Source organism: Sphaerisporangium perillae (genome assembly GCF_023276435.1).
In the GTDB taxonomy this organism is placed as follows: domain Bacteria; phylum Actinomycetota; class Actinomycetes; order Streptosporangiales; family Streptosporangiaceae; genus Sphaerisporangium; species Sphaerisporangium perillae.
The window spans coordinates 1-57,671 of the sequence record NZ_JALLPO010000028.1 but is presented as its reverse complement, the minus strand read 5'-3'; the positions used below and the strand labels follow the sequence as shown (position 1 = coordinate 57,671).

Annotated in this window: 44 protein-coding genes and 2 pseudogenes; 28 read left to right on the top strand and 18 right to left on the bottom strand. The window is 71.7% G+C overall.

The features are described from left to right. Nucleotides 1-60 precede the first annotated feature (60 nt). Entirely contained in the window at nucleotides 61-753 is a 693-nt protein-coding gene (gene pgeF, locus MYF83_RS26385; RefSeq protein WP_248963464.1) for a peptidoglycan editing factor PgeF, read from the top strand. On the opposite strand, the gene MYF83_RS26380 is transcribed toward pgeF, so the two are convergent. Next, nucleotides 684-2,138 (bottom strand): acyltransferase family protein, encoded by a 1,455-nt coding sequence (locus MYF83_RS26380; protein ID WP_248963404.1) that lies wholly within the window; start codon nucleotides 2,136-2,138, stop codon nucleotides 684-686. The genes pgeF and MYF83_RS26380 overlap by 70 nt on opposite strands. A gap of 240 nt (nucleotides 2,139-2,378) precedes the next feature. On the opposite strand from MYF83_RS26380, the gene MYF83_RS26375 reads away from it, so the two are divergent. Continuing rightward, nucleotides 2,379-3,626: a sensor histidine kinase gene (locus MYF83_RS26375; RefSeq protein WP_248963403.1), complete on the top strand. Its 1,248-nt coding sequence runs from the start codon at nucleotides 2,379-2,381 to the stop codon at nucleotides 3,624-3,626. Next, on the top strand, nucleotides 3,617-4,264 hold the full coding sequence (locus MYF83_RS26370) for a response regulator (protein ID WP_248963402.1): 648 nt from the start codon (nucleotides 3,617-3,619) through the stop codon (nucleotides 4,262-4,264). Before MYF83_RS26375 ends, MYF83_RS26370 begins: the two co-directional genes overlap by 10 nt. A 30-nt stretch (nucleotides 4,265-4,294) precedes the next feature. Here MYF83_RS26370 and MYF83_RS43910 read toward each other — a convergent pair whose 3' ends face one another. Then, on the bottom strand, nucleotides 4,295-5,041 hold the full coding sequence (locus MYF83_RS43910; protein WP_248963401.1) for a GNAT family N-acetyltransferase: 747 nt from the start codon (nucleotides 5,039-5,041) through the stop codon (nucleotides 4,295-4,297). Between the two features lie 463 nt (nucleotides 5,042-5,504). Here MYF83_RS43910 and MYF83_RS26360 point away from each other — a divergent pair, with 463 nt between their 5' ends. Further along, nucleotides 5,505-6,080, top strand: a complete 576-nt coding sequence (locus MYF83_RS26360; RefSeq protein WP_248963400.1) for a hypothetical protein — start codon at nucleotides 5,505-5,507, stop codon at nucleotides 6,078-6,080. Further along, the gene (locus MYF83_RS26355) at nucleotides 6,077-7,564 is read left to right on the top strand and encodes an NADH-quinone oxidoreductase subunit NuoF family protein (RefSeq protein WP_248963399.1); all 1,488 of its coding nucleotides are present in this window, start codon (nucleotides 6,077-6,079) and stop codon (nucleotides 7,562-7,564) included. Before MYF83_RS26360 ends, MYF83_RS26355 begins: the two co-directional genes overlap by 4 nt. Before the next feature lie 20 nt (nucleotides 7,565-7,584). Here MYF83_RS26355 and MYF83_RS26350 read toward each other — a convergent pair whose 3' ends face one another. Both MYF83_RS26350 and MYF83_RS26345 read right to left on the bottom strand, forming a co-directional pair. After that, nucleotides 7,585-8,472 carry an anti-sigma factor family protein gene (locus MYF83_RS26350; RefSeq protein ID WP_248963398.1) on the bottom strand — a complete coding sequence of 296 codons (888 nt, stop codon included), beginning with the start codon at nucleotides 8,470-8,472 and terminating at the stop codon, nucleotides 7,585-7,587. Next, the gene (locus tag MYF83_RS26345; protein WP_248963397.1) at nucleotides 8,469-8,951 is read right to left on the bottom strand and encodes a sigma-70 family RNA polymerase sigma factor; all 483 of its coding nucleotides are present in this window, start codon (nucleotides 8,949-8,951) and stop codon (nucleotides 8,469-8,471) included. The genes MYF83_RS26350 and MYF83_RS26345 overlap by 4 nt, the downstream gene beginning before the upstream one ends. A gap of 253 nt (nucleotides 8,952-9,204) precedes the next feature. Between MYF83_RS26345 and MYF83_RS26340 the strand changes: the two genes are divergently transcribed. Continuing rightward, on the top strand, nucleotides 9,205-9,822 hold the full coding sequence (locus tag MYF83_RS26340) for a DUF4142 domain-containing protein (protein ID WP_248963396.1): 618 nt from the start codon (nucleotides 9,205-9,207) through the stop codon (nucleotides 9,820-9,822). 147 nt (nucleotides 9,823-9,969) lie between these two features. Here MYF83_RS26340 and MYF83_RS26335 read toward each other — a convergent pair whose 3' ends face one another. From MYF83_RS26335 to MYF83_RS26320, 4 genes are all read right to left on the bottom strand, one after another. Further along, on the bottom strand, nucleotides 9,970-12,339 hold the full coding sequence (locus tag MYF83_RS26335) for an FAD-dependent oxidoreductase (RefSeq protein WP_248963395.1): 2,370 nt from the start codon (nucleotides 12,337-12,339) through the stop codon (nucleotides 9,970-9,972). Between the two features lie 54 nt (nucleotides 12,340-12,393). After that, nucleotides 12,394-13,494: an alpha/beta fold hydrolase gene (locus tag MYF83_RS26330; protein WP_248963394.1), complete on the bottom strand. Its 1,101-nt coding sequence runs from the start codon at nucleotides 13,492-13,494 to the stop codon at nucleotides 12,394-12,396. Nucleotides 13,495-13,624: 130 nt separating this feature from the next. Beyond that, nucleotides 13,625-16,540, bottom strand: a complete 2,916-nt coding sequence (locus MYF83_RS26325) for an ATP-binding protein (protein ID WP_248963393.1) — start codon at nucleotides 16,538-16,540, stop codon at nucleotides 13,625-13,627. A 225-nt stretch (nucleotides 16,541-16,765) separates the two neighbouring features. Continuing rightward, nucleotides 16,766-17,434, bottom strand: coding sequence for a TetR/AcrR family transcriptional regulator (locus MYF83_RS26320; RefSeq protein ID WP_248963392.1), 669 nt, complete (start codon nucleotides 17,432-17,434; stop codon nucleotides 16,766-16,768). A gap of 123 nt (nucleotides 17,435-17,557) precedes the next feature. Between MYF83_RS26320 and MYF83_RS26315 the strand changes: the two genes are divergently transcribed. Together MYF83_RS26315 and MYF83_RS26310 are read left to right on the top strand one after the other, a co-directional pair. Then, nucleotides 17,558-18,748 (top strand): cytochrome P450, encoded by a 1,191-nt coding sequence (locus MYF83_RS26315; RefSeq protein ID WP_248963391.1) that lies wholly within the window; start codon nucleotides 17,558-17,560, stop codon nucleotides 18,746-18,748. A gap of 15 nt (nucleotides 18,749-18,763) precedes the next feature. After that, nucleotides 18,764-18,955 (top strand): ferredoxin, encoded by a 192-nt coding sequence (locus MYF83_RS26310; RefSeq protein ID WP_248963390.1) that lies wholly within the window; start codon nucleotides 18,764-18,766, stop codon nucleotides 18,953-18,955. A 27-nt stretch (nucleotides 18,956-18,982) separates the two neighbouring features. On the opposite strand, the gene MYF83_RS26305 is transcribed toward MYF83_RS26310, so the two are convergent. Together MYF83_RS26305 and MYF83_RS26300 are read right to left on the bottom strand one after the other, a co-directional pair. Further along, nucleotides 18,983-19,501 carry a hypothetical protein gene (locus MYF83_RS26305; RefSeq protein WP_248963389.1) on the bottom strand — a complete coding sequence of 173 codons (519 nt, stop codon included), beginning with the start codon at nucleotides 19,499-19,501 and terminating at the stop codon, nucleotides 18,983-18,985. Next, a complete protein-coding gene (locus MYF83_RS26300; RefSeq protein ID WP_248963388.1) occupies nucleotides 19,498-19,938 on the bottom strand; it encodes a hypothetical protein in 441 nt (146 codons plus the stop codon). Before MYF83_RS26300 ends, MYF83_RS26305 begins: the two co-directional genes overlap by 4 nt. A 279-nt stretch (nucleotides 19,939-20,217) precedes the next feature. Between MYF83_RS26300 and MYF83_RS26295 the strand changes: the two genes are divergently transcribed. After that, nucleotides 20,218-22,161 carry a DUF1996 domain-containing protein gene (locus MYF83_RS26295; RefSeq protein ID WP_248963387.1) on the top strand — a complete coding sequence of 648 codons (1,944 nt, stop codon included), beginning with the start codon at nucleotides 20,218-20,220 and terminating at the stop codon, nucleotides 22,159-22,161. 159 nt (nucleotides 22,162-22,320) lie between these two features. Here the strand turns inward: MYF83_RS26295 and MYF83_RS43045 are convergent, their stop codons facing one another. Further along, nucleotides 22,321-22,452, bottom strand: coding sequence for a hypothetical protein (locus tag MYF83_RS43045; RefSeq protein ID WP_279340066.1), 132 nt, complete (start codon nucleotides 22,450-22,452; stop codon nucleotides 22,321-22,323). Nucleotides 22,453-22,833: 381 nt separating this feature from the next. Between MYF83_RS43045 and MYF83_RS26290 the strand changes: the two genes are divergently transcribed. The 4 genes from MYF83_RS26290 to MYF83_RS26275 are packed head-to-tail and all read left to right on the top strand — an operon-like array spanning nucleotide 22,834 to nucleotide 27,362. After that, entirely contained in the window at nucleotides 22,834-24,213 is a 1,380-nt protein-coding gene (locus tag MYF83_RS26290) for a cytochrome ubiquinol oxidase subunit I (RefSeq protein ID WP_248963386.1), read from the top strand. Continuing rightward, complete coding sequence (locus tag MYF83_RS26285; protein ID WP_248963385.1) at nucleotides 24,213-25,226, top strand: cytochrome d ubiquinol oxidase subunit II; 1,014 nt, start codon at nucleotides 24,213-24,215, stop codon at nucleotides 25,224-25,226. The genes MYF83_RS26290 and MYF83_RS26285 overlap by 1 nt, the downstream gene beginning before the upstream one ends. A 16-nt stretch (nucleotides 25,227-25,242) precedes the next feature. Further along, entirely contained in the window at nucleotides 25,243-26,364 is a 1,122-nt protein-coding gene (locus tag MYF83_RS26280) for an iron-containing redox enzyme family protein (protein WP_248963384.1), read from the top strand. Next, nucleotides 26,361-27,362 carry a glycosyltransferase family 2 protein gene (locus MYF83_RS26275; protein WP_248963383.1) on the top strand — a complete coding sequence of 334 codons (1,002 nt, stop codon included), beginning with the start codon at nucleotides 26,361-26,363 and terminating at the stop codon, nucleotides 27,360-27,362. The genes MYF83_RS26280 and MYF83_RS26275 overlap by 4 nt, the downstream gene beginning before the upstream one ends. On the opposite strand, the gene MYF83_RS26270 is transcribed toward MYF83_RS26275, so the two are convergent. After that, entirely contained in the window at nucleotides 27,347-27,604 is a 258-nt protein-coding gene (locus MYF83_RS26270; RefSeq protein ID WP_248963382.1) for a CDGSH iron-sulfur domain-containing protein, read from the bottom strand. The genes MYF83_RS26275 and MYF83_RS26270 overlap by 16 nt on opposite strands. A 306-nt stretch (nucleotides 27,605-27,910) precedes the next feature. Between MYF83_RS26270 and MYF83_RS26265 the strand changes: the two genes are divergently transcribed. Next, on the top strand, nucleotides 27,911-30,130 hold the full coding sequence (locus MYF83_RS26265; protein WP_248963381.1) for a glycosyl hydrolase family 28-related protein: 2,220 nt from the start codon (nucleotides 27,911-27,913) through the stop codon (nucleotides 30,128-30,130). 99 nt (nucleotides 30,131-30,229) lie between these two features. After that, the gene (locus MYF83_RS26260) at nucleotides 30,230-32,113 is read left to right on the top strand and encodes an ABC transporter ATP-binding protein (protein WP_248963380.1); all 1,884 of its coding nucleotides are present in this window, start codon (nucleotides 30,230-30,232) and stop codon (nucleotides 32,111-32,113) included. Between the two features lie 102 nt (nucleotides 32,114-32,215). Here MYF83_RS26260 and MYF83_RS26255 read toward each other — a convergent pair whose 3' ends face one another. Then, nucleotides 32,216-33,289: a sporulation protein gene (locus MYF83_RS26255; RefSeq protein WP_248963379.1), complete on the bottom strand. Its 1,074-nt coding sequence runs from the start codon at nucleotides 33,287-33,289 to the stop codon at nucleotides 32,216-32,218. A gap of 450 nt (nucleotides 33,290-33,739) precedes the next feature. Between MYF83_RS26255 and MYF83_RS44880 the strand changes: the two are divergent. From MYF83_RS44880 to MYF83_RS26240, 4 genes and pseudogenes are all read left to right on the top strand, one after another. Beyond that, a pseudogene (locus MYF83_RS44880) lies at nucleotides 33,740-33,952 on the top strand (pectate lyase-like domain-containing protein); the annotation flags it as partial. Nucleotides 33,953-34,295: 343 nt separating this feature from the next. Next, entirely contained in the window at nucleotides 34,296-35,621 is a 1,326-nt protein-coding gene (locus MYF83_RS26250) for an ABC transporter substrate-binding protein (protein WP_248963378.1), read from the top strand. 181 nt (nucleotides 35,622-35,802) lie between these two features. Then, nucleotides 35,803-36,822 (top strand): carbohydrate ABC transporter permease, encoded by a 1,020-nt coding sequence (locus MYF83_RS26245; RefSeq protein ID WP_248963377.1) that lies wholly within the window; start codon nucleotides 35,803-35,805, stop codon nucleotides 36,820-36,822. Then, nucleotides 36,815-37,654 (top strand): carbohydrate ABC transporter permease, encoded by an 840-nt coding sequence (locus MYF83_RS26240; protein WP_248963376.1) that lies wholly within the window; start codon nucleotides 36,815-36,817, stop codon nucleotides 37,652-37,654. The genes MYF83_RS26245 and MYF83_RS26240 overlap by 8 nt, the downstream gene beginning before the upstream one ends. A gap of 141 nt (nucleotides 37,655-37,795) precedes the next feature. On the opposite strand, the pseudogene MYF83_RS26235 reads toward MYF83_RS26240, so the two are convergent. The 4 genes and pseudogenes from MYF83_RS26235 to MYF83_RS26220 form a co-directional block, all read right to left on the bottom strand. Next, nucleotides 37,796-37,912, bottom strand: a pseudogene (locus tag MYF83_RS26235) (epoxide hydrolase); the annotation flags it as partial. 70 nt (nucleotides 37,913-37,982) lie between these two features. Further along, on the bottom strand, nucleotides 37,983-39,215 hold the full coding sequence (locus MYF83_RS26230) for an acetyl-CoA hydrolase/transferase family protein (protein ID WP_248963375.1): 1,233 nt from the start codon (nucleotides 39,213-39,215) through the stop codon (nucleotides 37,983-37,985). Between the two features lie 354 nt (nucleotides 39,216-39,569). Then, nucleotides 39,570-40,601: a LacI family DNA-binding transcriptional regulator gene (locus MYF83_RS26225; RefSeq protein WP_248963374.1), complete on the bottom strand. Its 1,032-nt coding sequence runs from the start codon at nucleotides 40,599-40,601 to the stop codon at nucleotides 39,570-39,572. Between the two features lie 78 nt (nucleotides 40,602-40,679). Next, entirely contained in the window at nucleotides 40,680-43,196 is a 2,517-nt protein-coding gene (locus MYF83_RS26220) for a glycoside hydrolase family 3 C-terminal domain-containing protein (protein WP_248963373.1), read from the bottom strand. A 554-nt stretch (nucleotides 43,197-43,750) separates the two neighbouring features. On the opposite strand from MYF83_RS26220, the gene MYF83_RS26215 reads away from it, so the two are divergent. Both MYF83_RS26215 and MYF83_RS26210 read left to right on the top strand, forming a co-directional pair. After that, nucleotides 43,751-44,086, top strand: a complete 336-nt coding sequence (locus MYF83_RS26215) for a CU044_2847 family protein (protein ID WP_248963372.1) — start codon at nucleotides 43,751-43,753, stop codon at nucleotides 44,084-44,086. After that, entirely contained in the window at nucleotides 44,083-47,715 is a 3,633-nt protein-coding gene (locus MYF83_RS26210) for a serine protease (protein ID WP_248963371.1), read from the top strand. The genes MYF83_RS26215 and MYF83_RS26210 overlap by 4 nt, the downstream gene beginning before the upstream one ends. Before the next feature lie 134 nt (nucleotides 47,716-47,849). Here MYF83_RS26210 and MYF83_RS26205 read toward each other — a convergent pair whose 3' ends face one another. Next, nucleotides 47,850-50,012 carry a discoidin domain-containing protein gene (locus MYF83_RS26205; protein ID WP_248963370.1) on the bottom strand — a complete coding sequence of 721 codons (2,163 nt, stop codon included), beginning with the start codon at nucleotides 50,010-50,012 and terminating at the stop codon, nucleotides 47,850-47,852. Between the two features lie 360 nt (nucleotides 50,013-50,372). Here MYF83_RS26205 and MYF83_RS26200 point away from each other — a divergent pair, with 360 nt between their 5' ends. The 7 genes from MYF83_RS26200 to MYF83_RS26170 form a co-directional block, all read left to right on the top strand. Then, entirely contained in the window at nucleotides 50,373-51,680 is a 1,308-nt protein-coding gene (locus MYF83_RS26200; RefSeq protein ID WP_248963369.1) for an ABC transporter substrate-binding protein, read from the top strand. 171 nt (nucleotides 51,681-51,851) lie between these two features. Beyond that, a complete protein-coding gene (locus MYF83_RS26195) occupies nucleotides 51,852-52,826 on the top strand; it encodes a carbohydrate ABC transporter permease (protein ID WP_248963368.1) in 975 nt (324 codons plus the stop codon). Further along, nucleotides 52,826-53,653: a carbohydrate ABC transporter permease gene (locus MYF83_RS26190; RefSeq protein WP_248963463.1), complete on the top strand. Its 828-nt coding sequence runs from the start codon at nucleotides 52,826-52,828 to the stop codon at nucleotides 53,651-53,653. Before MYF83_RS26195 ends, MYF83_RS26190 begins: the two co-directional genes overlap by 1 nt. 2 nt (nucleotides 53,654-53,655) lie before the next feature. Next, nucleotides 53,656-55,092, top strand: coding sequence for a GH1 family beta-glucosidase (locus MYF83_RS26185; RefSeq protein WP_248963367.1), 1,437 nt, complete (start codon nucleotides 53,656-53,658; stop codon nucleotides 55,090-55,092). Beyond that, nucleotides 55,089-56,078 (top strand): LacI family DNA-binding transcriptional regulator, encoded by a 990-nt coding sequence (locus MYF83_RS26180; RefSeq protein WP_248963366.1) that lies wholly within the window; start codon nucleotides 55,089-55,091, stop codon nucleotides 56,076-56,078. Before MYF83_RS26185 ends, MYF83_RS26180 begins: the two co-directional genes overlap by 4 nt. Nucleotides 56,079-56,101: 23 nt before the next feature. Beyond that, a complete protein-coding gene (locus MYF83_RS26175) occupies nucleotides 56,102-57,097 on the top strand; it encodes a LacI family DNA-binding transcriptional regulator (RefSeq protein WP_248963365.1) in 996 nt (331 codons plus the stop codon). A 242-nt stretch (nucleotides 57,098-57,339) separates the two neighbouring features. Continuing rightward, nucleotides 57,340-57,671: SRPBCC family protein (locus tag MYF83_RS26170; protein ID WP_248963364.1), on the top strand; the 332-nt coding region annotated here is incomplete at its 3' end.

Below are 57,671 nucleotides of genomic sequence, written 5' to 3'. Positions count from 1 at the left end.
GCCGGTGGCACCGCTCCCACTTAGTAGGCTGTTGTGGTGCTAGCGATCGACCGGGTGAGGATGGCGTTCACCGACCGTCACGGAGGCGTGAGCGCCGGTCCGTACGGCACCAGGAACCTCGGCGGCTCGGTCGGCGACGATCCCGCGGCGGTGGCCGAGAACCGTGCCCTGACCGCGAGGGAGTTCGGGCTGGACCCCCGCGAGGTCGTGTTCATGCGGCAGGTCCACGGCCGTGACGTCGGCTACGTGACCGAGCCGTTCGGCGGCGATCCGCCCTCCCTCGACGGCGTCCTCACCGACCGGCCGGGCCTCGGCCTGGCCGTGCTCGCCGCCGACTGCGCCCCCGTCCTGCTCGCCGACCCGGTCAAGGGCCTGGTGGGCGGGGCCCATTCGGGACGGGTCGGCACGGCGGCCGGGGTGGTGCCCGAGCTGGTGGCGGCGATGCGCGCCCGCGGCGCGGACCACCTGGTCGCCCTCGTCGGCCCGCTGGCGTGCGGGGCGTGTTACGAGGTGTCCGAGGCGCTGCGCGAGGAGGTCGCGGAGGTCCTCCCCGAGACGTGGTCGGCCACCCGCCACGGCACCCCGGCGCTCGACCTGCGGGCGGGCATCACCGCCCAGCTCGCGCGCGCGGGGGTGGACGACGTCCGGCACGACGAGCGCTGCACGATCGAGACCGGCGACCTCTACTCCCATCGCAGGGAGCGGCTGACCGGGAGGTTCGCCGGGTACGTCTGGCTCGCCGCCGACGCCTGACCCCGTCCGGCGACTGCCGCCGCGCCCGTCCCCGCTGCCCGCCGGGTCCGGCCGGCCCGGCTGGCAGCGGTCCTGATCGGCGTGACCAGCGCCAGGCCGCAGAGGACGGCGGCGGCCCCGAGCATCGGGGCCGGTCCCGGGACGAAGCCGGTGACCGTCAGCGTGAGCAGGCCCGCGCCCGCCAGGGCCGTGGCCGCCGCCGCCCTCGCCCGGCCGACGGTCGCGCCCGCGGCCGAGGGCGGCTCCTCGAAACGCGCGAAGAGCCTGATCAGCGGCCCTACGACCAGCACGAGCGCGGCGAGCCAGATCGGCCATCCGGCGAGCCAGGCGACGCCGCCGGGTGCGGGGGTGGCGATGCCCAGGGCCACGACCGCCACGCCCGCGACCACGAACAGCGCGCTCATGTGCCAGAGGTAGACCGTCATCATGCGCGGGCCGGCCCAGGCCATGGCGCGCGCGACGGCGGGCCTCGCGGCCAGCCGGACCAGGCGCGGGCGCAGCAGCATCGCCAGGCCGATCTGGCCGAAGGCCACCGCGAGCAGCGCCGTGGTCGGCGGCGCCATGTTGGACACCGCCGCGCCCGGCATCCCGATCATGCTGCCCGGGTACGGGCCGAAGGCCACCAGCGCCGCCGCCACGGCGAAGCCGCCGGCCGCCATCAGCCGGAACCCGGCGAGCCGCCCGCTCGCGTAGAGGAAGCCGAGCTGGTGCACCGCGAGCCACACCAGGCCGACGTTGAGGAACCCGGCCGGCTCGAAACCGTTGAACCGCACCACGTCCACCACGATCGCCCCCGCGGCGAGGACGGCGGGGACCCGCCCGCCGTACCGCTCGCCGAGGCGGAGCAGCACCGGGGTGAGCGCGACCGCGACCAGGTAGATCGCGAGGAACCAGAGCAGCTGACCGGCCAGGCGGGCGGCCGTCTCGACCGGCTGCGCGGGAAGGCCGAGCGCGAGCAGCAGGTGGGGGAGGGGGATCCACACCGCCGCCAGCGGCAGCACCGGCCAGGCCAGGCGGCGCACGCGCCCGGCGAGCCAGAGCGGCTCGGCGAGCCCGCGTGCCTGGTGCGAGCGGTGGCTGATCGCGTTGGCGGCCCCGCCGGCGAAGAAGACCAGGGGCATGACCTGGCTGAGCCAGGTGATCGCGAAGGCGCCGGGAGCGGTGAGGGCGTTGCCCGTGGCGATCCGGCCGTGGTCGAAGGACAGGACCGGGATGCTCCAATGCTCCAGCACCACCACGGCGATGCCGAACAGGCGCAGCAGGTCGATGAAGACGTCCCGGCCGGGGCGGGGGTGACGGACGGGAGCGGCGGCCGGACGGGCGTTGCCGCCACCGGTCACCTCGGCTCCGGGGGCGGTCAGGGGGCTGTCGAGCAGGGCCGGCACGGCGCACCTCGTATCGTCGGAGGGAGAGCGGGAAGCCCGGACGGCCGGTGGCCGGATCGCCCGGAAGGTCGCACGGATCGGACCATCCGAGATTCCCGCCGGAAGGCGTGCCGGCGCAGTGACGGATACGGGTGTTTCGCAGGCGGACGAGGTGACCACCGGCGGTAGGGCGGGCCCTACCATCGCCATGCCTGCCCACGGGCTCGAACGGGCCGGGCCGGGCCTCGTAGCTTTGTCGCCATGAGAACCCTCTTGAAGCGTCTCGGCAGCGACACGCGATACACCTTGCTCGGGCTGCCCCTCGCCATCTTGAGCTTCAGCCTGCTGGTCGCCGGGTTGTCGGCTGGGCTCGGCACCCTCGTGGTGTGGGTCGGCCTGCCCATCCTGACCGTGACGCTGCTGGCCGCCCGGGGGTTCGCCGACGTCGAGCGGCGCTGGCTGCCTGAGATCCTCGGCCGGCCGGTCGCCCGCCCGCGCTACAAGAAGGCGCCGGAGTCGGCCGGATGGGCGCGCCGCCTGGTCCAGCCGCTCGTCAACGGCCAGTCCTGGCTGGACCTGATGCACGGCATCGTGGTGTTCCCCATCGCGATCGTCACGTTCGTGGTGACCGTGACGTGGTGGGCGGTGACCGTGGCCGGGCTGCTCTACCCGCTGTACGGCTGGATCACCTCGGGCATCCCCGGCAACACCCAGCTGCCCGAGCTGCTCGGCCTGGGCGAGGGGTACCTGCTGGACAGCGTGTTCTATCTGGTGCTCGGCGCGGTCTTCGGGATCACGCTGCCGGGCATCGTCCGGGGCGCCGCCCTGATCCAGGCCGGGCTCGGCAGGGCGCTGCTCACCGGCGTGGCCGAGTTGCACGACCGCATCGACGACCTCACCGAGGGCCGGGCGGCCGCGGTGTCGGCCGAGGCCAGCGCGCTTCGCAAGCTGGAGCGCGACATCCATGACGGGCCGCAGCAGCGCCTTGTGTACCTGGCGATGGAGCTGTCCCGGGCGCAGCGCCAGCTCCAGAAGGACCCGCAGGCCGCGCACGCGACCCTGTCGGAGGCGATCACCGCGACCCGTGAGACGCTGGACGAGCTGCGGGCGCTCTCGCGGGGCATCGCGCCGCCGATCCTGAGTGACCGCGGCCTGGCTCCCGCGATCGCCGCCCTCGCCGGCCGGTGCACGGTCCCGGTCGAGCTGGACGTGCAGACCGTCGAGAGGTACACCGCCGTGGTGGAGAACACCGTCTACTACGTGGCCGCCGAGACGCTGACCAACATCGCCAAGCACAGCCGGGCGCAGCTGTGCACGCTGTCGCTCTCCCGCACCGGTGACGCGCTGCTGCTGTCGATCGGCGATGATGGGGTCGGCGGCGCACACGTCGCCAAGGGGCACGGCCTGGCGGGGCTTGCCGACCGGCTGCGCGCTGTGGACGGCGAGCTGGTCGTCCAGTCTCCGGCCGGCGGGCCGACGTTGATCGTTGCGGAGGTGCCGTGCGCGTAGTCGTGGCCGATGACGCCGTTCTCATCAGAGCCGGTCTGGTGAGGCTGCTGGAGGAGTTCGGCTGCGAGGTGGTGGACGCCGTGGGCGACGGGGACGCCCTTGTGGCCTCGGTCGCGGCCCACCGGCCGGACATCTCCGTGGTGGACGTCCGGATGCCGCCGAGCTTCACCGACGAGGGCCTGCGCGCCGCCGTCGAGGCCCGGCGCCGGGTGCCGGGCACGCCGGTCATGATCCTCTCGCAGTACGTCGAGGTCTCCTATGCCGACGACCTGCTCGCCGACGCCCGGGGCGCGGTCGGTTACCTGCTGAAGGACCGCGTGGCCGACGTGGAGGAGTTCCTCGACGGGCTGCGGCGGGTGGCCTCCGGAGGCACTGTGTTCGACCCCCAGGTGGTGGCCCAGCTGATGGTGCGACGTCGCCGTGACGACCCGCTGGCCTCGCTCACGCCGAGGGAGCGCGAGGTGCTCGGGCTGATGGCCGAGGGCAAGTCCAACCCCGCGATCGGCCGCCAGCTGGTCATCACCGACGGGGCCGTGGAGAAGCACGTGCGGAGCATCTTCAACAAGCTCGGCCTGTACGCCGACGACGGCGACCAGCATCGCCGGGTGCTCGCCGTGCTGACCTACCTGCGCTCCTGACCGCGGGCGCCCGGCGGTCGCCGGGCCGGCTCAGCCGGGGACGATCACGGTGATCGAGGACAGGACGCGGCGGAAACCGAGACGCTCGTACACCCGGCGCGCCTGGTTGCCGTCGGTCACGGCGAGCCCGAGGGCGGGCAGGCCGTGCAGGGTGGCGAGCGCCAGTGCGCGGCGCAGCATGACGGCGCCGAGGCCGGCGTACCGGGGGCGGGGGTCGCGGAAGACGTCGAGGATCCACGGGCCGCCGAACGGCGGCTCGCCGTTCAGATCGGCGACCAGCACCCCGGCCGCCACCCCGTCGTCCCGCAGGAGCAGGCCGCCGCAGGGGAGCAGCGGCCCGTAGGACTCCCCGGCGAGCATCGGCGCGAGGTCGAGCTCCAGGGCTGCGGTGTCGCCGCCGGCGTTGTGGTCGGGATGCTCGGGCGGGTAGGCGGCGCGCCAGGCGGGGAAGACCTCGGCGGCCGGTATCGCGTCGCAGGCGACGACGCCGTAGCCGGTCTCGGCCCACTCCGGCGGGGCCGGGTCGGCGCGCAGGTCGCGGGACAGGACGTGGGCGTGCCGCAGGAGCCGTCCGCCGGCGGCGAGCAGCCGGCGGCCGAGGTCCTCGTCGCCGGAGACGACCCAGCCCGGCATCTCGCGCAGGATCACCTCGACCGCCCCGGGGCCGAGCACCTCCGCGAGGTCGGCGTAGGGGCGGCCGGCGCGGGTGCCCTCGACGTAGCTGAGCACCGGGCGGCCGGTGGGATCGGTGACCGTCCTGCGGCTGAGAGTCTCCACATCGTCAAACGTTAGAGCGGCACGAGGGGGTGAGCCACCCGTTTTTCTGGGCGTTGTGAGGGTATTAGGTGATATTTGTCCCGTTCGTCGGTGGTATTTACTCCCCGATGCTTGAGGATTCAACCGCACCGAATTTCTGTAACGTTCTGGTACCGACGAGGCTGCAGAGGCGCTATGGTGATCGCGCGCGCAAATGTCCCGATAGATCCCGGTAGGCACCCAGCGGCACGTTGTCCGGTTTATGCCGGTACCGCGTTATCTGGCGGAGGACGGGATGAAAGAAACGCGACATCGACGAGCTCCGCAACGGTCTCGATCACGGGCCCCAATCGTGGTCGGACTGTTCACGTCCACGTCGCTTCTGGCGGGAACCGCTCTCTTCGGAGCGTCGGTCCTCGCCTCTGTACAGGCTTTTCTCATCTTCTACGCGGGGGTGTTCGCTCTCCTTGGACTGACTGGAACGGTGGTCGTCGGACTCGCCGCCACCGATCGGATCGTTCTCGCGGTACGTCACCGCGTCTTCATGCAGGATCTGCACCGCGCGTTCGCCGTCTTCGCCGTCGGCTTTCTGATCACGCACATCATCCTGCAGATAAACCGGGGCCGTGTGCTCCCCGCTGACGCGTTCCTGCCCTTCAGCGGGTCCGGCTTCGCGGTCGGCCTCGGCACCATCGCCGCCGATGTGATGATCCTGGTGGCCGCCACCGGGGCCTTCCGCGGACGGTTCGTCGGCATGCGCTGGCCATGGATGTGGCGGGCCCTGCACGTGACGGCCTACCTCTCCTGGCCCGTCGCCATCGTGCACGGGCTGACGGCCGGCCGGCCGGCCGCGGACTGGGTGACCCTGAGCTATGTCGGCTCCCTCGCCGCGGTCGGGTTCGCTCTGCTCGTCCGGATGGTCGTGACCGTCGGGCCCAGAGACGGCGCCCCCGCCGGCGTCCGCCAGGGCAACGCCGGGCGCAAGGCCGAGCAGATCCGCGTCGATGACGTGTTCGACGAGGAGTTCTGGGTCACGTTGAGAAAGGAGGTACGGCGATGACCACGTACGGAGTGCCGGACGTGTTCAGGATCGGGCCAGGCCGCCTCACCGCCGGCCTCGACAGCTCGCCGAGGCTCGACTACGACACCCACCGGCGGGTGCACGGCCGCATGCCGCGGCTGCCGATCGACGACCTGATCGCCCTGGCCGAGCTGGGAGACCTGCGCGGCCGGGGCGGGGCGGGCTTCCCGTTCGCCCGCAAGCTCAGAGCGGTGATCGACTCCGCGGGCCGCCGAGGGGCGCCCATCACGGTGGTCGTGAACGCCACCGAGGGCGAGCCCGCGGCGCACAAGGACAAGGTGCTGCTCACCAGGGCCCCGCACCTCATCCTGGACGGCGCCGACCTGGTGGCCAGGGCGCTCTCGGCCGTGGAGATCGTCGTGGGCGTGGCCCACGGCGGCCCCGGTGAGCGCTCGCTGCTGAACGCCATACACGAGCGGGGCATGACCGACACCGTCAGGGTCGTCCGCATGCCCGACCGCTTCATCTCCGGTGAGGGCGGGGCGCTCGTGCGGGGCATCAACGGCGAGCGGCCGATCCCGCCCGGCCGCAAGGTGCGCTCCAGCGACAGCGGCGTGGGCGGGATGCCCACCATGCTGTCCAACGCCGAGACCTACGCCCAGCTGGCCCTCATGGCCATGCTCGGGGTCGACATGTACTCCTCGGTCGGCCTGGCCTCGGAGCCGGGGACGGTGCTGCTCAGCGTCACCGGCTCGGCCCGGCGGCCGGCGGTCGTGGAGACCCCGACGGGGGTGCGGCTGCGCGAGGTCCTCGATCTGTGCGACGCCACGGTCGGCCAGGGCGTGCTGCTCGGCGGCTACCACGGCAAGTGGATGACCCCCGAGGCCGTGGAGCGCGCCGAGGTCTCCCGGGCCGGGTTCGAGGCGCTCGGCGGAGCCCTCGGCGCGGGCATCGTCGTCCCGCTCGGCTGGGAGTCCTGCCCGCTCGGCGAGACGGCCAGGGTCGCCAGGTACATGGCGGGCCAGAGCGCCGGGCAGTGCGGGCCCTGCTACATGGGGCTGCCCGACCTGGCGCAGGCGTTCGGCGCGCTGGCGGACGGCAACGGCCACATCGAGGCGGTGCAGCGGGCCGCCGCGACGATGAAGGGCAGGGGGGCCTGCGGCCACCCCGACGGCACCGCGCGGTTCGTGCTGTCCGCCATCGACGTGTTCGCCGAGGACATCATGACGCACGCGGCGTACGGCACCTGCGGCCTGCCGGTCCGCGGCGTGCTGCCGTTGCCCGCGGAGACGTCGGTCCGTGCCGCCGAGGCGCAGCTCATCCTCGACTGGTCGCGGTGCGAGGGGCATGGCCTGTGCTCACTGGTCGTGCCGGAGCTGATCAGCCTCGACCAGCACGGTTATCCGGTGGTGAGCACCGCGTCCGTGCCGCCCCGGCTGGAGGGCGAAGCGCGCAGGGCCATCGAGATGTGCCCTGCGCTCGCCCTGCGGCTCACCCCCGCGCCGACCGAGAGCAGGCGATAGGAGATAGAAGGATCAGGCCGTCAGGCGACGGGGATCTCCAGCAGGCGGACCCCGTCGTCCCTGCGCACCTCGAAACGGACGATGTCGCTCTTGGCCAGGGCGGTGCCGCCCGTCAGCCGCAGCGGATCGGGATGTCCCGAGACGCCGTACCCCTCCCCGGGGGGTATCCGCCAGCCGGAGACCACGTCGGTGTCCCCCGAGCGGGAGACCGCGATCAGGCTGCAGCGCTCGGGGCCCCGCACGCCGGCCAGCTGGAAGGCCACCTCGGTGCCCCAGCCCTTGGCGACCAGGCCCACCGACCCGCTCACTCCGGTGTCGGGGCTGGTGCCCTCCTTGATCTCCCCGGCGACGGAGCCGCCGGGAGTGGCGGCGGCGACCGGCGCGGAGTTCGCGTGCGGCCACAGCAGCTGCGAGGTCGCCGCGCCGGTGACGCCGACGACCAGGGCGGCCGCGACGCCGAGCAGCAGGGCACGGCGACGGCGCGCGCGGCTCTCGGCGAGGTCGTCGCGCGACCTGCCGTCAGAGGGCTCGGACGCGGCGTGCCGGTGGGCGGGAGCGGAGCGCCGGCGCGGCTGAGGTGACCAAAGGTCCCTGATCACACCGTCGGGGAAGGGGGCGTTGCCGTTGTGGGACGCGCCGTTCACGGCGGCGGGCACCGCGCCGTTGGCTCTGTAGCCGGCTCCCGTGCCGTTGACCGTGCCCCGGGCCGCGCCGTTCACCGTCCCCTTCATACCGCGCTTGATCACATCCAGCGCGTCGGGCAGCTCGTACATGTCCCGCAGCTCGTCCTGGCAGCTCGGGCAGTCGAGCAGGTGGCGATCGAACGCCTCGGAGTCCTCCTTGTTGAGGACTCCGAGAATGTAGGCGGCCACCTCGACGTGAGGGGGTGAATCCATCAGACCGGTCACCCCCTCTCCTTCATCGTCTTCTGGAGGGCGCGAAGCGCGTAGTACACCCGGGACTTGACCGTCCCCGGCGGAACTCCCAGCACTTCTGCCGCTTCATTGATCGTACGGTCGTGGAGGTAGGTCTGCACGAGCGCCTCCCGGTGTTCCTCCGAGAGGCTGTACAGGGCCTCCGATACCACCATCGCCGACAGCATCGGCTCGGAGCCGTCGGGAATGGCCACGCTGTCGAGCCTGTCAGGTTCGACCTCCTGTGGACGCACGGAACGCTGACGGTGGGCGTCGATGACGATCCTGCGGGCCACGGTCATCAGCCATGCCCACAGGAGGCCTGGCTCTCTGTTCAGTTTCCCCGCGTTCCGCCACGCGCGGAAGACCGTCTCCTGGACGACATCCTCTGCCCATTGCTGGTCGCCTCCCGTCAATCTGCGCACATTGCGGAGGAGGGGGCCGCCGAACTCTCGGTAGAGCGTCGTGACCAACTGCTCTTCGGAGTCGTCGTGCGTTTCCTCCGGTCGGGACCGGACGCTGCGATGACGCTGCACAGCCACATGGTGGCAGTGGATCACCGGTCGCGTGAGCAAATCTCGCAACTTCTGTAAAAATCGGAAATCTCGTCACAGGCGTTGAACCGGTCCCCGTGGACCGCCGTACTTCCCCCTGACAAGCGCGCCCGAGGGATCACGGGACACGAAGGGGAGAGAGCATTCGGTGAACCGAGTTCAATTGAGGTCGATGCGGCTCGTCGAGGTTCTCGCCGCGCTCGCCTTCCTGGTCATCGCCACCGTCACGGTATTCATGATCGCGCCGAACGCCATCCTGTCGGCGAGCGGAGCCTCACCCGCCGATTTCACCGACACCGAATCGGGCCCGCTCGGGCCGGCCGACCGCGATTTCCTGGTCAAGGTCCGGCAGGCGGGGCTGTGGGAGATCCCGACCGGGCAGCAGGCGCAGGATCGGGCCGGCAGCGCCCGGGTCAAGGAGGTCGGGCTGCAGCTCGCCGCCGACCACACCAAACTGGACGATCAGGTCCGTGCGCTGGCCGCCAAGCTGAACGTCCCGCTGCCCAGCACGCCCAACTCCGACCAGCAGGGGTGGATGGCCGAGCTGTCCACCAAGACCGGCGCCGACTACGACAAGACGTTCGCCGACCGGCTCCGCTTCGCCCACGGCAAGGTGTTCCAGGCGGTCGCGGTGGTCCGCGCCGGCACCAAGAACTCCGAGATCAGGGCGTTCGCGCAGGTCGCGGTCGATGTGGTGATGAAGCACATGACGCTGCTCGAGAGCACCGGCAAGGTCGACTTCGCCGCCCTTCCCACGCCCCCGCCTCCCTCCCCTAACCCCTCCAAATAGGGGACGAAGGCGTCCAGCGACCATCCGCTTCTCCGTCTGCACCACCGGGCGACCGCGACCCGCGCTCGCCCACCCCCCGGGGCCGGCGGCCGATCGGCGGAGGATCCACCTCCTCCTCAACCGATCGGCCGCCTCGGGGTTTCCGCCTCACCCCGGTCCGTAGACGTCCCAGAGTTGACCGACGAAGAACCTCCCGAACCGGGCCAGCGCGGCGACGCCGTGCGGCCCCTCGGTGTGGAAGCTCTTCAGCGTCGCCGCGAGGTCCATGGGCTGGATGTGCAGCGTCCCCGCGCCGGCCACCTCCGCCTCCTGGTCCTCGCCCTCCGGCACGTGACCCCGCAGCAACCGCGTGAACAGGGTCGAGGTGTCGAGCCACAGCCTCGTGGCGGGCCCGTGATGAACGTCCTTCCAGCCGACGAGCGTGTGCGGGCGGTCGTCGCCGTCGGTGAACCAGAGCCGGTAACGCATCTCGCGCCGGTCCGGTGCGTCGCCGGGCGCGAACAGGTTGAACCAGCCCCGCTCCACCGGACGCCGGCCACCGCCGAAGGCGGTGTCCACCCACCCTTCGGCCCGGGCGAGGTGCTCGGGCTCGGCCAGGAACCGGTCCAGGTCCTGGATGGAGATGGTGAGCCGGAACGAGCACCGGCCGCCGTGCGACCGCCCGGTGCTGTCACCCGATCGCGGATCGGTCACCCCGAGGGAGACGTAACCCGCCATCTCCTCGGTGAACGAGAGCGAGGTGCGGCCGGCCGGATCGCCGGCCACGAGGCTTCGCGCCTCATCGGACGGGTCTGGCTGCACCTGTCCGGTTTCCACGGTCATGCGAGCCTGTCCTTCTTTCCTGTGTTGTGTCGCCACAGGCCGTTGTTCCAGAAGCCGGGTGCTCATGCGGTCGGCCAGCGCCGCGATCGTCAGGGACGGGTTGGCGCCCACAGGGCCCGGCAGGGCGGCACCGTCGGCGATGAACAGGCCGGGATGGTCGAACACCTCGCCGTAGGCGTCGCAGACGCCCTCGCCGGGGTGGCGCCCCATCGGCACGCCGCCGAGCGGATGCACCGTGATGATGCGTTTCCCGAGCCAGGCGGGCATGTCGGAGTGCTCGGCCCCGAGCACGTCGGCGATGCGCCGCATGGTCGCGCGTAACCGGTCGAAATGCTCCTCGCTCGCCTCCGGACTCCATTCGACGTCGAGCCTGCCGCCGCGCAGCCGCAGCTCGCCGTCCGGAACGTCCCTGCCCATGCCGAGCAGGGGAAGGGAACTCGCAGACAGCTCTCCGCGGCCGACCAGGCCGGCGATCTCGGCGGAGAGGTTGGCGTCGCGGGTGACGAACGCGCGGAGCCGCTCGGCGACGAAACGGGCGGCGCGCCCGATCTCGTGGCCCACGTCCGAGCCCTCCACCAGCCAGTCGATGAAGGCCGGATACCCGCCGTCCTGGATGTAGGCGCCGCGGCCGGTCCCATCGGCGCCGTCCACCTCGTCGGCCAGCCGGATCGCGCTGGTGATCACCGGCCCCCGGCTCGCGTTGATCGGCCGCGTGCGGCTGCGGTCCTTGGCCCGCAGCAGGAACGCGAGCAGGTCGCCGTTGCCGGAGAAGCGGGTGCCGAGCGTCCCGCTCAGCCCCGGCAGGCTCGCGCGGCTCTTCAGCAGCAGGTAGGTCGTGCCGTACGTGCCCGCGGCCAGCACCAGGCGGTCGCAGGAGATGCCGCCGGACTCGGCGGACTCGTCGTGGCGTACGTAGTCGACCTCGTAGCCGCCGCCCTGGCGCGGCCGGATCGCGCGCGCCGAGTGGAGCGTGCGCAGGTCGGCGCCGTGGTGGCGGGCCGCGGAGAGATAGGTGTGGTCCAGGCTGTTCTTGGCGCCGTCGTTGCAGCCGATGTCGCACTCGCCGCACAGGCGGCAGGTCCTGCGGGTGACGCCGTGCAGGTTGCCGTACGGGGCGGCGGCGATGGGCAGCCCGAGGCCGGGCTCGGCGTCCCGGCGCGGCGCGAAGCTGACCGCCAGCGGCGGCAGCCGCCAGTCCAGCCCCAGCTCGGCGGCGGCGTCCTGCATGGCCCTGGTCTTGGCGGTGTCCTCGTAGGCGGGATGGTCCAGCGGGTAGGGCGAGACGCCCAGCATCCGCTCCACCTCGTCGTAGTGCGGGTCGAGCTCGGCCCGCGTCACCGGCCACGACTCGTACCCGCCCGCGGCGAGCGGCTCCTCGTGGACGAACCAGTGCTCGTCCTTGCGGAGCATCACGTTGGCGTAGATGAGCGAGCCGCCGCCGAGGCCGCTCGCGACCACCGAGTCGCAGCCGCCGAAGCTCCACACGTCGTACATGCCGTACAGACCCTCGTCCGGGTCCCAGAACGCCTTGCCGATCTCGGCGGGACTGCGCGGGAACGTGCCCGGTGCGAAGGCACGGCCCCGCTCCAGCACCACCACCGACAGCCCCGCCGAGGCCAGCCGGTACGCCGCGACGGCCCCCCCGAACCCGGACCCCACCACCACGGCGTCCACATGCTCTGTGGCTGTGTTCATTGCGCTCGCTCCGCTCGCGCGGTGCCCGAGCACTTTCATCTGGTTCATTTTGGTTCAGCCGGCGTGGCGCTTGAGGAAGTCGAGGATGCGCGGGAAGACGTCCACGTGGGCGTTCTTGCCGATGAGCGGGTCGATGTGGCCGTACCCGGGCAGGACGTGCAGTTCGTGGCGGCCGGGGGCGCGCTCGGACAGGATCCGGTGGCAGACGATGTTGGAGTCGGTGAACACGTCGTTGTGGTCCCCGGTCAGGAACAACACGGGGGTCTCGACTTGGCCGGCCCCGGCCAGGTAGTCGTCCGGCAGGGCGGCGTGGGGGAGGCTGCCGGGGTCGCACTTCACGGCTCGCCCGGCCCGCACCATCTTGTTGATGTGCCGGTAGTAGTTGACGTCGGCCGCTCCGTTCAGGTCGGCGAGCCGCTCATGGACGTGGGTCTCCCGCGCGAGGTTGCCGTGGCGGTACATCGCCGGACGGCCGCTGCCCCACATGAAGCTCTGCATGTGGCAGGCGGGCTCGCGGCACTCGGGATGGAACAGCGAGACCAGCCGGGACATCAGCCAGCGCCGGGTCAGCGGCGGGGCGTCGTGGAAGCGCGGGTCGATGTAGCTCAGGCCGAAGCCGTACTCCAGCATGGCCGGCCCCATGCGGAGCTTGACGCGGGCCCAGGCGGGGACCCGCGGGGTCAGCCCCACGCTGTTGGCGACCATGCTCGTGACGCCCTCGACGGCTCCGCCGAACAGGCTCATCTGGAACGACACCGACCCCAGGCAGTGCGCTATGACGTGGATCCGCCGTGCCCCAACGTGACGGCGGAGTTCCCTCATGGCTGCCGGATGATCGTAGGCGGCGATGTCGTCCAGAGTCTGCCGCCGGGTCTCCATGTTGTACGGGAACCGGTTGCTCATGCGGAAGTCGAGCGTCCAGACGTCGCCGAAGCCGCTGTCCAGCAGGAAGCTCACGAGATTGCGGTGCTCCGGCATGATGAACATGTCGCTGGAGGACGTCAGCCCGTGGATCAGCAACACGACGTCGTCCGACTCCGCCGCGTGGAACCGCGTCAGCGTCAGACCGAGCTCGTCCTCGGTCGGGAAGGGATGCACCGACACCTCGGCGCCCGACACGCCTTCAAGCGTGTACCGCGGTATGCGGTGCTCCATCTGACCGTCCTCCTGCTTGTGACCCGGTCCAACAATGCCAACCGCCCGGCGGCCGCGGCATCGTGGAAACCCCGTACATGAACCGGGGAACCCCGTATCGCGCGCAGGGGTCCGGTAGGTGTGAGCGGCATCAAGGGCCACGGTTCAGCTTGGTGGCCACGCCGACGCGCGAGCCGACGCCGAGCTTGGCGAAGACGTGGGACAGGTGGGTCTCGACGGTGCGGACGCTGAGGAAGAGCTGCTCGGCGATCTGCTGGTTGGTCAGGCCGCCGGCCACCAGGGTGGCGATCTCCAGCTCCCTGGGCGACAGCCCGTACGGCGCGGCGCCCTGCGCGGGCCCGCCGGTCTTGGCCGAGGTGGCGACGCGCACGCCGAGACGCCGCTGCTCACGCACGGCCTGCCCCGCGAGCGCCCGCGCGCCGCACTCCCGGAAGATCTCGACGGCCGCGCGCATGTGCTCGCGCGCCATGCGGCGCTCGCCCGCGTCGCCGTGGGCCAGGCCGGCCACCAGCAGCGCCCTGCCGGCGTCCAGCCTGCGCTCGCCGGCGGTGAGCAGGGTGGCCGCCTCGATGGCGAGGGCGGCGGCGGTCGCGGGGTCCGACCGGCGCAGCGCGTGGGCGCGGGCGAGCGGGATGAGGCCGGAGAACACCGGCAGCTGGGGATGGGCGAGGCCGGCGGCCCGCTCGGCCCACCCGATCGCCTCGTCCTGGCGGCCGCGGGCGACCTCGACCTGGGCGAGCAGTTCGGCGCTGGCCAGCAGCGTGCCCCGGTCCAGGCGCGGGTTGGCGAACCCGGCGCAGGCGTCCACGATGACCTGCGACCCCTCTTCCGGGCGACCGGCGAGGACCAGCGCCACGCCGCGGGCGTGCCTGGCCATGTCGCCCCACGCCTCGCCGGCGCCGACGCCCACCTGGACGGCCTCCTCGCCGGCGCGCAGGCCGGACTCGTGGTCGCCGGACCAGGCGCCGGCCAGGCACAGCTGGGTCAGCGCGAACACGAGCTGCTGGCCCGACTCCAGCAGCCGGGCCCCCTCGACCGACTCCTCGACGGTCGCCAGCGCCTCGGGGAGCCTGCCCAGCAGGACCAGCGTCTTGGCCTTGCCGGCGAGCAGGTTGGTCAGGATGTAGGTCTGGCCGGTGGACCGGGCGACGGCGGCGGCGCGCTCGAAGTGCCGCAGCGCCACCGAGTAGCGTCCCATGTTCGTCTCGGCCCAGCACAGCCAGGCGACGGCGTCCAGCCACTCGGCCAAGTGCTCGTCCAGGGCCGAGGTGACGAGCCGGTCGGCGGCGTCGGCGCTGCGCAGCGCGTCGCCCATCCGCCCGGCCGCGTAGGCGGGCATCGGCCGCAGCGCCGCGACCGCCATCGCCAGGTCGGGTTCCCAGTCGTCGCCGGAGTCGGGCATGAGGTCCAAGACGGCCTGCGCGGCACGGAAGTCGACCCGCATCATGCTCTCCGCGACCAGCCGCATCCGCAGGGGGATGGCGGCGGCGGCCCGGGGATGGGGCATCCGCCGCAGCTCGTCCAGCAGCAGGGCACGCGCCTCGTGGGGCCGGTCGAGCTGCCGTTCCATCAGCGCGCAGATGCGCGCGGCCTTGGCCCGCCGCGCATGGTCGTCGGCGGGCAGGAGACGGAGCACCTCGCGGGCGGTGTCGCGGCCCTCGGTGAGCCGGCCGCTGACGCCCTGGGCCCGGCTGAGCTCCAGCAGCAGCTCCAGGCGGTCCTCCAGGGTGCCCGGCTCGTCGGGCATGAGGTCCAGTGCCTTGCGCAACCAGTGGGCGGCGGTGACCGGCGCCTGCGGGGCGACCGTCCGGGCCGCCTCGATCAGGGTGGAGATCGCGCGCTGGTCGCCGAAGGAACCCGAGCGCTCGAAGTGGTGGGCCTGCACGGTGGCGGGCGCGCCGAGCGTGGCCAGGTGGCCGGCGAGCCGGGCGTGCGCGGCGAGCTGCCAGCCCGCCGCCGAGGACTCGTAGGCCGCCTGCCGCACCAGGGGATGGCGGAAGCGGAACCGCCCGGTGGCGGCGGGGCGGACGATGTCGCGCGCGACCAGCTCGTCGAGGGCCTCCAGCGCCGCGGCCTCGGAGACCTGCGCGGTGACCGCGGCCAGCGCGGGCTCGAACTCGTCAGCGGTCACCGCCGCCGCCTGGGCGACCAGCAGCGAGCCGGGGGACAGGTCGCCGAGTTCCACCTGGAGCGCGGCGCGCACGGTGGGGGGCAGCTCGCTGACCTCCAGCCGGCCCATGCGGGCGAGCGCCTCCAGGTAGAAGGGGTTGCCGCCGCTGGCCTCGTACAGCGCGCGACCGCGGGTGCGGCTGACGTGCGAGCCGAGGAACTCCGCGACCTCGGCCCGGTCGAGCGGTCCCACCGTGACCTGCCGTCCTCGCGCCCCCGCGGCCGTGACGAGGGCCGCCAGGCGCGGGGTGACCTGCGCGGGCCGGTAGCCGACGGCGACGAGCACCCGGCCGCGCGGCGGATGGCGTACCAGGTGGTCGAGGAACTCCGCCGAGCTGTCGTCGGCCCAGTGCACGTCGTCGAGGATCAGCGCGAGCCCGGCCGGGGCGGCCAGTTCGTCGATGAGCTGCCGCAGCGCGCGGTAGAGCCGGTAGCGCACCATGCCGCTCTGGTCGTCGGCGTCGGCGCCGCCGGGCTCGTCCGGCATCTTGGCCGCGAGGGCGGGGAACACCGCGGCGAGCCGGTGGGCCTGCCCGGTGCCGAGCCGGTCGGACAGATCGTCGCGCCGCGCCTCCAGGTGGTCGTCCAGGGCGTCGACCAGCACGCTGAACGGCATGATCTGCTCGAACTCGGCCGCCCTGCCCCACAGCGTGGTGAACCCGCGGCCGGCGGCGAGCGCCGCCAGCTCGGCGAGCAGCCGCGTCTTGCCCGCGCCGGGCTCGCCGACGACCGCGAGGAACTGGAACCCGCGGGCGAACGTCGCGTCGACCGTCTGGGTGAAGGACTCCAGGGCGTCCTGCCGGCCGACGAGCGGGGCTTCGCCGGTGAGGGCCGTGTCCGCGCCCTCGCCGAATGGCGGAGTCTCACCACTGTTCATGTCTTGTACCCCACAGCGCGACGGAACACCAGGAACAGCCGCGCCGCAATCCAATTCCGACAGGGACTTGACGCGGGACCCCGCGAGGGTCGCGGCGTTCACGGTCGAGGGCTCACCACGCGGACGCCCTCGGAGGATGATTTTGTCGCAAAATCGGCTGGTGGCGAGCCGATCAGGCCGATCAGACCTTTTCTCCGCAAAACGCGCGCGCTATGCCCCGATGAGTTACGCTTTTGTGGCGTTATTGGCAAAGTCTGTGCTGGGCTCCTCACGGTGCGGCGGGTCGAGCGATCGCAGGCCGTACATGGCGATCTCGACCCCTCTGCGGGCCGCCGCCCACATGAGATCGGGAGGGTCGCCCCGGTCCCTGCTGACCATCGCCGCCTGCTTCGCCGCCCCCACGAACGCGCCGATGGCGGCGCCGGCCTCGACCGGGTCGAGCTCGCCCGGATAGGCCCGCAGCAGCGCGTCGGCCAGCTCGCGCTGGACGTCGAAGAGCAGATGCAGGGCACGTCCCCGCAGCGCGGGGACGGACATGATGAGCCGCGTGCGCGCGGGCGCCAGCTCCCGGGCGAGCTCGACGTCCTCGCTGTCGAAGCGCAGCGCCGCCGCCGCGACGCGCATCAGCAGCTCCGCCACCGGCTCGCCGGGCCGGCGGCCGGCCATCACGGCGAGCGCGCCGTCGACCCGTGCGCGGGTGTCGAAGAACACCACGTCTTCCTTGCCGGCGAAATAGCTGAAGAACGTGCGGGTGGAGACGTCGGCGGCCGCCGCTATCTCGGCCAGCGTCGTCTCGTCGTAGCCCTGCCGCTCGAACAGGCACACGGCGGTCTCGATGAGCGTGCGGCGCGTGCGGAGTTTCTTGAGCTCCCGCAATCCAGGACCACCGGCCATGTCGGAACTTTACTACAACGGACAACTAATTTCATCCGTTGCAATTTCGGAGAGGGTACTGTTTTCTGTGAGGACAGGAACGACATCCGGTTGCCGAAGGCTGTCAAGTCCGAGGAGTGCGTCATGACCAACGCCCTGCCCCAGCCCGTCACCCTTCCCCTGTCCCGCGAGAACCGCGTCGACCCGCCGCAAGACCTGCGACGATGGCGCGAGGAGGGCCCGTTACGGCCCATGCTCTACGCCGACGGCCACGTCGGCTGGCTCGTCACCGGATACTCCGCCGTGCGGTCCGTGCTCGCCGACTCCCGCTTCAGCACCCGTCTGGAACTGCTGCACCCGCCGATCAGCCAGCGGCTCCAGCAGGCCAAAAAGCGCCCGGGGTTCTTCCTCCGCGAGGACCCGCCCGAGCACACCCGCTTCCGCAAGCTGCTGACCGGCCAGTTCACCGTCCGCCGCATGAAGCAGCTCGAACCGAGGATCCAGAAGATCACCGAGGACCGGCTGGACGCGATGGAGCGCGGCGGCCCGCCCGCCGACCTGGTGCGGGACTTCGCGCTGCCGATCCCCTCGCTGGTGATCTGCGAGCTGCTGGGCGTGCCGTACGCCGACCACGACCGGTTCCAGCGCGACTCCTCCACCCTGCTCAACCTGGACACGACGCCGGAACAGGCGCAGGAGGCGATCGAAGGCCTGGCCACCTACCTGTACGGCCTGGTCGTGCGCAAGCGCTCCGAGCCGGACGACGCCCTCATCAGCGGCCTGGTCTCGACCGGAGAGCTCGACGACACCGAGATCACCGGCGTGGCGATGCTCCTGCTCATCGCCGGCCACGAGACCACGGCCAACATGCTCGCGCTCGGCACCTACACGCTCCTGCAGAACCCCGAGCAGCTCGCCGCCCTTCGCGAGGACCCCTCGCTCACCGAGAGCACCGTCGAGGAGCTGCTGCGCTACCTGACCATCGTGCATCTCGGCCCGGTCAGGACGGCGCTGGAGGACGTCGAGGTGGAGGGGTACATGGTCAAGGCCGGCGAGTCGGTGACGCTCTCGCTCCAGGCGGCGAACCGCGACCCCGAGCGCTTCGAGGACCCCGATACGCTGGACATCAGACGGCAGGCCATGGGGCACCTGTCCTTCGGCCACGGCATCCACCAGTGTCTCGGCCAGCAGCTCGCCCGCATCGAGATGCGCATCGGATACCCTGCCCTGCTGCGGCGCTTCCCGGGCCTGCGGCTCGCCATACCCGCCGAGGATGTGGCGATGCGTTCCAACATGGCGATCTACGGCGTGCACCGGCTGCCGGTGGCCTGGTAGGAGGATTCTCTGCCCATGCGGATCAAAGCCGATACCGAGCGCTGCATCGGAGCGGGCATGTGCGCGCTCACCGCTCCGAAGGTCTTCGACCAGAGCGAAGAGGACGGCACCGTGCTGCTGCTCGCCGGGGAACCGTCCCCGGAGGACGAGGCGGCGGTCCGCCGCGCCGTGCAGGTGTGCCCGTCCGGCGCGCTGTCCATCTCGTGAGGGCTCCGGTGTCCATCTCGTGATCGGCTACGGCATGGGCATCGTGTGCTCTCCGGGCGGCATCGAATGCCCATCCGGCATGGGCTGCCCGGAGGGCATGGTGTGCCCTTCCGGCATCGGCTCGCCGGGCGCCATGGTGTGCTCCTGCGGCATGGGCTGCCCGGACGGCATCGTGTGGCCGCCCTTCCTGACGGTCCCGCCGAGCGTCGCGCGGAAGGGCTCCAGCATCTCCGTGGTGTTGCCGAGGACGATCCAGCGCGTGCCGACGAGGTAGGCGCCGCCGTAGCTCAGCGCGTCGTCCAGCCACTCCTGCTTGCCCTTTTCGGTCGCGAACGTCGTGACCGAGTACTGGCCCTTGGACGTCTTGCACACGCCCTGCCGCAGCTCCTCGGCGTCGACCTGCATCTGGGGGGCTGCGCAGCCGGTCTTGGCGGCGATCTCCTCGACGGTGGCCGGGCCGCCGGCGGCGGCCTGCGCGCCAGCGCAGCCGGCCAGCGCGCACAGTGTGACGGCGGCGCCGAGCAGCGCCGCCACCCGGGGGATCACGGCGCCGCCGTCTCGATGTTCCCGCCGACCTTCTCGCTGAAGGACTGCAACACGCCCGGGTCGTTCCCGGCGATGACCCAGCGGGTGCCCACCAGGTAGTTGCCGCCCCACTTCTTGGCCTCCTCCAGCCACTCCTGCTTGCCCTTGTCGGTGGCGAACGTCGTCACGGTGTACTGGCCCTTGTCGGTCTTGCACACGCCCTGCCGCAGCTCGTCCGCGTCGGTCTGGACCTGGGGCTTCTTGCAGCCGGTCTTGGTGGCGAGCTGCTTGAGGGTGGCGGGCGGGCCCGCTTGGGCGGCGGGGGCGGCGGCCGCGGCGGGGACGGTATCGCCCGACTCGCCGCCGCCGCATCCCGTGGCGAGCGCGAGCGTGAGAACGGCCCCGAGAAGTGCGGTCACGCGCGTTGCCGCCTGCGTGGTGAGGCTTGGGCGTCCCATGGAGATCTCCCATCAGTGTGCGGTGCAGAAGTCACCGTCAGCGGGTACGCGCGGCGCGCGCGTTCGGTTCATCGCGGTCGCGTCGCGGTGTCGTCGCCGCGCCGGGACGGGCGGGGGAGGGGAGGCCGTCGCCTCCCCGGGGCACGGACCGCGCCGCGTCCGGATTCCGGCGGAAGTTTCCGGGCGGAACGTCGAACTGTTCCGGACTCCCCCGCGTACCTCGTGGCGATGGGGCACCAAACAATGCCGCCATGAGCACGTACTCCGGGAGGAGTTCTAGTGATCGGAAATCAGCACAGACGGCGGTTCAGGCCCGTCCTGAGTTTCCTTGCCCTGGGTGGGGCGGGGGTCGGCCTCGTCGTGGCGAGCCTGTCCCCGGCTGGGCAGGTGCCGAGCCGGGACGTGTCGCTGTCGGCCCTCACCGTCAGCGCCGCCTCACGCCTCGCCGGCACGACCGCGGCCCCGACGGTGAACTGCCCGTCGGTCGCGGACCAGCTTCCCGATGTCCCCGCCGCCGCGGCGGCGGAGGTGAACCGGAACCTGGCCCTGCTCGACACGCAGATCGCCGAGGCGAACCGGCGGCTGGCCGCCACCCAGGGGCAAGGCGGCAGTAACTTCGTGCGGAACGCGATCCTCAACCCCTTGAGGGACAAGCGCCTCGCCACCGTGAACAGGATCGCGACGGTCATCAGCCGGGTCGCGGAACGTCCGGACGGCTTGCAGGCACTCGCCACCTGTGGCGTGAGCACCGGTGCGGCCAGTGGGGGCCAGTCGCAGAGCCCCGAGCCCTCCGCCTCCGCCTCCGCCTCCGCCTCCGCGTCCGCGGATCCTTCCGCGTCCGCCGAGCCCTCCGCCGAGCCCAGCGCGTCGGCGAGCGCGGCCGCGGGCAACGCGGCGGTGCGCACGGTGAACTGCCCGTCGGTGGCCGACAAGCTGCCGCAGATTCCCGCGGTCGCGTCCGCGCAGGTCAAGCGTGACCTGACGACGCTCGACCAGCAGATCGCCCAGGCGAACCAGCGGCTGGCCAGGATCGGCGCCCGCGCGAGCAACAACCTGATCCGCAACGCGGTGCTGAACCCGCTGAGGATCGCGCGCTCGTTCGTCATCAACCGCATCGCGAGCACGCTGCGGCGCGCCGGCGCCCAGGCCAACGGCCTGCAGGGGCTGGCGACGTGCGCGCTGCAGAACGGCGCGGGCGGTGGGCAGTCGCCCTCGCCGAACCCCACGGCCACCGCGACCGACGATCCCTCCGCATCCCCGTCCCCCAGCGGCAGCGCCGACCCCTCAGCGAGCCCGACCGCTTCGGCTTCTCCCTCGCCGAGCGCCACGGCGACCGGCGGCGCGACCGGGCCCTCGCCCGACGACTTCGTCGACATCCGCAACGTGCAGCCCAACGTCAACCGTCCCGCCGACGGGCCGCAAGCCTCCAAGGGCACCTTCGTGTCCCGGTGCGGGCGCAACGAGAACGGCCACTTCAACTCCGACAATGTCATCGTCGCGCCTGGGGTGACCAACGGCGCCCACCACGTGCACGACTACGTGGGCAACCTGGACACCAGTGGCTTCTCGACCAACGACAGCCTGCAGGCCGCCGGTACGACCTGCTCCAACGGCGACAAGTCCACCCACTACTGGCCGGTGGTGCGCCTGCAGAACGGGCAGGAGAACGACGCGAACAAGGCCGGTGGCGGCCTCGACGGCAACATCGGCAAGATCGTGCGCCCGGCGTCGGTCACGCTGACGCTCAGGGGCAACCCGACCAGCAAGGTCGTCGGGATGCCGACGTTCCTGCGCATCATCACCGGTGACGCCAAGTCGTTCACCAACGGGCCGACGAACGCCAACGCCAGCTGGTCGTGCACCGGGTTCGAGAACCGGCAGCTGAAGGACAAGTACCCGATCTGCCCGCGCGGCAGCCAGGTCGTGCGGACCTTCAAGTTCCAGAGCTGCTGGGACGGCAAGAACACCGACAGCGCCAACCACCGCACCCACGTCACCTTCGCGGCGGCGGACGGATCGTGCCCGAACGGGTTCCAGGCCATTCCGGCCCTGGAGCAGCGCATCACCTACAACCTGCCTCCCGGCCCGGGCTTCGCCGTCGACAGCTTCCCCGAGCAGCTGCACAAGCCGATCACCGACCACGGCGACTTCATCAACGTGATGCCGGAGGCGCTGATGAAGCAGGCGGTCAACTGCATCAACGGCGGCAGGCGCTGCGGCTGACCTGAGACCGGGCACCGGATCCGATCGGGCCGGGCGCGCGCAAGGCGCCGCCCCGCGAGACCCATCTCGCGGGGCGGCGCCCGCTTTTCGCCCGGACACAGGGCCGGGCTTGCCCGGCCGGGACCGTCGCGGTCTCCGGGCAGGCGACGCCGGCGGATCCTAGTAGTCGTCGTCCCAGTCGTCGTCCCAGTCATCGTCATCGTAGTCGCCGCCCCGGCGGAGGCCAGGAGCCGCCGCGGTGAGCAGGGCTGCAGTGAGCAGAACACCGGTGGCGATGAGTCGTCTGAGCATGAGAATCACTCCGTAACCAGATCCTTGGTGACCCTGGTGGATGTGCCCTGGGCCTGCGGAGCGTCGCTGTGGGGTTCCCGGGATACGCCAGTACGGCGCGATACAGCTATCACCCTAACCATGACATATCGGACGGGTCACCCGGGCGACGGCAAACCCGCAGCATGGGTTCGGGCAAAGCCCGAGCGACCCCGACCGGTGCCGCGCCACCGGCCGGCCGCGTCTTTCCAGCGGCCCGCGGGACGCCGGCGGCCGCGGGCCGCGCATTACCGCGACGCGCCGAACCGGTACACGCCGTCGCGCGCATCGACCGCTTAACCTGCAGAAACGGATGACGCGTGCCCCAGCGGCACGCCGTGACGGCGGGCGGGAGGTGCGCGGATGGGGGCATGGCAGTCCGTCCTGTCCGCCGCGGGCCCGGCGAGCCCGGCCGACCTCATCGCCGCCCGCATGCAGATGGCCGTCTCCCTCGGCTGGCACATCGTGCTCGCCTGCCTCGGCGTCGGCATGCCCGCCCTGATGCTCCTGGTCGAGTGGCGGGCGATCCGCACCGGCGACGCCGACTACAGGCGGCTCGCCCACCAGTGGGCCAAGGCCATCGGCGTGCTGTTCGCGGCGGGCGCGGTGTCGGGCACCGTCCTCAGCTTCGAGATGGGCCTGCTGTGGCCCGGGCTGATGGGCGCGTACGGGCAGGTCATCGGGGTGCCGTTCGCCACGGAGGGCGTCGCGTTCTTCGTCGAGGCCGTCTTCCTCGGCATCTACCTGTACACCTGGGACCGCCTGCCGCCCAGGGTGCACCTCCTCACCGGCGTGCCGGTGCTGCTCGCCGGGACGGCATCGGCGTTCTTCGTCGTGTGCGCGAACGCGTGGATGAACCGGCCGCAGGGGTTCGTCCTGTCCGGCGGCGTGGCGAGGCAGGTGAGCCCGTGGCGCGCGATGTTCAACCCCGCGGTGCCGCACGAGACGCTGCACATGATCGTGGCCGCGTTCATGACCACCGGGTTCCTCGTCGCCGGCGTCTACGCCGCCGGCATGCTGCGCGGCCGCAGGGACCGCTACGACCTGCTCGGCTTCCTGGTGCCCTTCACCATGGCCGCCCTGCTCACCCCCGTGCAGATCCTCGTGGGCGACTTCGCCGGAAGGTCGGTCGCCACGCTGCAGCCCACCAAGCTCGCCGCCGCCGAGGCGCTGTTCCGCACTCAGGCCCGCGCCCCGCTCAGCATCGGCGGCCTGGTCTCGGGCGACCGGCTGCGCTACGCCCTGGAGATCCCCGCCGGGCTGTCCCTCCTGATGGGGGGAAGCCCGGACACGGTCGTCCAAGGACTCGACCGGGTCCCGCCGGCCGACCGGCCGCCGGTCGCGATCGTCCACCTCGCCTTCGACGCGATGGTCGGCGCGGGCTTCCTGCTGCTCCTGTTGTCGGCCTGGCTCGGCGTGACCTGGTGGCGCCGCCGCGGGCTGCCCCGCTCGCCCTGGTTCCTGCGGCTCGCCGCCGTCTCGGGGGCGGTCGCGGTGCTGGCGGTCGAGGCCGGGTGGACGGTCACCGAGGTCGGCCGGCAGCCCTGGACGGTGTACGGCCATCTGCGCACGTCCGACGCGGTGAACCCCGCTCCGGCACTGTGGACCGGGTTCGTCGTGGTCGCCCTCGTCTACGCGGTGCTCACCGTCTTCACCCTGTACGTGCTGCGGCTCATCCGGTGGAGCGAGCGGCCGGTCGCCCCCCAGGAACCCGACCGGGCGCCTGGGCCGGGGGTGTCCTGATGGACCTCGCGCAGGCCGTGCTCGTGGTGATGTGGGCCGGCCTCACCCTTTACGCGTTGCTCGCCGGGGCCGACTTCGGCGGGGGAGTGTGGGACCTGCTCTCCGGGCGCAGCCGTACGGGCATGGGGCGCCGGCGGCTGATCGAGACGTCGATCGGACCGGTCTGGGAGGCCAACCACGTGTGGCTCATCTTCGTGATCGTGCTGCTGTGGACGGCGTTCCCGGCCGTGTTCGCCTCGGTGATGTCGACGCTCTACATCCCGCTGACGCTGGCCGCGCTCGGCATCGTCGCCAGGGGCACGGCGTTCGCCTTCCGCAAGGCGGCCACAGAGCTGTGGCAGCAGCGCCTGTTCGGCGCCGCCTTCGCGGTCTCGTCGGTCCTCACCCCCTTCTGCCTCGGCACGGTGGCGGGGGCGATCGCCTCGGGACGGGTCCCGCCGGGGCTGGCCAGGGGGGACATCCTCGCCGCCTGGCTCAACCCCACGTCGCTGCTGAGCGGCGTGCTGGCCCTCATGGTCTGCGCCTACCTCGCCGGCGCCTACCTGTGCGACGACGCGACCAGGGCCGGGCATCCCGGCCTGGCGGAGTGGTTCCGCGTCCGCGCGCTCGCCGCCGCCCTGGCCATCGGCGCCGTCGCGCTCGGCGGCATGGTCGTGCTGCGCTCGGACGCTCCGCCGCTGTTCAGCGGGCTGACCCATCGCGCGCTGCCGCTCGTCGTGGCGAGCGCGGTGTTCGGCGTCGCCTCGCTGCTGCTGCTCTACAGGCGCGCCTACCTGCCCGGCCGGATCGCCGCCATGCTCGGGGTCGTCGCCGTCATGTGGGGGTGGCCGCTCGCCCAATACCCCCTCATGCTCCTGCCGTCGCTGACCTACGACCGGGCCGCCGCGGAGCCGGCGGTCCTCGCCGCCACCCTCGTCGTCATCGCCGCCGGATCGCTGCTGGTCGTCCCGCCCATGGTCTGGCTGTTCGCCGTCCAGCGGCGGTCGCTGCGCGACGCCGGCACACCAGAGTGAGGAGCCGACGCAGCCCATGAAGCGCGCGAAGCGCACGCCAGTGGACGCCGCGAAGGCCGTGGACGCGGTGCGCGTCGTGGCCGCGGCGAGGGCCGTGGAGCCAAGAGGGGGCGGCGACACCGGGACGCTTCCGGAGACCGCGCCCAGGCTGCCGCGGCCGCGGGGCCCGGTCAGCGGGTCGCTGTTCGAGCGGCTGGCACGCGCCCCGCACGACCTCGGCCCGATCGCCGTCCCCTCCGGCGGCCCCGCCCTGTACGACGAGGACCTCCAGGTCGCTCTCTACGCCTGCTACGAGCTGCACTACCAGGGCTTCGACGGGGTCGACGAGCGGTGGGAGTGGCATCCGTCCCTGCTGCGGGCGCGCGAGCTGCTGGAACGGCGGTTCGAGCAGGGGCTGTCCGCGGCCGTGCGCCGGCCGCCGCCGGTGCCGGCCCGGGAGCTGCCCCGGGCGCTCGCCGACCTGGCGGCCGAGGACGACGACGGCCCCACGCTCGCCGACCACCTCCGGCACCACGCGGGGCCGGCGCAGTTCCGCGAGTTCGTCGTCCACCGGTCCATCTACCACCTGAAGGAAGCCGACCCGCACACGTGGGGCATCCCGCGGCTGCGCGGCCCCGCCAAGGCGGCGCTGGTCGAGATCCAGGCCGACGAGTACGGCGGCGGGCGCTGCGAACGGATGCACGCGGAGCTGTTCCGGGCCACGATGCGCGGCCTCGGCCTCTCCGACGCCTACGGCGCGTACGTGGACCGGGTGCCGGCGATCACGCTGGCCGTAAACAACGCGATGTCGCTGTTCGGCCTGCACCGCCGGCACCGGGGCGCGCTGCTCGGCCACCTCGCCGCCCTGGAGATGACCTCCTCGCTGCCCAACGCCAAGTACGGCCGCGGCCTGCGGAGGCTCGGGGCGGACGCGATGACCGCCCGCTTCTACGACGAGCACGTGCAGGCCGACGCCGTCCATGAGCAGATCGCCGGGCACGACATGTGCGGCGCGTTCGCCGCCGCCCACCCGTCGCTGGCCGGCGACGTGCTGTACGGGGCCGCGTGCTGCCTGGCGCTCGACCGGCTCTTCGCCCTGCACCTGCTGGGACGGTGGGAGGCGGGCGCCTCCTCGCTGCGGGACGGGGGCCCCGCATGAGGGACCTGGACTACGTGCTGCCCCTGCGGTGGGCGCGCGACGACAAGCTGGAGGAGCTGACCGCCTACCTGCGCCCGCTGAGCGCGTGGGCGCGGGTCGTGGTCGTCGACGGCTCGCCGCCTGAACTGTTCGAGCGGCACGCCAAGGCCTGGGCCGACATCGTCGCGTCTCACCTGCGGCCCGACGGTGACCTGGACTTCCTCAACGGCAAGGTCGACGGCGTCACGACGGGGCTGCGCCACGCGCGGGCGGAGCGCGTCGTCATCGCCGACGACGACGTGCGCTACGACGAGACCGGGCTCGCCCGCGTGGACGCCCTGCTCGGCGCGGCCGATCTGGTGCGCCCGCACAACTACTTCAGGCCGCTGCCCTGGCACGCCCGGTGGGACACCGCCCGGACGCTGCTCAACCGGGCCTTCGGCGCCGACTACCCGGGCACCTTCGGCGTGCGCCGGTCGACCTTCCTGGCGATGGGCGGCTACGACGGCGACGTGCTGTTCGAGAACCTCGAGCTCATCCGCACGGTCCGCGCGCACGGCGGCCGGGAGTGCCGCCCGGCCGACCTGCTCGTGGCGCGCGTCCCTCCCGGCGTGGAGCGGTTCTGGGCGCAGCGTGTCTGGCAGGCCTACGACGACCTGGCGCAGCCGGCCCGCATGGCGCTCTTCCTTGCCGTCCTGCCCGTCCTGGGCGTCGCGCTCCACCGGCGCAGATACCACGGGGTCATCGCGTGCGCGGGCCTGGTGGTGCTGCTGGCCGAGACGGGCCGGCGACGGGGCGGGGGCAGGCGCGTCTACCCGTTCACCAGCGCGCTGCTGGCCCCCGGGTGGGTGCTGGAACGGGCCGTGTGCAGTTGGCTGGCCCTGGGCGCCCGGCTGTCCGGCAGGGGCATCCCTTACTGGGGGCGCCGCATCCACGTGGCCGGGCACTCGGTGCGCCGCCTCCGGAGGCGGTACGACCGGTCGGCACGGGGACTCCGGCGGGGTCAGCCCGGTCGCTGAGGCTCGCTCGCGGCCCGGAACCGCACGGCCTTGTGCGACCCGTCGCAGAACGGCTTGACCGACGATCGGCCGCAACGGCACAGGGCGACGGTGCGCCGTCCCGGATCGATGGGACGCCCGTCCTGGGTGAGCAGCGTGAACGGTCCGCGCACGAGCAAGGGCCCGTCCTCACACGCGGTCACGGTGACCGGCTCGTCGTGACAGATGGTCACGGTGACCGGCTCGCCCGTTCTGCGCCGCATGCTCGGACCATGCCCGGCCGCCGCGGGCGGAAACTCCGCCCGGCCCTCCCGCCACGGGCAGGGCCATCCGCCCCGGCCACCGGTGCTCGGCCGGTAGCGCCGTCTCGTTGCGCGGTGCCGCAACTACCCATGACAGCTGCTGCAAGAAGTTACATAAGCACCGCAGCTTCTCAGCAAGATTACGAAACTATTTCGCAGGGGCCTTGTGGAGCGGGGCGTGCGAGTCCTAATGTCACCTCACCTCGATGGCGCCCGCTCGCCTCCGGCGCCTTCGGGTGATCACCCCCCGAGAGAAACGAGCATGCGATGTCACGGAGCACGACAGGAGCCGCAGAGAGGTGGACCGGCAGGCCACCGCGAAGGGCCGCGCTGGCGGTCGCGGCGGTGACCGCGGTCATCGCCGGCCTCAGCGCCGCGCTCGGTGGCACGGCCCTCGCCGGCACCGGCGCGAACGACGCCCCGCCCCCCGTCGTGACGCGCGCAGCCCTCGACTCCTCGCTCGTCGCGGGCCGGGGCGCCACCGTCGGCTTCGCCGAGCAGGAGGCGGAGAACGCCGCGACGAACGGCACGGTCATCGGCCCGGACCGTACCGCGTACACGCTGCCTTCGGAGGCCTCCGGCCGTAAGGCGGTCAAGCTGGCGCCGGGACAGCAGGTGGAGTTCACGCTGCCGAGCTCGGCCAACGCGATCACCGTGCGTTACAGCATCCCGGACGCGCCGGACGGCGGCGGCATCACCGCGCCGCTCGACGTCACGGTGAACGGCGGGGCCAGGAAGACCATGACCCTCACCTCGCAGTACGCGTGGCTGTACAACCAGTACCCCTTCTCCAACGACCCGGACGCCGACCTGCTGCACCCCGACTGGTGGATCACCGAGTGCGCCTGCGTGCCCGCCGCCACGACGCCGGCGCCGGTGATCACCAAGCCGTTCCGCCCGAGCCACTTCTACGACGAGCAGCGCCTCCTGCTCGGCAAGACCTACCGCACGGGTGACAAGGTGCGGCTCACGGTGCCCGCAGGGAGCGCCGCGGCGTGGACGGTCATCGACCTGCTCGACTCCGAGCTGGTCGGCGCGCCGCACGTCAGGCTCGTCGCGGCGAACGTGCTGCTGTTCGGCGCCGACCCGCTCGGCCGGCGCGACTCGGCCGGCGCGTTCGACCAGGCGATCGCCTACGCCAAGCGCAAGCACCTCAAGGTCTACATCCCGCCGGGCACCTACCAGGTGAACCGCCACATCATCGTCGACGACGTGACGATCGAGGGCGCCGGCAACTGGTACACGATCATCAAGGGCCACGAGGTGGCCCTCGGCACGCCGGCCCCCGACGGCTCGGTGCACACCGGCGTCGGCTTCTACGGCAAGGACGCGTCGGCCGGTGGCAGCCGTAACGTCCACCTGTCCGGCTTCGCGATCGAGGGCGACGTCCGCGAGCGCGTCGACACCGACCAGGTGAACGGCATCGGCGGGGCGATGAGCGACTCCACCATCGACGGCCTCCACATCCGCCACACCAAGGTGGGCATGTGGTTCGACGGGCCGATGGAGAACCTGCGGATCACCGGCAACGTCATCGTCGACCAGATCGCCGACGGCCTCAACTTCCACACCGGCGTCACGAACTCGGTCGTGTCGAACAACTTCGTCCGCAACTCCGGTGACGACGGCCTCGCCATGTGGTCGGAGAAGACCGCCAACGCCGGGAACACCTTCGACCACAACACCGTGCAGACGCCGGTCCTCGCGAACGGCATCGCCGTCTACGGCGGCAAGGACAACACGATCTCGAACAACCTCATCGCCGACCCGATCAGGGAGGGCAGCGCCATCCAGGTCGGGTCCCGCTTCGGCGCCGAGGCGTTCACCGGGCACCTGTGGATCACGGACAACACCACGGTCCGGGCCGGCACCTTCGAACTGAACTGGAAGATCGGCCTGGGGGCCATCTGGTTCTACGCGCTGGAGAAGAACATCGACGCGGACGTCCAGGTGACCGGGGACCACTTCCTCGACAACACCTACAACGCGATCATGCTGGTCAGCGACTGGCCGGTGAAGGACCTGTACTCCATCACGAACGTCCACTTCAAGGACATCAGGGTCGACGGCACGGGCACCTCGGTGATCAGCGCCCGCGTGAAGGGGGCCGCGTCCTTCGAGAACGTGGACGCCCGCAACGTCGGCGCGGTCGGCGTCAACAACTGCGGCTCGTTCAACTTCCCGCCCACCGGTTCGGAGTTCTCGCTGACGGACCTCGGCGGCAACGACGGGGGCGGCACCACCGGCCCCTGGCTCGCCCCCTGGGAGCTGCCCAACACGATCACCTGCGACGACCGTCCCCCGGTGGTCGTGCCGCCGGCGCCGTCCTCTTGGGCCCGCCCGGCTACCTCCGGGCGCCGCGCCCCGCCCGGAAGATCCCGGGCGGCCGGCCGACGGACCCCCTTTCCGTTTTTGTCGGTGCCCCTCGGTACGTTCGATGTGCTGGGCGGCGGGACCCGCCCAGCACTTGACCTGAACTTAAGTTGAAGTTCTAGTCTCCTCGATGTCACCGGTGCACAGATCGTGGACGGGAACCCGGTGAAGTCGAGCGTCGATCGACGCGCACAGGAACCGGTGGGGGCATAGATGGACATGGAAGTCACGGCGTGGCATTCGCTGTACAACACGATGAACGCCCAGCAGGACAAACGGCCGTTCTCCCTGGCCACGCTGCGCCGAATCGGCCGGTTCGCCCGGCCGCACCGCCGCATGCTGGGGTTCTTCCTGGTGCTGAGCGTGGTGTCGGCGGTGCTCGCCGTGGCGTCGCCCGTTCTGGCAGGCCGCGTCGTCGACGCGATCGTGAACCGCGCGGCCCTTTCCAGCGTCATCGGGATGGCCGCGCTCATCGCGGTCATCGCGCTGCTGGACGCCGGGCTCGGCCTGGTCACGCGCTGGCTGTCGGCGAGCATCGGCGAGGGGCTGATCCTGCATCTGCGCACGGCCGTGTTCGACCACGTGCAGCGCATGCCGATCGCCTTCTTCACCCGCACCCGCACCGGCGCGCTGGTCAGCCGCCTGAACAACGACGTCATCGGCGCCCAGCGGGCGTTCAGCAACACCCTGTCCGGGGTCGTCAGCAACATCGTGACGCTGGCGCTGACCCTGGTCGTCATGGTGGGCATCTCCTGGCAGATCACCCTGCTGGCGCTGGTGCTCCTGCCGATGTTCGTGCTGCCGGCCCGGCGGATGGGCTCACGGCTGGCCCGCCTGGAGCGTGAGGCGGCCGGCCACAACTCGCGGATGAGCACGCAGATGACCGAGCGCTTCTCCGCGCCCGGGGCGACGCTGATCAAGCTGTTCGGCAGGCCCGCGAACGAATCCGCCGAGTTCGCCGCGCGGGCGCGGCGTGTCCGCGACATCGGCGTGCGCACGGCCATGGTCCAGTCGGTCTTCGTCACCGCGCTGACGCTGGTCTCCGCGCTCGCGCTGGCGGTCGTCTACGGCCTCGGCGGCTTCTACTCCCTGCGCGGCCAGCTGGAGCCGGGCGCCGTGGTCGCCCTCGCGCTGCTGCTCACCCGCCTGTACGCGCCGCTGACCGCCCTGGCCAGCGCCCGCGTCGAGGTGATGAGCGCGCTCGTCAGCTTCGAGCGGGTCTTCGAGGTGCTCGACCTCAAGCCGCTGATCACCGAGAGGGAGGGCGCCCGCAAGGTGCCCGACGGGCCGGTGTCGGTGGAGCTGGACGGCGTCCGCTTCGCCTACCCGGCCGCCGACAAGGTCTCGCTCGCGTCCCTCGAAGAGGTCGCCACCCTGGACACCCGGGGCGGTGTCGAGGTGCTGCACGACATGTCGTTCCGCGCCGAGCCGGGCCGCATGGTGGCGCTGGTCGGCTCCTCGGGAGCGGGCAAGTCGACGATCGCGCAGCTGCTCGCGCGCCTGTACGACGTCGACGAGGGCGCCGTGCGGCTGTCGGGGGTGGACGTCAGGGACCTCACGGCCGAGTCGATCCGCGAGACCCTCGGGATGGTGACCCAGGACGGACACCTGTTCCACGAGTCCGTACGCGCGAACCTCCTGCTCGCCCGGCCCGAGGCGTCGGAGGAGGAGCTGTGGGACGTGCTGCGCCGCGCCCGGCTGGAAGAGCTGGTCACCGGGCTCCCCGACGGGCTGGACACCATCGTGGGGGAGCGCGGCTACCGGCTGTCCGGCGGCGAGCGCCAGCGACTCACCATCGCGCGGCTCCTGCTCGCCCGCCCTCGAGTGGTGATCCTGGACGAGGCCACCGCGCACCTCGACTCCACCTCCGAGGCGGCGGTGCAGGAGGCGCTCGGGGAGGCCCTCGCCGGACGCACCGCCGTGGTGATCGCCCACCGGCTCTCGACGATCAGGGCCGCCGACCTCATCCTCGTCATCGAGGACGGCAGGGTGGCCGAACGCGGCACACACGAGGAACTCCTCGCCGCCGGCGGCCGCTACGAGGAGCTGTACCGCACCCAATTCGCCCAACCCCGCGAACCCCAACCAGTCGGCTAACCCCTCCCGCGCCCACCGTTCCCGGAGACGACCCCCGGCGATCGTTCGTGGACGGTGCCGGCGTGGGGTGACCTCGTCCCCCTCGCGAACGAGGGGGATGTGTCACCAGTCGCCGGTGTTCTCCCCGTCGTCGCCCTCGAAGAAGTCGCCGATCTCGTCGATCGCCTCGGCCGCCACCAGGCCGCCGATGAGGCCGGCGGCTCCCGCCGCCGCCACCGCGCCCCAGCCCGGCCCGTCATGGTCGTAGCGCTCGCCGTACCCGTGGTGCGGGCCGTGGTGACCGTGCTCGCCGTACCCCTGGTGCGCGCTGTACTGGCCGTGCCCCGGGTGCGGGTGGCCGTGGTCGCCGTACGGAGTGTGGGCGCCGTATGGGGTGTGGCCGGCCGTGTGGGGGGCGCCGTGGCCGTGGTGTGCCAGGCCGTCCAGCCATCGGGCGATCTCGGTGGCCCAGTCCATCCGCGTCGCCTGCTCGTGGGTGACGTGGAAGCGGCCGATGGCGTCGTGGCCCGGGGCGAACAGGCGGGCGCGCTTGTCGGCCTCGAGCACGACCGCGAGCCCCTCCGGGTCGGCCACGAAGGTCAGCTCGACCTCGTTGATCCGGCCGGCCCACCGCGCGGGCGGGTGGAACTCGATCTCCTGGAAGAACGGCAGCCGCTGGTGGACCCCATGGATCCGCCCGCCCTCCAGGTCGGCGCTCCTGGGGTGGAAACCGAGCTCGGCGAACGCCTGGAGCACCTGCTCCTGGGAGGGCAGCGGGACGACCGACAGGGGGTCGAGATCACCCTGGTCGACGGCCCTGGCGACCGACAGTTCGGTGCGCACGCCCACGAACGCGCCGCCGGGCCGCGCCCCGCGGACCTCGGTGATCGGCGTCTCCCAGGGAACGGCGACCTGGAACGGGATGGCGCGATGCTCGCCCTCGCGCAGGTGGAACGGCCCGGAGACCCTCGTGGAGAGGAACTCGGCCGTCCCCGTGTGCTCGCCGTCCCCGGCCTCGATCTCCACGCGGGCGACCAGGCCGATGGCGACGTACTCGATGTCGGAGGGGAACTCGCCGCCCCGCACGCGAACCTCACCGGTCAGCACTCCGCCGGGCCGCACCCGTGAGGTGGCAAGGACCGTGTCGACCGAAGGACCCCCGACTCCCAGGGCTCCCAACATCCGTTTGAAGACCACGGTTTCCTCTCCCGCTGTGCTCGCATGACATGATCGATCGGGAAACGATCGACCCCCGGCCGCGGTTCCCGCCGTAGACGCCGTGCCCGTCTGAGGACGCCATGCCGGGTCTGAAGTGGCCGTACCGGTCTGAAGAGGCCCCCATCGGACGCCGCACCCGGTCTGGAGAGCCCGCACTCGTTGGAGAGCGCTCTCCGTTGCGGGTCACGCCCCACGGGCCGAGTCTGCCGACCGGTGTCCGCCACGTTCCCGGGGCGTTTCAAAATCGTCAACGGAGGAGTGTTGACAAGTGGTGATACAGCCGACAATCTCGGCTAGGAGAGCGCTCTCCCTCTTCTCGTCACCGCCCCCGGCGACGGGCACCCCCCACGCAACAAGGAGAGGCTGTGCATCCACCTTGCAGTCCGGGCAGGCGCCGTTTGGGCCTGCTCCTCGACCAAGACGCTCAGGGTGACCCGCCCCGACACCGTGTTCCCCTGCCTGGGGCTTGCCAGGCTGATCCCGGGCAATGGTGTCATCGCGCTGTCGGTCGCCGGCGTGGACGGGGTGAAGGTGGCCGGCATCCTCATCGACGCCGGCCCGGTGAACTCGCCCGTGCCGGTCGAGGCCGGGCCGGCCGGCTCCTCGGCCGGCCACGCGGGCAACCCGGCCACACCGCAGGAGGTGCTCGTCCGTGGCGTGTGGAACGGCGAGCGCGGCCGCGCGTACACCAGGACATGGCCTGGGTCTCGCTCGGCGGCGTCGGAACGATCCGCGATGTCATCAACGACAGCAGGGGACCGGCCGACACCGCCACACAGGTCGTCTACCTCGTCGGCTACCCCTAGCGAGCCGGCCCGGTCCGAGCCGCCGCCGGGCGGCGCGGGCCGGGCCCCTCAAAGCGGGGCCCTCACCGGCGTTCGGAGGACCTCCCGCGGCTTCCCGCGATCCTGCGGCGGAGCCGTTCCGGCGTATGGCGACTCCATCGGCATCGGGCCCGGAGTCGAGATCAACCGAGGGGATTGTTGTGCGTATAGCCAAGTTCGGATACCTGGCGGTCGCGGCCACGCTGCTGGCGGCGGCCTCGGCGTGCGGTGGCGGTGACGGCGGTGACGGCGGCGGGTCCACCGACGCCGGCGCGGCCAAGACCCTGACCTACTGGGCCTCCAACCAGGGCCCCAGCGTGGAGGCCGACAAGCAGATCCTGCAGCCCGAGCTGGACAAGTTCGAGAAGCAGACCGGCATCAAGGTCAACGTGGAAGTGGTCCCCTGGGCCGACCTGCTCAACCGGATCCTGGCCGCGACCACGTCGGGCAAGGGACCGGACGTCGTCAACATCGGCAACACCTGGTCGGCCTCGCTGCAGGCCACCGGGGCGTTCGTGCCCTTCGACGACACCCTGCTCACCGGCCTCGGCGGCAAGCAGCGCTTTCTCGGCCCGAGCCTCGCCGCGACCGGCGCCGCCGGCAAGCCGCCCGTGGGGGTGCCGATCTACGGCATGACCTACGGGCTCTTCTACAACAAGAAGCTCTTCAAGGAGGCCGGCATCGACCAGCCGCCGGCGACCTGGGACGAGCTGATCGCCGACGGGAAGAAGCTCACCAAGGGCAAGCAGTGGGGTCTGGCGGTGGAGGGCGCCAGCGTCAGCGAGAACTCCCACCACGCGTTCATCTTCAGCCAGCAGCACGGCGGCGAGCTGTTCGACGCCGGCGGCAAGCCGCAGTTCGACTCCGCGCAGAACGTCGCGGGCATCAAGCAGTACCTCGACCTGATGGCGGTCCACAAGATCGTCAACCCGAGCAACGCCGAGTACGGCAACGGCACCGAGGCCGTCCAGGACTTCGTCAACGGCAAGGCCGCGATGCTGATGTGGCAGTCGATCGCCTCCAACATCAAGGCCAGCGGGATGACGGAGGACGAGTACGGGCTCGCCCCGATCCCGCTGCCGGATGCGAGCTCGGGCGGCAAGCAGGTCAACGGCATGGTGGCCGGCATCAATATGTCCGTGTTCAACTACACAAAGAACAAGGACGGCGCCCTGAAGTTCGTGAAGTTCATGACGAGCCCGGAGGAGCAGAAGACCCTGAACAAGACCTACGGCTCGCTGCCCACCGTCACGGACGCCTACGACGACCCCGCGTTCCAGACCCCCACCATCAAGGCGTTCCAGCAGATCCTCGCCAGCACCGCCGCACCGCTGCCCCAGGTGCCCGAGGAGAGCCAGTTCGAGACCCTGGTCGGCACCGCCATGAACCAGCTGTGGGCGGACGCCGCCAGCGGCAAGCCGATCACCGATGAGTCGGTCAAGGCCAAGCTGACCCAGGCCAACCAGCAGGTCCAGCCCGGTAGCTGAGTCCCAACGTCCGGCCATGACGGTGCCGGGACGGGCGTCATCCCGATCGATCCGCCGATCGCCGCCCGCCCGGCTCCGTCCGCGACTCCCTCCGGCTTCGGCGCGACCCGCCGGGGCCGGAGGGCCCTGATCCACCTTGTGACGCCGAGAACGACCGGCCCAGCCGAATCGAGAGGAATAGATGGTCGCGCGCACCACGCCTCACCATGACGAGCGGCGCGGAGCCGCGCCACCGGAAGGCGGGCCGCGTCCGCCCGGAGCGGGGCTGACCTCCCGGGTCGCCGCCCGGCTCCCGTTACGGCTGCGCCGCCTCGGCCTGCCCTACCTGCTCATCCTGCCGGCGATCCTCCTGGAGCTGCTGATCCACGTGATCCCGATGCTCGTCGGCGCCGGGATGAGCTTCCTGCGGCTCACGCAGTTCTTCATCCGCAACTGGTCGGCCGCTCCGTTCGTCGGGCTGTCGAACTACCAGGTCGCGGTCGACATCGACTCGGCGGTGGGCGCCGCGCTGCTCCACTCGTTCATCGTCACGGTGTGCTTCACCGCGCTCGCGGTGGGGCTGTCCTGGCTGTTCGGCACGGCCGCGGCGGTGCTGATGCAGGGCTCCTTCCGCGGCCGGGGACTCCTGCGCACGCTGTTCCTGGTCCCGTACGCGCTCCCCGTCTACGCGGGAGTGATCACCTGGAGCTTCATGTTCCAGCGTGACACCGGCCTGGTCAACCACGTCCTGGTCGACCAGCTGCACCTGTTGGGCGAGCGCCCGTTCTGGCTCATCGGCGGCAACAGCTTCGCCGCCGTGGTGGTGGTCTGCGTCTGGCGCTCCTGGCCGTTCGCCTTCCTGATCCTCATGGCGGGACTGCAGAACATCGACAAGGACCTGTACGAGGCGTCGGCCATCGACGGCGCCGGCTGGTGGCGGCAGCTGCGGTCGATCACCATGCCCATGCTGCGACCGGTGAACCAGGTGCTGGTCCTCGTACTGTTCCTGTGGACCTTCAACGACTTCAACACCCCCTATGTGCTGTTCGGCAAGGCGGCGCCGCAGCAGGCGGACCTGATCTCGGTGCACATCTACCAGAGTTCGTTCATCACCTGGAACTTCGGCTCCGGCTCGGCGATGTCGGTCCTGCTGCTGCTGTTCCTGCTCCTGGTGACGGCGGTCTACCTGGTGACGACCTCCCGGAGGAAGAGCAATGCGTGAGCCCCGGTTGCTGCCCTGGGCACGCTGGATCGTGCTGGGCCTCCTCGCCCTGTTCACCCTGGTCCCGCTGTACGTGATGGCCAGCTCGTCGATCAAGCCGCTGCGCGACGTGCAGAGCGGCTTCGCGTGGATCCCGACGACGTTCAGCCTGCGGCCCTTCTCCGACATCTGGCGGACCGTGCCGCTGGGCCGTTACTTCGTCAACAGCCTGGTCGTGGCGTCGGTCGCCTCCGTGGCGTCGGTGACGGTGGCGATCTTCGCGGCCTACGCGGTCAGCCGCTACCGCTTCCCCGGCCGCAAGGTCTTCACCGTCACCGTGCTGTCCACGCAGATGTTCCCGGGCATCCTGTTCCTGCTGCCACTGTTCATGATCTTCGTGAACGTCGGCAACGCCACCGGCCTGGAGCTGTACGGAAGCCGCCTCGGGCTGATCATCACCTACCTGACGTTCTCGCTGCCGTTCTCGATCTGGATGCTGGTCGGCTACTTCGACTCCATCCCGGTGGCGCTGGACGAGGCGGCGAAGGTGGACGGGAGCGGGCCGCTCGGCGCCCTGTTCCGGGTGGTGATCCCGGCCGCGATCCCCGGCATCGTGGCGGTGGCCATCTACGCCTTCATGACGGCGTGGGGAGAGGTGCTGTTCGCCTCGGTCATGACCGACGAGTCCACCCGGACCCTCGCCGTCGGGCTGCGCGGCTACGCCACCGAGAACAACGTGTACTGGAACCAGGTCATGGCGGCCTCCCTGGTCGTCAGCGTCCCGGTCGTGGCCGGCTTCCTCCTGCTCCAGCGCTACCTCGTCCAGGGCCTCACCGCGGGCGCGGTGAAGTGACTGCGAGGGTTCGCGGAAGGCCGTCCAGTAGACGATCATCGCTCGACCTCTCGGGACGACTCGTGTGCCGGCCCCGCCCACGAGACCTCTCGGGGCGTGCGCGAGCGTCTGCGGCGCCTGCGCCTGCAGCTGGTTGAAGGCGCCGAGCCGGCGCATCAGCTCCGCCCACGCCCTGGCGGTGCGGTAGCGGTTCCAGCCGCGCTCTGTGGTCGGGCCGGAGAACCCGAAGCCGGGCAGCGAGGGGATGACCAGGTGGAAGTCCCTGGACAGGTCCTCGATCACGTCCGTTCCTATTGGGCAAGGGAACGGAGCACTTTTTCCAGAGCGCTCAGCGCAGTGCGAACCCGAGCAGGCGGCCGGCCTCCCGCAGCTCGTCGCGGGCGTCCGGGTGGGCCACATTGTCGAGAAGCTGCTGGGCCTGGGTGGTGGCGTCGTTCCCCCAGATGGTCGCGGTGCCCTGCTCGCTGGCGATGTAGCTGTGCTGGAAGGAGGTGACCGGCCCGGCGAGGCGCGGCACCACGGTGGACACGTCGGCCTTCGGGTGCCACGACGGCAACGCGATGATCGCCCGCCCGCCCGGCGAGTGCATCGCCCCGACGATGAAGTCGGTCTGGCCGCCGAAGCCCGAGTAGATGAGGCCGCGCACCCGGGCCGCGTTCGCCTGGGCGTACAGGTCGACCTGGAGCGCGCTGTTCACCGACGTCAGCCCGGGCTGCTTGGCGATCACGGCCGGGTCGTTGGTCTTCTCGGTGCGCAGCATCCGCACCCGCGGGTTGCGGTCGACCCAGTCGTACAGCTGGGCGGTGCCGAAGATGAACGACGCGGTGATCGGCGTGCCGGGGTCCAGCGTGCCGGCCTTCTCCAGGGCGAGCACGCCGTCGCTGAACATCTCCGACCACACCGCGAGACCGCGGCGCGGGGTGAGCGCCGCCAGCACGGCGTCGGGCACCTGGCCGATCCCGAGCTGTAGCGTGGCGTGCTCGGGGACCAGGCGGGCCACCCGCTCGCCGATGGCCCGCGACACCTCGCCCGGCGGGCGCGGTTCCGGCGAGGCGAGCGGCTCGTCGGCCTCGATGGCGTAGTCGAGCTCCTCAAGGGCCAGCACGGCGTCGCCGTAGGTGTAGGGCATGCGCGGGTTGAGCTGGGCGATGACGAGCCCCCCGCGCGCGCGGACCGCGTCTATCGCGGCCGGCAGGATGTTGACCTCGGTGCCGAGCGAGATCGTGCCGTCCACCGGCGTGGAGGTGTGCACGATAACGACGTCGGGCGGCAGCGCCTGGGTGAGCAGGAACGGCACGAGCGACAGCCGCGAGGGGAAGTACCGCAGACCGGCCCGGCGGCGCATGCCCGGCCCGATGAACGGCGACTCGAGGGTCACCCCGTCGCGGTCGGGGACGCCCTCCTGGGCGTTCAACATGAACAGCCGGTACTCCTGTACCGCCGCGTCCAGCACGGCCAGGGCCCGCCAAGGGGTGGCGAAGTTGCCGCTGGCCACGACCCGCGGCACGCCGGGCAGCCCGGACAGCACGGAAGTGAGCCGCGATTCGGATATGACGCGCATTGGATCTCATTCCACTCATAGGGCTAACGGGCTCAGGCGGCGAGCGACCATCGCGCCCGGCCGTCGAGCGAGGTCCGCCGCCTCATCCTCGCGAACGCCGGGTGGCACGCCTGGCGTCCGGCCGCGTGCGGCTCCGTCGTGATGCGGTCCCAGGCGGTGATCGGCAGTAATCGCACATTCCCATGACCTCTCGACCTCGGCGTACGAATCGAGATTCTCAGGGGAGCGGACCCCGGGGACAGGGCCGTTCGTCCTTTCCACCGGCCGGTGGAGCCGGGGTCGCGGCGAGCCGGTCCACGGCCCGCGCGACGAGGCCGACACCGGCAAGTCGCGGCGCTCGGGCGGGCCGGGAATTCAGGTGGAGTCTCTGACCACGAGGGACGGCTCGAAGATGATCGAGGTGACGGGTTGGTCCGGGTCGTCGATGTGGGCGGCCAGCAGCCGGGCCATCTCGGCCGCCATGTCCTCGACGGGGTGGCGGATCGTCGTGAGCGGGGGCCTGCTCGCGGTCGCCGCGCTGCTGTCGTCGAAGCCGACCACGGCGACGTCCTCGGGCACGCGCCGCCCGTGGTGGCGCAGCACCGGCAGGGCGCCCTGGGCCATCAGGTCGTTGGCGATGAAGACTCCGTCGAGGCCGGGGTACTCGGCCAGCAGCCGTTCCATCGCGGCCTCGCCGCTGTCGAGGGTGAAGTCGCCCTCGGCACAGGGGATGTAGGGGTGGCCGTGCGCGGCCATCGCGTCGCGGAACCCCGACAGGCGGTCCTGGGCGGCCGGGACGTTCAGCGGGCCGGCGATCGTGGCCACGCGGAGGCGGCCCCGGGCCACCAGATGGTCGGCGGCGAGCTTGGCGCCCGTCCGGTGCGCGACGTCCACGTAGCTGATCGGGATCGGCTCCGCGGGCCGGGCGAACAGCACGGCCGGCAGGGACGCCTCGACCAGCAGCCGGGGCAGCGGGTCTTCGGCCTGGGTGGAGACGAGGATCGCCCCGTCGGCGTTCCCCTGCCGCAGGTAGGCGATGACCTGCGCGCGGGCCTCGGCGGTCTCGGCGAACATCAGGATCGGGTGGATGCCGCGCGGGCGCAGGAAGCCGACGACTCCGCTGGCCACGCGGCCGAAGAACGGGTCGGCGAAGACCTGGCTGTGAAAGGGGCTCTCGCCGCTCTCCTCGCCCGCGCCCGAGACGACCAGGGCGATCGCCCCGGTGCGGCGGGTGACCAGGGAACGGGCGGCGCGGTTCGGGACATAGCCGGTATCGGCGATGGCCCGCCTGACCGTCTCCTGGATCACGGGATCGACGTTGCGGATGCCGTTGATGACGCGGGAGACGGTCGCGCGGGACACGCCCGCCGCGCGCGCGACGTCCTCCAGGGTGGGGGATGCCGGCACGGGCGGGCGACCTTGGCTCATGGGGCTTTTATAGCATGCCGGGAGAGCGCTCTCCAACGCCTCTCCATCGCCGGTGGATCAGCCGGACGCCGCCACCGACGTCGTCGCGGTCAATGGTAGATCGGCGGCTGAACGTCCTGCCAGCACGGTGTACGCGCCGGGCTCGGCCGTCCAGGCGTGGCGCTCGGCGGACCAGTGCTGGAACGCGCGCGCCGCCACCTCCACCACGGCCTCGACGCTCTGCCCGGGCTCGGCCTCCACCCGCGCGAAACCGGCGAGCCAGCGCACCGGCCGCTCCACGGCACTGCTCGGCCGGGCCAGGTAGACCTGCACGACCTCGCCGCCCGCCCGGTCGCCGGTGTTGCGCAGCCGCACCCGCACCGTGAACGGGCCGCCGGGCTCGGCCCGCTCGGGGGCGAGAACGCTCTCATAGGACCAGGTCGTGTAGCCGAGCCCGTGGCCGAACCAATACGCGGCTCCCGCGCCGGCTCCGGACGGCTCCCGCAGCCACGCGCGGTGGCCGATGTGCGGGCCCTCGGTGTAGGCGAGGACGCCGTCCACCGGCGTGGTGCCGATCAGCGCGCGCCCGGCCCAGGTGGTGGGCAGCCGCCCGCCGGGTTCGGCCGCGCCGAACAGCACGTCCGCCAGCCCGTGCCCGTACTCCTGCCCGGGGAACCAGCTCAGCAGCACCGCCGGCACCTGCTCGCGCCACGGCATGTCGACCGGGCCGCCCGCGTTGACCACCACCACGGTGGCCGGATTGACCGCCGCGACCGCCCGGACCAGCTCGTCCTGGTCGCCGGGGAGGCGAAGGTCCGTGCGGTCGTAGCCCTCGCTCTCGACCTCCTCGGTGGTGCCGACCACCACGATCGCGACGTCGGCGGCCCGCGCCAGCTCGACCGCGGCGGCCAGCTCCTCGCCGGCGGCGCGGCGCGGCGGATCGGCGGCCAGTACCGAGGCGAGCCCGCTGCCGGGGTCCAGGCGCCGGCGGGCGACCAGCTCCACCTCCCGGCCCGCGGCGAGGTCCAGGGTCGCGTGCCGGTAGGGCGGGGTGAGGTGCACCGTCGCGGGGTCGTCGGTGTCGCGCTCGACCTCTTCGTTGATGACCGTCGTGCCGTCCGCCTCCAGGCTGACGTGGCCCCATCCGGCGACCGCCAGGGTCCACCGGCCGCCGGCCGGCGGGCACAGCAGTGCGCGGATCTCGACGGTGGCCGAGGACTCCACCAGCGCGGGTTCGAGGATGCGCCCGGTGAGCCGGTGCTCGGCGTGCAGCTCCTCGCCGCCGGCGGACAGCAGCCGTACCAGCACGCCGGGCTCGCCGGTCCTCGGGTCGCGGGCGTTGCCGAGGTCGAGCGGGGTGGGGCGGTCGCTGATGCGCACGCCGGCGGCGTGCACCACCTCGGCCCGGCCGGCGAGGGCGTCGCGGACGCCCTCCAGCGGCGAGACGGCGCGCACCGGGTAGACGCCCGCGCTGCCCCCGCCCTGGATGCGCGGCTCGGCGGCGTTCGGGCCGATCACCGCCACCGTTCGCAGGCGCTCGGGGGCCAGGGGAAGGGCCGAACGCTCGTTGCGGAGCAGCACCGTGCTCGCGACGACCGCCTCGCGCAGCAGCGCCCGGGCCTCCGGGCCGTCGAAGTCCTCGGTCCTCGCCCCTGCCGCCTCCGTCTTCGCCGCGGCCGGGTCCACCGCGGCCGGGGCCAAGGGGGCGGACGGCGCTCGGGCGGGGGAGGGGGCGTCCGGCGATAGCGCGCCGACGCGGGAGGCCAGGCGCAGGAGGCGGCGGACCTTCTCGTCGACGGCCTCCTCCGGCACCTCGCCGGCCCGCACGGCGGCGACCAGGGCCTCGCCCCACGGCCCGTCGGGGCCCGGCATGGCCAGGTCCTGCGCGGCCCGTCCGGCCGCGACCGTGGAGCGCACCGCCCCCCAGTCGGACACGACCAGGCCGTCGAAGCCCCACTCGCCCTTCAGCGGTTCGGCGAGCAGGGGGTTCTCGGTCATGGTGGCGCCGTTGACCCCGTTGTAGGCGGCCATGACGACCCACACGCCGGCCTCGACGGCGGCCTCGAACGGCACCAGATACAGCTCGCGCAGCGTCCGCTCGCCGACCCGCGCGTCGAGCGTGAGCCGCTCGGTCTCGGAGTCGTTGGCCACGTAGTGCTTGGCCGTGGCGGCGACGCCGCCCGACTGCACGCCCCGCACGCAGGCCACGCCGATCCGCGCGGTGAGCAGCGGGTCCTCGGAGTAGCACTCGAAGTGCCTGCCGCCGAGCGGCGAGCGGTGCAGGTTGATGGTCGGCGCGAGCAGCACGTCGACGCCCTTGCGCCGTGCCTCGGCGGCCAGCAGCGCGCCGAGCCGCTCCACAAGGCGCTCGTCCCAGCTCGCGGCGAGCGCGGTGGGCGAGGGCAACGTGAGGGAAGTGCTCCGCTCGTCCCACCCCTGGCCGCGCACACCGATCGGCCCATCGGAGGTCACGATCGAACGCAGGCCGATGTCGGGCTCGGCATGGGTGCGCCACGCGGTCGCTCCGGTGAGCAGCCGTACCTTCTGCTCGAGATCGAGCTTCTGCACCACGTCATCGAAGGCGTCGTCGGTCACCCTGTTTCCTCTCAGCGGTTGGAGAGCGCTCTCCAGTATGCGCCTAGAGTCACCGTCCCGGAAGGGGATGTCAATGGGGCGGGCGGCGCCCGGACGCCCTCTGCCGGTGTTTCATCTGGAGGTTTCACTCCGGTCCCCGGCGAGCCTTGACATCGCCCGATTCACAGGTGCACTCTCCGGTTGGAGAGCGCTCTCCCGCACGCAATGTGCCGGCCGAAGGAAGACGTATCGTCGTCGCTGGACGGAAACCTGCCGCTGAGATGCGGCGGGAGGCGGAGACGCTGAACGCCTGTGGAGGCGACGTAAGACCACTGCTCGCGGTGGCAGATGCCGGTGAAGCAGGAAGCCTCAGAGGTGCCCACCTCGGCCCGTCATCGGTGATCCATCCGAGCCCCCGGCCGTCCGGCCGGGGGCTCGGCGCGTCAAAGAAGGGAACGGCCGCGCCGGCGATCTCGGTGGCCGAACGACTGCCGGTCGCCGTGGTGCCCGCCTAGTCTTGTGGTGCCGCTTATCGATGTTCTTTGCTCAATACCGGTGAAGGTGTGGATATGAGATTGGTCCGCCTGGAAACGTCCGGCGACGCGGTGCTGTATGTCGAGGCCAGAGAGCTGGGTCCGGCGGCATACGACGATGAAGAGCGAGAATTGTCGGGAATGTCCGGCGAGTCGATGGCCGCCATCACCGGCGCCGTCGACGACGTGACCAGTGCGCTCGGCACTTTCGCCGGCCAATTGCAATCCACTCTCGCCAAGAGCGGAGCCACGAAGTACACCGTCGAGTTCGGCTGCGAGATCGCCGTCGAAACCGGAAAGGTCGTCGCGGTCATCGGGAAGGGCAGCGCGACCTCCTCTTTGAAGGTCACCATGGAATGGGACCATTCGCGGGAATGACAGGGGACCGTTCCCGCCTGCGCGAAGCCTTCTGCGCCTCCACCCTCGCCCTCGGCCGCCGGGGCCAGGAGGGGACCGGCTTCTTCATCGCTCCAGGGCTGGTCCTGACCTGCGCCCATGTCCTCGCCCCCGCCGACCGGCCGCTCCCGGCCGCCGTCGAGGCGGTGTGGGGCGAGCGCATGCTCGATCTGGAGGTCATGCCGGGCCGGGTACGTCCGGAGGCGGGGGGAGGGCCGGACCTCGCGCTGCTCCGGACGCCCCGGGACCTCGACCACCCCTTCGTGTCGCTGAGCGACGCGGCCGAGCCCGGCGACGAGCTGTGGATCTACGGATACCCCCGCGGACGGTACCGTGAGGGCGAACCGGTGCGCGCCTTCTGCGAGGGGGTCTCGGTACGCTCCGGCGGCACCCGCCTGCTGCGGGTCGCCGGCGGCAGGGCGAGCCCCGGGCACAGCGGAGCCCCCGCCCTCAACTGGCGGACCGGCTCGATCTGCGGCGTCGTGCGGATGGACGGGCTGGTCGAGCACGACACGCCGGTCATCCGGCTCACTCCGGCGGGCGCCGTCCTTGAGTCCTACCCGGAGATCGGCCCGGCGCAGCGGTCCGGCACGGCCAACCGCGCGTGGTTCGACCTGCTCTCCGGCGACCAGCTCCGCGCGGCGGGCCGCCGCCATCTCACCGAGCCGTTACGCGACTACCTGGAGGCGGCGCGCGACGCCGCCAGGGAACACCCGTACTCGCTGACCGGCGTCAGCGCACCGCCCCTGCACAAGGTGTACCTCAAGCAGCAGGCCTCGCCGGTGCCCGAGGAGCGACCGGAGGACGGCCAGACCGTCGTCCAGCAGGAGACCGTCCAGGCGGACGACATCGTGCGGCTGCACCAGGGCGCGCAGATCATCGGCGGGCCCGGCGCGGGGAAGTCCAGCCTGCTGCGCCACATCACCGACGTCGCGGCCACCGGCTGGCTCGGCGGGCAGGAGGCCGAGTTCGTGCCCGTCCTGGTGCACATCTCGGCCCTGGTCCGGCGCACGTCGCTGCCCGAGGCGCTCGCCGCCGGGGTGACCGAGCACCTCGGGATCAGCCTGGGCCGCGGCGGGCTCGCCGAGCTGTTCGCCCAGGAACCGCTACCCGGCGTGCGCTGGCTCGTGCTCGTGGACGGCGCCGACGAGGTCATGAACCTGGAGGACCGCGAGACCACCCTCCGCCGCATCGCGCGACTGCGCAGGACCTCACCCCACACGCGCTTCGTGGTCGCGAGCCGGCCGCTGCCCGCGCACTCCCTCAACAGGCTGGCCGCCGAGGACAGCCCGTCGTTCGTCATCGAGCCGTTCACCGATGAGCAGCTCGGCACGTTCGCCACCGGATGGTTCGAGGCCCTCGGCATGCCCCGCCCCGAGGAGACCTCCGCCGCCTTCGTCGAGCAGCTCCGGCGCAGCGGCATCCGCCAGCTCGCGCGCATCCCGCTGCTCGCCACGATGCTGTGCGTCGTGTTCGCCGCCGACCCCCGCGAGCGGCTGCCCCTCAGCCGCGCGGAGCTGTACGAGAGGTTCGTCCAGCGCCTGCTCACCAAGGCCAGGGAGGCGGTGGACATCCGGGCGCAGCTGCGCGAGCAGGCACGCCCCTACGGGCAGGACGCCGAACGCGCGGCCGACCTCCTGCTGGACAACCTGCTCCTGGTCCTGTCGGAGCTCGGGCATCGCCGGCAGTACTCGCTGCCCTCGCCCGATCCGCAGGTCGCCTCCGTCCTCGCGCCCCCCTCCGGGATGACCCCGGAACGGTGGCAGGCCATCGTGGCGGAGGCGCTCCGGCAGAGCGGGCTGGTCGTGGAGAGGGGGTCGGGGGACTTCGCCTTCATTCACCACACGATCCAGGAGTACCTCACGGCGCGCTTCCTCGCCGGAAGGCACCCGCGTCCCCGCCGGTTCGGCCGCGCCGGGCTCCTCGCGCCCCAGGACCGCTGGCCCTGGCCGGACCTGGAGGTCAAGCTCTTCCTCGCCGCGATCTGGGCCGGGAACGCGGTGAATCTCGGACGCCCGCTGGCCCGGCTGCTGCGCCCGGGGAGCCGGGTGGTGAACGCCGAGTTCGTCGCCGAGCTGGCACGGCAGGGCGTGCGCCTCCCGGAGGAGATCCACAAGAGGGCCACCGCCGCGTTCCGCGACATGGTGCTCGCCCCGCCGACCGCCGGAGATCACTGGGTGGGGGTGGCCCGCTCGCTGGCCGAGCTGGACGTGGCGTGCTGCGTGTCGGCGCTCGAACAGGTGGTGACCGATACGAGGATGAACGGATTCCATCGGCATGACGCGGCGCGCACCCTGCTCGACCTCGACGAGGGACGCGGCGTCCGGGCGCTGGGCGCACTGATCGACGATGAGACGCTCGCGTACGAGGACCTCATGGCGGCGCACACACTGCTGCAGCACGACCACGACCGTGGCGTGGACGCCCTGCGGCGCATCGGCCGCAACTCGGGAGGCGACAGCGGCCGCAGGCTCGACGCGGCTCGCGACCTGCTGAAGTACCACTCCGCCTACGGCATGGACACCCTCGACTATCTCGCCAGGGACGGCACCGCCCTGGCGGCTCACCGGCTGACCGCCGCCCAGCTCCTGATCAACGTCGATCTCGACGGCGGATGCGCGGCCCTGGCCGCCATCGCGCAGGACGCCAAGGCGGAGGCGCGGACGCGCATGGCCGCCGCCGAGCAGCTCGTGCGCGAGGACGGGTCCGTCGCCGTGCGCGCGCTGGAAGCCCTCGCCCGGGACCGGGTCGCTCCCGCGCCGATCCGGCTGAGGGCCGCCGGCCTGCTCGCCGAGCCGGCCGCCGCCCGGGGACTCGCCGCGCTGGCGGCGCTGGTCCGCGAGGAGGACGGCGTCCCGGAGGTCAGGCTGGCCGCCGCCCGCCTGGCCGGGGCGATCGACGCCGGCGAGGCGGCGGCCCTGCTGGAGTCGCTGGTCGCCGCGTCCGGGCTGGAGACGCGGCACCGGGGGGAGGCCGCCCGCGAGCTCGCGGTCATCGACACCGGCCGCGCTGTCGCCCTCCTGTCCGCCGCCGCCGCGGAGCCGGGGCTCGGCGGCAGGGACCGCTACCAGCTGGGCGTCGTCATTACCGAGATCGACCCGGTGGCGGGCGTCGGTGTCCTGACCGAGCTGGCCCTGGACCGCAGATGCCCGGACCGCTACCGCGTGGACTCCGCCGTGGCGGTGGCCAAGGCCGACCGGGACGCCGGCGCGCGGCTGCTCGCCAAGCTCGCCGACGCGCGGACGCTCTCCAGCGGTCACCAGCTGAAGGCCGCCCAGGGGCTCGTGACCGTGGACGCCGAGCGCGGGTCGCGGGCGCTGGTGAAGCTGGCCTCCCAGCACTCCGACGCCGGCACCGCGGTCGCGGCGGCCAGATCCCTCGCCGAGGTGGACAAGGCGAGCGGTGTGCGGCTGCTCGCCTCGATCGCCGCCGACAAGTGGCTGACCCCCGAGGAACGCGCCGGCGCGGTGAAGGCCATCCGGCCGCTGGACCGGTTGCGGGGCGCGTTGGAGACGACGAATCTGGTCCGGGACCTGCGGGAGTACCTCGAACGGCAGGGCCTGAGCGAGTCCGAGCGCAACAAGGTCAAGCGGGTCATCGCGGGCCTGTGAGCGGCCGGCCGGGCACGGCGAAGGCCGGTGCCCCATGGGTGGGGGCACCGGCCTTCGCGCCCGAGCGGTGACCGGGGCTCCGCCGTGACGGAACCCCGGTGCCGCTCACACGGTGGGGCGGCAGAGCGGACGGATCACTGGTAGACGCGGACGTAGTCGACGAGCATCCTCTGCGGGAAGACGGTGGTGGCGTCCGGTGGGCCGGGCCAGTCGCCGCCCACGGCGTTGTTCAGGATGACGAAGAACGGATGGTCGAACACCCACGGCCCGCGCGTCGCCTCCAGCGTCGCCCGGTCCACCGTGTGGATGGTGTTGCCGTCTACCGTGAACTTCATGCCCTGGCTGTTCCAGTCGACCGCGAAGACGTGGAAGCCGCTCGCGAAGTCGCCGGAGATGGAGTACGGCGAACCGAACCCGCCGCCGCCGAAGTAGGCCGGCGCGTGGATGGTCGAGTAGACGGTCTGCGGTTCGCGGCCCAGGTGCTCCATGATGTCGATCTCGCCGACGTAGGGCCAGGGCCTGCCCTGGTCGAAGAAGTCGGCGCCCAGCATCCAGAACGCCGGCCACAGGCCCTTGGTGCCGGACACCTTGATCCTGGCCTCCACGCGGCCATAGGTGAAGCTGAACTTCCCGTAGGTGTTGATCCGCGAGGAGGTGTACTGGCAGGTGCCGCTGCCGGTCAGCGGGTCGGTCGGGCACGAGGAGCCGGGGGTGGCCTGCTTACGGGCCTCCATCACCAGGTTGCCGGCGCCGTCCATCGAGGCGTTGTCGTTGTTGGTGTAGAACTGCAGCTCGTTGTTGACGCCGGGGCCGACCTCGGGCCGCCACTTGGCCGCGTCCGGCTTGGTGCCCGCCGTGCCGTTGAACTCGTCGCTCCACACCAGCTGCGGGGGGTCGCGCGGGTCGGGCGGGAGCGGCGGCGGGGTGATGGGGGCGCCGCCGGTGCCGTAGACCTGGAACTCCCACAGCGAGTAGCCGTAGGCGGTGGCCCGTTGGGTGCCGTACATGCGGACGTAGCGCCCGGTGCCGTTCACCGTGAGGGTCTGCTTGAAACCGGTGCCGGTGGTGGTGGAGTAGATGGAGGTCCAGTTCGCCGCGTCGGGGGAGACCTGGATCTGGTACGCCGTGGCGTAGGCGGGGTCCCACTGGAGCACGACCTTGTGCACCTGCGCGGTGGCGCCGAGGTCGACGTAGATCCAGCCGGGATCGACCCAGCCGGTGGTCGCGCTGGTCGCCCACCGGGTCGCCGGGTCGCGGTCGAACGCCTTGGCCGGGCCGCAGCCTCCGCAGTTCGCGTCGTCCTGGCTGCTGGAGGCGACGCCGGTCCTGCCGTACGACAGCAGCTTGTCGCCGCCCGGGTCGGTCGGGGTGACGGTCGGCGTCGGGGTCGGGCTGGATCCCGAGCCGGTGCGCACGGCCAGTTCGAACAGCGAGTAGCCGTAGGCGGTGGCCCGCTGGGTGCCGTACATGCGGACGTAGCGCCCGGTGCCGTTCACCGTGAGGTCCTGGGTGCCGCCGGTGCCGGTGGTGGTCGAGTAGACGGGGGTCCAGTTCGCCGCGTCGGGGGAGACCTGGATCTGGAAGGCCCTGCCGTAGGCCGCCTCCCAAGTGAGGGTGACGCCGCAGATCTGCGTGCTCGAGCCGAGGTCGACCTGCAGCCACTGCGGGTCGCTGAACGCGCTCGCCCACCGGGTGCCGGGGTCGCCGTCGACCGCGCCGGACGCCGGGAAGGCGATGCTCTCGGTGGAGGAGGCGGTGGCCGGGCGTCCCTGCGCGGCGTTGCCGCCGCAGCCGGGGGCGCTTCCCGTCGAGCCGTAGACCTGGAACTCGAACAGCGAGTAGCCGTAGGCGGTGGCCCGCTGGGTGCCGTACATGCGGACGTAGCGCCCGGTGCCGTTCACCGTGAGGTCCTGGGTGCCGCCGGTGCCGGTGGTGGTGGAGTAGACGGAGGTCCAGTTCGCCGCGTCGGGGGAGACCTGGATCTGGAACGCACTGGCGTAGGCGGCCTCCCAGGTGAGCACCACGCGGCTGACGGCGGCGCTCGCGCCGAGGTCCACCTGGATCCACTGGGGGTCGCTGAACCCGCTGGACCACCGGGTGCCGGGGTCGCCGTCGACGGCCAGGGCGGCGCCGAAGGCGGCGCTCTCCGATGAGGAGGCGGTGGCCGGCTTGCCCTGCGACAGCAGGGAGTCGGCCGCCACGGCGGGAACGAAGGTGAGGCAGGAGGCGATCACGACGATCGCGGTGGCGACGAGCAGGCCCAAGCGGTGGCGGCTCGGGCCGCAGGAAGGACTCACGGCGTCTCCTCGGAAGCTGGGGGGGTTCGGGGAGCGCTCCCGGAGAACCGAGCGTGCGCTCTGGTGTAAGGGGCTGTCAAGGGCCCGATCAACCTGCTGGAAACCTGCCGGACATCTGGCCCCCACCCTTGCCCGAGAGGCGAGAGCGCTCTCTGATGGCTCTCCGGACGACGATTCCGGCGGTATTACCTGGGCAAATGGTGAAGAGGCTCAGAGAGCGCTCCCTCGCACGTCCCCGGCCCCGCTGTGCAGGTCACGGCGATCGTTACACGCGAACCCGTTGACACGAGGGCGGACGCCGCGTGACCCTTCTCAGGGAGCGCTCCCTCCAAGATCATTAATAGCCCCCCAGGAGGGTCTATGGGCAAGCTTCGCCCCGGCATGGCCACGCCTCTGCTCGCCGCGGTGCTCGCCGTCGCCGTCACCGCCTGCGGCAGCGGCGGTGGCAACGGCGGCGCGGGCGCCTCGTCGGGTGCCGCGCAGCCGGCCGAGAAGATCAAGCTGACCGTCGCACTGTTCAGCGACTTCCACTTCGCGCCACTGTACGAGGAGTTCAAGAAGACGCACCCGAACGTCGAGATCGTCGAGCGCCGGGCGCAGTTCAACGACCACCACAAGAACCTCACCACGCAGCTGGCCACGGGGGCGGGAGCTGCCGACGTCGAGGCCGTCGAGGCGGGGTACATCGCCACGTTCACCCCGCTCGCCGACAAGTGGTACAACCTCAACGACTACGGCCTGGGCAAGCGGCAGGGCGACTACCTCGACTGGAAGTGGAAGCAGGGCCTGTCGCCCGACGGCTCCAAACTGCTCGGCCTCGGCACCGACGTCGGCGGCCTGGCCATGTGCTACCGCACCGACCTGTTCAAGAAGGCCGGACTGCCCACCGACCGCGAGGAGGTGTCCAAGCTCTGGCCCACCTGGGAGGCCTACATGGAGGCCGGCAAGAAGTTCGTCGCCGCCAAGGTGCCGGGGGCCAAGTGGTTCGACGGCCCCGGTGAGAACTTCCGCGCCATCGTCGACCAGGCCCCCGTCGGGTTCTACGACGAGCAGAACAACCTCGTCGCCGGCACCAACGCCGATGTGAAGAAGGCGTTCGACCTGTCAGCCCAGATGGTCCTGGCCGACGAGTCGGCGAAGCTGGCCGCGTTCAGCCCGCCGTGGAACACCGGCCTGACCAAGGGCTCGTTCGCCACCATCATCTGCCCGTCCTGGAAGACCGGCAGCATCAAGGACGCCGCTCCGACCACGGCCGGCAAGTGGGACGTGGCGGCGGTGCCCGGCGGTGGCGGCGGCAACCAGGGCGGCACCCACCTCATGGCGCCCAAGCAGGGTAAGCACCCCAAGGAGGCCGCCGAGCTGATCGACCTGCTGACCAACAAGGACGCGCAGCTCAAGCTGTTCACAGACGCGGGCGCCCTCCCCTCGATCCCCGCTCTCTACGACGACCCGACGATCACCGGGTTCAAGAACGAGTTCTTCAGCGACGCCCCCACCGGCAAGATCTTCACCGATGCGGCCAAGGCGCTCAAGCCGCAGCACGTCGGGCCGAAGGCGGGCGACGTCCTCACGGCGTTCGGCAACGCGCTCCAGCGTGTCGAGCAGGGCAAACAGTCGCCGGAGGAGTCCTGGGCCCAGGCCCTGAAGGACCTCGAAAGGATCAAGTAACCCGCGTGGCGGTGGCCGGCCCGGGACCAGCGGGCCGGCCACGCACCTGCGAGATCCCATGCTAGACGTGCCCGCTCCGGCGGCGGGACGCGCCCTCTCACCGTCGGGACGCGCCGGTCCCCGACGCCGGGCCCGATCCGCCGGCCCGATGGCCTGCCGAAAGGAGCTGCCATGGCCACCCGCGCCCCCGACAACCTGGCGGCGACACCATCCCTGCCGCCCGTGCGGCATCGTCCCCGGGCGTACCGGCGTCACCTGGTCCACCGGCTGGACGTCAAGGTCTCCCCGTACGCCTACGTCGCGCCGTTCTTCCTGCTGTTCTGCGCGTTCGGGCTGTTCCCGCTCGCGTACACCGCCTGGGTCAGCCTGCACGAGTGGACCCTGCTGTCGGACGTCCACGAGTTCGTCGGCCTGGACAACTTCGTCACGCTGCTCGGCGACGACTACTTCTGGAACGCCACCTTCAACACGCTGTCCATCGGCGTGCTCTCCACCGTGCCGCAGTTGCTGCTGGCCATCTGGCTGGCCCACCTGCTGAACCGCCCGCTGCGGACGCAGACGCTGTTCCGCGTCACGCTGCTGCTGCCGAACGTGACCAGCGTGGTCGCCGTCGTCGTCATCTTCAGCCAGCTCTTCGGCCGCGACTACGGGCTGATCAACTGGGTGCTGTCGTGGTTCGGCGTCGGCGTCATCGACTGGAACGCCGGCACCGCCACCTCCCACGTCGCCATCTCCGTCATGATCATGTGGCGGTGGACGGGCTACAACGCGCTCATCTTCCTGGCCGCGATGCAGGCCGTGCCGCGCGAGCTGTACGAGGCCGCCACCATCGACGGAGCCGGCGGCATGACCCAGCTCCGCAAGATCACCGTGCCGGTGATCCGGCCGACCATCATCTTCGTGGTCATCACCTCCACGATCGGCGCCATGCAGATCCTCGCCGAGCCGCTGCTGTTCGGCACCTACAGCCCCACAGGCGGCCCCGACCGGCAGTACCAGACGCTGTCGCTGTTCATCTACGAGAACTTCGTCAAGCTCGACTTCGGCTACGCCTCGGCCGTGTCCTGGATGATGTTCCTCTTCATCGTCGTCATCGCGGCCGTCAACTACCTGCTGACCCGCCGGACGAGAGGGAACCTGACGTGATGCCGCGCACGGCGGGCACGGCCCGCACCCTCACCTACCTCACCCTCATGGCGGTGGCGTTCTTCTCGGCGCTCCCGCTCTACTACAGCGTCGTGGTGGCCTCCCGCGACAACTCCGCGCTGGCCGAGGTGCCGCCCCCGCTGCTGCCCGGCGGCAACCTGGTCGCCAACATCACCCGCGTCTTCGACACCGTGCCGTTCGCCCTGGCTCTGCTGAACTCCGTGCTGGTCGCCGGCTCGATCGCCATCTCGGTGATGCTCTTCTCCACCCTGGCCGGGTTCGCCTTCGCCAAGCTGCGCTTCCGCGGGAGCAAGGCCCTGCTGCTGCTCACCGTGGCGACCATGATGGTGCCGACGCAGCTCGGCATCATCCCGCTGTACCTGCTGATGGTGAAGCTCGAGTGGACCGGAAGCATGTACGCGCTGATCGTGCCCGCGCTCACCAACGCCTTCGGCGTCTTCTTCATGACGCAGTACCTGTCGCGGGCGCTGCCGACCGAGCTGCTGGAGGCGGGCCGGGTCGACGGCTGCAGCACCTGGGGACTGTTCTGGCACGTGGTGATCCCGGTGGCGCGCCCGGCGGCGGCCGTGCTCGGCATGCTGACGTTCATGTCCGCATGGAACGACTACTTCTGGCCGCTGGTCGTCCTGACCCCGGAGAACCCGACCGTGCAGGTGGCGCTGTCCACGCTGGCCGCCGGCTACGTCAGCGACTACGCGCTCAGCCTGACCGGCACCGCGCTCGGCACGCTGCCGCTGGTCATCGTGTTCGCCCTGCTCGGCAAGCAGGTCATCGGAGGAATCATGCAAGGAGCAGTGAAGGGATGACCATGACCGTCACCACTCGGGGGACCCTGCCTTCATATCTGACGGAGGGGCGGGCGGTCTTCCCTGAAGGCTTCATCTGGGGCGCCGCGACGGCGTCGTACCAGATCGAGGGGGCGGTCAGGGACGGCGGCCGCGGCCCTTCGGTCTGGGACACCTTCTCCCGCACGCCCGGCAAGGTGGCCTCCGGGCACACCGGCGACGTGGCCTGCGACCACTACCACCGCTACGCCGAGGACGTCCGGCTCATGGCCGGCCTCGGCCTCGGCGCCTACCGGTTCTCCATCTCCTGGCCGCGCGTGCAGCCGGACGGCAGCGGGCCGGTCAACACCAGGGGCCTGGACTTCTACGACCGGCTCGTGGACGAGCTGGGCGACGCCGGCATCACGCCGTACGTGACCCTGTACCACTGGGACCTGCCCCAGACGCTCGAGGACCGTGGCGGCTGGACCTCAAGGGACACCGCCTACCGGCTGGCCGAGTACGCCGAGGTCGTGCACGGCCGGCTGGGCGACCGCGTGCGCAACTGGACGACGCTGAACGAGCCGTGGGTCCAGGCCTTCCTCGGGTACGGCTCCGGCGTGCACGCGCCCGGCCGCACCGACGCGCGGTCGGCGCTGCTGGCGTCGCACCACTTCGTCCTCGCCCACGGGCTCGCCACGCAGGCGCTGCGCGCGGCCGGCGCGCAGGAGATCATGCTGGTCATCAACTCCTCGCCCGTGATGACCCCCGAGCAGGTGCAAGACCCCGCCGCCGAGGTGTCGCAGGCCGACGCCGAGGCCGTGCACCGCGTGGACTGCCTGCTCAACCGGCAGATACTCGACCCGGTCCTGCGCGGGGAGTACCCTGCCGAGGTGCTGGAGATCGTGGAGCGGCACGCCGGCCTCGGCCACATACACGACGACGACCTGCGGGCCATCAACCAGCCGACCGACCTCATCGGCGTCAACTACTACAACCCCTGCGTCGTGCGGTCGAGCCCCGGAGAGCCCGCCGACTCGGCGTGGCCCGGCAGCGAAGGCATCGCCTTCCCCAGGCTGGAGGTTCCGAAGACCGCCATGGGCTGGCCGATCGTCCCGGCCGGGCTGTCGCGCCTGCTCCTGCGGCTGTCCCAGGACTACCCCGAGGTGGGCCTGATGGTGACCGAGAACGGCGCGGCCTTCGAGGACGTCGTGACCGAGGCCGAGCCGGGGGGACGGGTGCACGACGCCGACCGCACCGCCTACCTCGAATCCCACCTGCGGGCGGCGCACGCGGCCGTCGAGGGGGGCGCCGACCTGCGCGGCTACCTCGTCTGGTCGCTGCTGGACAATTTCGAATGGGCCGAGGGCTACCACCGCAGATTCGGTATCGTCCACGTCGACTTCGCCACCCAGCGGCGGCTCCTCAAGGACTCCGCGATGTGGTATCGCGGCGTCATCGAGGAGAATGGACTGGCATGAGACGACCCACCTTGGAGGCGGTGGCCGCCCGGGCGGGGGTGTCGAAGTCGAGCGTGTCCCGGGTGGTCAACGGGGAGGCGTCGGTCACGCCGGAGATCCGGAACCTGGTGATCAGGGCCGTGCGGGAGCTCGGGTACGTGCCGAACGGCGCGGCCAGGAGCCTCGCGACCCAGCGCACCGACGCGGTGGCGGTGATCGTGTCCGATCCGCCGCGTGGTCTGGTCTCGGACGACCCCATGTTCTCCACGGTGGTCCGCACGGTGAGCCGCACGCTGGAGGCGGCGGGCAAGCAGGTCACGCTCATGCTGGCGGGGTCGCCCGAGAGCCGGGTGCGGGCGGAGCAGTTCGTGGCGGCCGGGCATGTGGCGGGCGTCATGCTCGTGTCGATGCACGGCCCCGACCCGCTTCCGGGGGCGCTGGCGCGGATGGGCGTCCCCACGGTGTCCTTCGGCAGGTCCGCCGCGGGGGTACCGTACGTGGAGAACGACAACGTGGGCGGCGCCGCGCTGGCCGTGCGGCACCTGCTGGCACAGGGGCGGCGGCGGGTCGCGACGATCACCGGACCGCTGGACATGAACTGCTCGCAGGACCGGCTGGCCGGCTACCGCGAGACCGTGAGCGACCACGGGCGCCGCTCGATCGTCGCCCTCGGAGACTTCACCCGCGCCTCCGGCGTCGAGGGCATGCGGCAGCTTCTGGAGGACGACCCCGCTTTGGACGCCGTGTTCGCCGCCAACGACCTCATGGCCATCGGCGCCCTGCGCGCGCTGCGCGAGGCGGGCCGCCGAGTGCCCGACGACGTGGCGGTGGTGGGGTTCGACGACATCGAGGCGGCCCTGTACACCGCGCCCACCCTGACGACCGTTCGCAGTCCTATGGGGGATCAGGCGGCGGCGGCCACCACACTGTTGCTGAGCCTGTTCGACGGCGCATCCGGCGATCCGGTCATCTTGCCCAACGAGCTGGTGATCAGGGAGTCGGCGTAAACATCATCGTGGAGGTCACTGGAATGAGACGACCAACTCTCGAGGCCGTGGCGGCACGGGCGGGGGTCTCCCGCGCCACGGTCTCCCGGGTGGTCAACGGGGGATCGACGGTCACCGCGGAACTGCGTGACGCGGTGATGCGCGCGATCGAGGAGATGGGGTACGTCCCGAACCTCGCGGCGCGCAGCCTGGTCACCCAGCGGACCGACTCGATCGCCCTGGTGGTGTCGGAGCCGCCCACCAGGGTGTTCTCCGACGACCCGATGTTCTCCACCGTCATCCGGTCGGCGAGCGCGGAGCTGGAGACCGCCGACAAGCAGGTGCTGCTGATGCTCGCCGGCACCCCGACCAGCCACGCCCGGGTGGAGCGCTACCTGACGGGCGGGCACGTCGACGGGGTCATGCTGATCTCGATGCACGGCGCCGACCCGCTGCCGGCCGCGATCATGCGCATGCGCGTGCCGGCGGTGTCCTACGGCCGGCCCGCCGTCAACGTCAACCTGCCCTACGTCGACAACGACAACGTGGGCGGCGCGGAGATGGCCGTGCGCCATCTGCTGGAGCGGGGGCGGCGGCGCATCGCCACGATCGCGGGGCCGCCGGACATGATCGGTGGCCAGGACCGGCTGGCCGGGTACCGCGCGGTCCTGCACGGCTCGGACCGTCGCTCGATCGTCGCGATCGGCGACTTCACCCGGGAGTCCGGTGCGATCGCGATGCGCCAGCTCCTGGAGGACGATCCCGGGCTGGACGCCGTCTTCGTCGCCAACGACCTGATGGCGATCGGGGCCCTCCAGGCGCTGCGGCAGGCGGGCCGCAGGGTGCCCGACGACGTGGCGGTGGTGGGGTTCGACGACATCGAGGCCGCCCGCTACACCGAGCCGCCGCTGACGACGGTCCGCCATCCCTTCCGCGAGCAGGCGGCGGCCATGGTGCGGCTGCTGCTCCGCCTGCTCGAAGGCGGCGAGGCCGAACCGGTGGTCCTGCCCACCGAGCTGGTCGTGCGCGAGTCGGCGTGACCCCAGCCGGCCGCCACGCCGGCGGCCGGCCGCCCGGCACCCCCGCCGAACAGGGATGAAGCACGTTCATGGCCGGTCCTCCGCATCAGGGGCCCGGCCATGACGCATGCCCGCGATCCGACAACTCCAATAGTCTTGACAATAAAAGTGTTCGGTGAGAACGTAGAGCCATGGCCGGAGGAACGGTCGGCGAGACCGGCCGAGGCCCATGACATCGGATACCACGATCGAGGAGTTGTGAGATGGCGCATCGGTTCGAGCTGCGCAAGGAGATCGAGCTTCGGGCGAGTGTGGAGCGGGTGTGGGAGGCGGTGGCGACCGGGCCGGGGTTGACCTCCTGGTTCCTGGGGCGTAACGAGGTCGAGCCGCGTGTGGGCGGCAAGGCGGTGCAGTTCTTCGGTGACTTTCCGGTGGAGGCGAGGGTGACGGGCTGGGAGCCGCTGCGGCGGTTCGCCTTCCGTGGTGCGGAGGGGGAGGAGGGCGCCTACATGGCGCTGGAGTTCCTCGTCGAGGGGCGTGGTCAGGGTGGCACGGTGCTGCGGCTGGTGCAGAGCGGGGTTTTGGGTGATGGATG

Excerpts from the sequence above, each read along its gene's own strand:
- MYF83_RS26280 (WP_248963384.1), top strand. The coding sequence starts at position 25,243 with ATGAAGCGCGCGAAGCGCACGCCAGTGGACGCCGCGAAGGCCGTGGAC.
- MYF83_RS43045 (WP_279340066.1), bottom strand. The coding sequence starts at position 22,452 with ATGCTCAGACGACTCATCGCCACCGGTGTTCTGCTCACTGCAGCCCTG.
- MYF83_RS26310 (WP_248963390.1), top strand. The coding sequence starts at position 18,764 with ATGCGGATCAAAGCCGATACCGAGCGCTGCATCGGAGCGGGCATGTGC.
- MYF83_RS26270 (WP_248963382.1), bottom strand. The coding sequence starts at position 27,604 with ATGCGGCGCAGAACGGGCGAGCCGGTCACCGTGACCATCTGTCACGAC.
- MYF83_RS26230 (WP_248963375.1), bottom strand. The coding sequence starts at position 39,215 with ATGCGCGTCATATCCGAATCGCGGCTCACTTCCGTGCTGTCCGGGCTG.
- MYF83_RS26240 (WP_248963376.1), top strand. The coding sequence starts at position 36,815 with ATGCGTGAGCCCCGGTTGCTGCCCTGGGCACGCTGGATCGTGCTGGGC.
- MYF83_RS26315 (WP_248963391.1), top strand. The coding sequence starts at position 17,558 with ATGACCAACGCCCTGCCCCAGCCCGTCACCCTTCCCCTGTCCCGCGAG.
- MYF83_RS26265 (WP_248963381.1), top strand. The coding sequence starts at position 27,911 with ATGTCACGGAGCACGACAGGAGCCGCAGAGAGGTGGACCGGCAGGCCA.
- MYF83_RS26320 (WP_248963392.1), bottom strand. The coding sequence starts at position 17,434 with ATGGCCGGTGGTCCTGGATTGCGGGAGCTCAAGAAACTCCGCACGCGC.
- MYF83_RS26245 (WP_248963377.1), top strand. The coding sequence starts at position 35,803 with ATGGTCGCGCGCACCACGCCTCACCATGACGAGCGGCGCGGAGCCGCG.
- MYF83_RS26260 (WP_248963380.1), top strand. The coding sequence starts at position 30,230 with ATGGACATGGAAGTCACGGCGTGGCATTCGCTGTACAACACGATGAAC.
- MYF83_RS26290 (WP_248963386.1), top strand. The coding sequence starts at position 22,834 with ATGGGGGCATGGCAGTCCGTCCTGTCCGCCGCGGGCCCGGCGAGCCCG.
- MYF83_RS26210 (WP_248963371.1), top strand. The coding sequence starts at position 44,083 with ATGACAGGGGACCGTTCCCGCCTGCGCGAAGCCTTCTGCGCCTCCACC.
- MYF83_RS26375 (WP_248963403.1), top strand. The coding sequence starts at position 2,379 with ATGAGAACCCTCTTGAAGCGTCTCGGCAGCGACACGCGATACACCTTG.
- MYF83_RS26355 (WP_248963399.1), top strand. The coding sequence starts at position 6,077 with ATGACCACGTACGGAGTGCCGGACGTGTTCAGGATCGGGCCAGGCCGC.
- MYF83_RS26300 (WP_248963388.1), bottom strand. The coding sequence starts at position 19,938 with ATGGGACGCCCAAGCCTCACCACGCAGGCGGCAACGCGCGTGACCGCA.
- MYF83_RS26285 (WP_248963385.1), top strand. The coding sequence starts at position 24,213 with ATGGACCTCGCGCAGGCCGTGCTCGTGGTGATGTGGGCCGGCCTCACC.
- MYF83_RS26335 (WP_248963395.1), bottom strand. The coding sequence starts at position 12,339 with ATGAACACAGCCACAGAGCATGTGGACGCCGTGGTGGTGGGGTCCGGG.
- MYF83_RS26330 (WP_248963394.1), bottom strand. The coding sequence starts at position 13,494 with ATGGAGCACCGCATACCGCGGTACACGCTTGAAGGCGTGTCGGGCGCC.
- MYF83_RS26275 (WP_248963383.1), top strand. The coding sequence starts at position 26,361 with ATGAGGGACCTGGACTACGTGCTGCCCCTGCGGTGGGCGCGCGACGAC.
- MYF83_RS26200 (WP_248963369.1), top strand. The coding sequence starts at position 50,373 with ATGGGCAAGCTTCGCCCCGGCATGGCCACGCCTCTGCTCGCCGCGGTG.
- MYF83_RS26175 (WP_248963365.1), top strand. The coding sequence starts at position 56,102 with ATGAGACGACCAACTCTCGAGGCCGTGGCGGCACGGGCGGGGGTCTCC.
- pgeF (WP_248963464.1), top strand. The coding sequence starts at position 61 with ATGGCGTTCACCGACCGTCACGGAGGCGTGAGCGCCGGTCCGTACGGC.
- MYF83_RS26195 (WP_248963368.1), top strand. The coding sequence starts at position 51,852 with ATGGCCACCCGCGCCCCCGACAACCTGGCGGCGACACCATCCCTGCCG.
- MYF83_RS26325 (WP_248963393.1), bottom strand. The coding sequence starts at position 16,540 with ATGAACAGTGGTGAGACTCCGCCATTCGGCGAGGGCGCGGACACGGCC.
- MYF83_RS26185 (WP_248963367.1), top strand. The coding sequence starts at position 53,656 with ATGACCGTCACCACTCGGGGGACCCTGCCTTCATATCTGACGGAGGGG.
- MYF83_RS26190 (WP_248963463.1), top strand. The coding sequence starts at position 52,826 with ATGCCGCGCACGGCGGGCACGGCCCGCACCCTCACCTACCTCACCCTC.
- MYF83_RS26340 (WP_248963396.1), top strand. The coding sequence starts at position 9,205 with ATGCGGCTCGTCGAGGTTCTCGCCGCGCTCGCCTTCCTGGTCATCGCC.
- MYF83_RS26180 (WP_248963366.1), top strand. The coding sequence starts at position 55,089 with ATGAGACGACCCACCTTGGAGGCGGTGGCCGCCCGGGCGGGGGTGTCG.